This is a genomic window from Achromobacter agilis, assembly GCF_900496965.1.
GTDB lineage: Bacteria > Pseudomonadota > Gammaproteobacteria > Burkholderiales > Burkholderiaceae_B > Achromobacter > Achromobacter agilis.
On the sequence record NZ_UFQB01000001.1, the window covers coordinates 336,809 to 394,479 of the forward strand.

Genomic DNA, 57,671 nt, shown 5'->3' on the forward strand with positions numbered 1-57,671 from the left:
TCTTCTCCAGCCGCTATGCCTGCCCGGTATGCAGCCACAGCCTGCCCGAGCTGGAACCGCGCCTGTTCAGCTTCAACAACCCCATGGGCGCCTGCCCCAGTTGCGACGGCATCGGCCAGGTCGGCTTCTTCGACCCCAAGCGCGTGGTCGCCTTCCCGGAACTGAGTCTGGCGGCGGGCGCGATCCGCGGCTGGGACCGCCGCAATGCGTTCACCCATTCGCTGCTGACCAGCCTGGCGGCCCACTACGAATTCGACATCGAGGCGCCCTTCGAGGAGCTGCCGGAAACGCTGCGCGAAAAAGTGCTGTACGGCTCGGACGAAGAGGAAATCTCGTTCCTCTACCTGAACGAGAAGGGCCGCAGCACGGTCAAGCGCCACACCTTCGAGGGCGTCATCCCGAACCTGGAACGCCGCTGGCGCGAAACCGATTCGGCCACCGTGCGAGAAGAACTGGGCAAGTACCGCAACATCAAGACCTGCCCGGACTGCGCTGGCTCGCGCCTGCGTCCGGAAGCGCGCAACGTGCTGATCGGCCACGATCCGCGCGGCGGCGAGCGTTATGGCCAGGCCATTTATGAAGTCGAGGCGATGCCGCTGTCGACCTGTCTGTCATGGTTCCGCGACCTCAGCCTGACCGGTGCCAAGCAGGAGATCGCGCAGCGCATCGTGCGCGAGATCGAAGCGCGCCTGAGCTTCCTGAACAACGTGGGCCTGAATTATCTGTCCCTGGACCGCAGCGCCGACACCATCTCCGGCGGGGAAGCGCAGCGCATCCGCCTGGCCAGCCAGATCGGCTCGGGCCTGACGGGCGTGATGTACGTGCTGGACGAACCCTCCATCGGCCTGCACCAGCGCGACAACGACCGCCTGATCGGCACCTTGCAGCACCTGCGCGATCTCGGCAACAGCGTCATCGTCGTCGAGCACGACGAAGACATGATCCGCATGGCCGACTGGGTCGTGGACATGGGGCCGGGCGCTGGCGAGCACGGCGGTGAAGTCGTGGCGCAAGGCGATCCGGAGACCGTGCAGCGCGATCCCGGCTCCTTGACCGGCCAGTACCTAAGCGGCGCGCGCGCCATCGCGATCCCGGAACGCCGCCCCATCGACGGCGAGCTGCCCTGGCTGGTCCTGTCGGGCGCCAGCGGCAACAACCTGAAGAACGTGGATCTGCGCATCCCGTCGGGCCGCCTGGTCTGCGTGACCGGCGTTTCCGGGTCGGGCAAGTCCACCCTCGTCAATGACACACTGGCCGTCGCCGTATCGCGCCAGCTGCATCATGCGCAGAGCGAACCCGCGCCGTACGTGTCAATGCAGGGGCTGGAGAATTTCGACAAGATCATCAGCGTGGACCAGAGCCCTATCGGCCGCACGCCGCGCAGCAACCCGGCCACCTACACCGGCCTTTTCACGCCGATCCGCGAGCTCTTCGCGGGCGTGCCCGAAGCGCGCACCCGCGGCTACGATCCCGGGCGCTTCAGCTTCAACGTCAAGGGCGGCCGCTGCGAGGCTTGCCAGGGCGACGGCGTGGTCAAGGTGGAAATGCACTTCCTGCCCGACATGTACGTGCCTTGCGACGTCTGCCACGGCAAGCGCTACAACCGCGAAACGCTGGAGATCCGCTACCGCGGCCGCAACATCAGCGAAGTGCTGGACCTGACGGTGGAGCAGGCGCTCGAGTATTTCGAGTCCGTGCCCGCCATCTCCCGCAAGCTGCACACCCTCATCGACGTGGGCCTGTCGTACATCCGGTTGGGCCAAAGCGCGACCACCCTGTCGGGCGGCGAAGCGCAGCGCGTGAAGCTGTCGCAGGAACTGTCCCGCCGCAGCACCGGCCGTACGCTGTACATCCTGGACGAGCCCACGACGGGCTTGCATTTCCGGGATATCGAGCTACTGTTGCAGGTGCTGAACCAGTTGGTCGACAGCGGCAACACGGTGCTCATCATCGAACACAACCTGGACGTCATCAAGACGGCCGACTGGGTCGTGGACATGGGGCCTGAAGGCGGCGATGGCGGCGGCCGCGTGGTGGCGCAAGGCACGCCGGAAGATGTCGCGGCGGCCGAGGCCAGCCATACCGGGCAATACCTGGGCAAGCTGCTGCGCCGCGCGCCGGATCAGCAGTCCGGACACTCAACGCGTAAGGGATAGCGGCATGTACACCTTGATCATCGGCAACAAGAACTACTCTTCCTGGTCCATGCGCCCGTGGATCGCCCTGCGCGCCGCAGGCATCGGCTTCGAAGAGCAGAAGCTGGGCCTGACCACCGAGGCGTTCACGCGCCGCCTGAGCACCGTCACGCCCGCGGGCCTGGTGCCCGTGCTGCTGGATGGCGACTTCGCCATCTGGGATTCCCTGGCCATCTGCGAATACGCGGCCGAACGCCATCCCGAAGCGCGCCTGTGGCCGCAAGACGTCCGCGCACGCGCGCGGGCGCGCTCGCTGGCGGCGCAAATGCACAGCGGCTTCGGCGCGCTGCGCCAGGCCTTGCCCATGAACGTCGAAGCGCACCTCCCAGGCATCGAGCTGCCCGAGGCCGCGCGCCAGGACATCTCCCGCATGCATGCCATCTGGCAGGACACGCGCGCCGAATTCGGCAGCGGCGGGCCGTTCCTGTTCGGCGCGTTCTCGATCGCCGACGCGTTCTTCGCACCCGTGGTCTCCCGGTTCACGACCTACGGCATCGCCGCCGCGGGCCCGGTGCGCGACTACATGGACGCCGTGCTGGCCCTGCCGGCCATGCAGTCGTGGATGGAAGAGGCGCGCACCGAAGCCACCTTCGTGCCCGAAGACGAACCCTACCGCAAGCACCGCTGACGGCCGCCCGGCCCGCCTCAGTCGCGCAGCCGCTCGGCCACGAATTCTCGCAGCAGCCCCATCGCGGGCGCCTCTGTGCGACCCGTCAGGGTCACCAGCGCGAACAGGGCGTGGCTGCGCAGCGGCGGATCGGCCGGGAGTTCCGCCAACTCCCCTGCCTCGATGCCCGCCCGGGCCGCCCCCACGATGCCCAGGAAAACCGCGTCCGACACGCGCACGGCCTCGAGCAGGCTGCCGATTTCGTCGCAACGCAGGCGCACCGAGGTTTGCGGGTCCGCCTCGACGCCGAAGTGTTCAACCAGGATCCGCTCCGTATCCGCCGCCAGGAAGGTGGACGCCAAGGGATAGGACGCAATCTCCGCGAAGCGCGGCGGACGCGCCGCGCGGGCCAGCGGATGCCCCGGGCGGCAGATGAAGCCTGCCCGCATCTGCGACACGGGCTCGATGCGCAGATCGGCCGCCGGCACGATGCCGCGGGTATCCACCACCAGCGCATCCAGCCGCCGCTGGCGCAATAGCGCCAGGTGGGCTTCCAGCGAACCGCGCATCACTTCCAGGCGCAATTGCGGATAGCGCTGCGCAACGTGCGCCAGCAAGGGCGTCATGAGCATGGCGCCCGGGCCCGAGCCCAGGCCGATGCTGATGGCTCCCCTGTCCCCCTGGGTCAGCAATTCGGCGCTGCGACGCAATTCGGCCGATTCGAACAGGATGCGGCGGGCGCGGCCGGCGACTGTCAGGCCCAGCGGCGTCAGTTCCGTGCGCTTGCCCATGCGGTCCAGCAGCCTCGCCCCCAGATCCTCTTCCAGTATTCGGATGCTGCGGCTGAGCGCCGACTGGGTCAGGTGCAGGCGTTCGGCGGCGCGGCTGAATGAGCCTGCTTCGGCCACCGCCAGCAGATGTTCGAGCTGCTTGAGGTTCATGCCGGGGATTTCCACTCAAGTATGAGTTTTTTTTCTAGCTTCCAGAATAACAATTCGTTAGACAACTGGCGATGGCTGTCCCTAGCATGCCGTTCACGACACCACATTCCAAAAAGGGGAAACTCGTGAGCAAGCTTTTCGACCGCCTGCGTCTCGCCGGCTGTGCGGTGGCGCTGGGCGCGGCGCTGTCGGGCCCGGCCGCCCTGGCCGCCGACTATCCGAACCGGCCCGTGATGATGATGGTGCCGTATCCGGCGGGCGGCACGTCCGATGCCATCGCCCGCGTGGTGGCCCCGCCCGTGTCCAAACAGCTGGGCCAGCCCGTGCTGGTGGAGAACCTGGGCGGCGTCAGCGGCGCGCTGGGCGCACAGAAGGTGCTGGCCGCCAAATCCGACGGCTATTACCTGTTCCAGGGGTCGCCCAACGAGCTGATTCTTTCGCCCATTGCCAATCCGGCGGTGAAGCTCAAGAGCGAGGATTTCCGCCTGGTGCAGATGATCGGCATGGCGCCCATGGTCATCGTGGCGCGCAGCGATCTGCCGGCGGCGACCGCCGATGAACTGGTCACGCTGGCGCGCTCGCGATCGGCCACGCAGCCGCTCACGTTCGGCAGCGTGGGGGTGGGTTCGCTGTACCACGTCCTGGGCGAGCACCTGGCCCGCACCATCGGCGCCAACATGGTCCACGTGCCCTACAAGGGAGGCGCGCCGCTGATGCAGGACCTCGGCGGCGGCCAGGTGGACATCGCCATCCTGCCCCTGTCCCAGCAGCAGATGGCACTGGCCGAACAAGGCCGCGTCAAGCTGCTGGCCAGCCTGGACCCGCAGCGCAGCACGCTTCCGGCCCTCAAGGCCGTTCCGTCGGTCAATGAAGGCCAGTTGCTCAAAGGCTTCAACTTCACCACCTGGACCGGCTATTTCGTCAAGCGCGACACGCCGGAAGCCGTGGTCGCGCAACTGCAGGCCGCGCTCAACGCCGCCATGCAGGACCCCGCGGTGAAGCAGAGCCTGACATACCAGAACATCGAAGTCTCGGCGCCGATGAGCGCCGAGCAGGCGGACACCATGTACCGCGCCGAGACCGAGCGCTTCCGCGAAATCTCCAGCCACGTGAAACTGGCCGGCACGCCCTGAACGCTCCCTACCCGAGGAAAGACCCGACATGCATCCGATCCTGCAGACCATGACCGCCCAGGCAGACGAGTTCGTCTCGATCCGCCGGGACATCCACCGCAATCCCGAACTCGGCTTCCAGGAATTCCGCACCAGCGACCTGGTGGCGCAATGCCTGACGCAGTGGGGCTACGAAGTGGAGCGCGGACTGGGCGGGACCGGCGTGGTCGGGCAGTTGCGCCGCGGCGATGGCGCCAAACGCCTGGGCCTGCGCGCCGACATGGACGCCCTGCCCATCCAGGAAGCCACGGGCCTGGAGCATGCCAGCCGCAACGAAGGCGTCATGCACGCCTGCGGCCATGACGGCCATACGGCGATGTTGCTGGCCGCGGCCCATCACCTGGCCCGGCACGGCGATTTCAGCGGCACCCTGAACCTGATTTTCCAGCCCGCCGAGGAAGGCCTGGGCGGAGCCAAGCGGATGATGGAAGACGGGCTGTTCCGCAAGTATCCGTGCGACGCCATCTTCGCCATGCACAACATGCCGGGCCATCCGCAAGGGCATCTGCTGCTGCGCGACGGCCCCACCATGGCGTCGTCCGACAACGTCACCATCGTATTGGAGGGTGTGGGCGGACACGGCGCGGTGCCGCACCGCGCCGCCGATCCCGTCGTCGCCGGATCGGCCATCGTCCTGGGGTTGCAGAGCATCGTCGCCCGCAACATCGATCCGCTGCACATGGCCGTAATCACGGTCGGCGCGTTCAATGCCGGCAAGGCCAACAACGTCATCCCCCAGACGGCGACGCTGAAGCTCAGCGTCCGCGCGCTCGATCGCCAGGTGCGCGACACGCTGGAGGCGCGCATCACCGAACTCGTCCACAGCCAGGCTGCCAGCTACCAGGTGCGGGCGGCCATCGACTACAACCGCGGCTACCCCGTGCTGGTGAATACCCAGGCCGAGACCGACTTCGCGCGGCAGGTGGCGGTGGAGCTCGTGGGCGCCGGCAAGGTGGATCCGCAGACCCGGCCGCTGACCGGCAGCGAGGATTTCGCGTTCATGCTCGAGGAAGTGCCTGGTTCCTACCTGCTGGTCGGTAACGGCGACGGCTCGCCGGACGGCTTCAACAGCGGCCATGGCGCCTGCATGGTGCATAACCCCGGCTACGATTTCAACGATCACAGCCTGCCCGTGGGCGCGGCCTACTGGGTGCTGCTGGCCCAGCGCTACCTGGCGGCCTGACGCCGCGGCGCCTGCGCCGGGCGGCCGACGCTAGCTCATCTCGAACAGGCGCCGGTGTTCGCGGATGGCGTACCGGTCCGTCATGCCGGCGATGTAGTCGGCAATCGCGCGGGCCTGTTCGTTGAAGGCCGGCCGCCGGTAGTCGGGCGGCAGCAGGCGCGGATCGTCCAGGAACGCGACGAACAGTTCGCGCACGATGCGCCGCGCCTTGGTCGTCATGCGCAGGACGCGGTAGTGGCGGTAGAGGTTGTCGAACAGGAACTTCTTCAGTTCATCCGCCTCGCGCCGGATCTCGTCCGAAAAACTCGCCAGCAGCGGGGCACGGCGCACGTCGTCGGCGGTGGCGGGCGCGAATTCGCGTATGCGCGCCAGCGAAGTCTGCGTGAGATCGACGATCAGTGTATTGATCATCCGGCGTATGGTTTCGGCCACCGCGCGGCGCGGGGCCAGGCCGGGGTAGCGTTCCAGCACGTAGGCGTGGTGGCGCTCGAAGATCGACACGTCCTTCAGCTGTTCCAGCGTGATCAGCCCGGAGCGCAGGCCGTCGTCGATATCGTGGTTGTTGTAGGCGACTTCGTCCGCCAGGTTGGCCAGTTGGGCCTCCAGCGACGGCTGCGTGCGGTTCAGGAAGCGCTCGCCCACCTCGCCCAGCTGGCGCGCATGCGCGGCCGAGCAGTGCTTCAGGATGCCTTCCCGGGTTTCGAAACACAGGTTCAGGCCGTTGAAGTCGGCATAGCGCTCTTCCAGCTCGTCCACTACCCGCAGGCTCTGCAGGTTGTGCTCGAAGCCGCCGGCCTCCGGCGCCAGCTCGCGCATGCAGGCGTTCAGTTCATCCTGGCCCGCGTGGCCGAACGGCGTGTGGCCCAGGTCATGGGCCAGCGAGATGGCTTCGGTCAGGTCTTCGGACAAGCCCATGCTGCGCGCCAGGGTGCGCGCGATCTGGGCGACTTCCAGGCTGTGGGTCAGGCGGGTGCGGAACAGGTCGCCTTCGTGGTTCACGAAGACCTGGGTCTTGTATTCCAGGCGCCGGAACGCGCCGGAATGGACGATTCGGTCACGGTCGCGCTGAAACTCCGTCCGATTTTCCGGTGGCGGCTCGGCGTAAGTCCGCCCGCGCGATTGAGACGGGTGGGATGCATAGGAAGCCAACTCTTTCATCTGCAACACCGTCTCCCTCGCGTCTATTGGGTGGTGCGGGCCAGGACGGCGCGCACGGCATCGTCGGGGGCCGCCTGCGTGACGGCTTCGCCGATGCGGGTCATGAGCACGTAGCGGATCGAGCCGCCTTCGGTCTTTTTGTCGACCTGCATCAGCTCCAGCCAGCGGTCCGCCCCCAGGTCCGGCGCCACGGCGGGGCAGCCGATGGCGGCCACGAGGGCGCGCACGCGCGCCACGTCGCCACGGTCGAAGCCGGCGACGTCCGCCGACAGCTCGGCGGCCTGCACCATGCCGCAGCCGACCGCTTCGCCGTGCAGCCAGGCGCCGTAGCCCAGGCCGGACTCAATGGCGTGGCCGAAGGTATGGCCCAGGTTCAGGATGGCGCGCAAGCCGGACTCGCGCTCGTCCTTGCCCACCACCTGCGCCTTGAGCTCGCACGACCGGCGGATGGCGTAGGCGACCGCTTCCGGATCCAGCGCGCGCAGCTTCTGCGCATTTTCTTCGCACCAGGACCAGAACGCCGGGTCCAGGATCAGCCCATACTTGATCACTTCGGCCAGGCCCGCGGAAACCTCGCGCGCCGGCAGGGTGCCCAGCACGTCGGTATCGATCTCGACGGCGATCGGCTGGTAGAACGCGCCGATCATGTTCTTCCCCAGCGGATGGTTGACGGCGGTCTTGCCGCCCACCGAGGAATCCACCTGGGCCAGCAGCGTCGTGGGCACCTGCAGGAAACGCACACCGCGCATGTATACCGCGGCGGCGAAACCGGTCATGTCGCCGATTACGCCGCCCCCCAGCGCCACCAGCACGCAGCGGCGGTCCAGGCGCTGGGCCAGCAGGGCGTCGAAGATCAGGTTGAGCGATTGCCAATCCTTGTAGGCCTCGCCGTCCGGCAATTCAATGCGGAGCACCCGCTTGCCCGTCCGCGCCAGCGCGGCTTCGGCGCGCTCGCCATAGAGGGCGGCGACGGTCGGGTTGGTGACCACGGCGATCGCGGTGGCGTCGGCGGGAATGCACTGGTCCAGGGCATCAAGGCGGCCCGGGCCGATATGGATGGGGTAGCTTCCGCCCGGGGTGTCGACGTGAACAACGTTCATATGCGCTTCTCAAAAGTTTGTAATTGCGGCAGCAGGGCCTTGACCAGGGTGTGGACGGGCATAGAGCCGGTTTCCACGACCATATCGGCCACTTCCTTATAGAGGGGTTCCCGCAGGGTCATCAGGTCGCGCAGGGTGCCGCGCGGATCCGCCGTGGCCAGAAGGGGACGGTTGCGATCGCGGCAAGTGCGGCGAAACAATTCGTCCACGCTGGCCCGCAGGTAGACGACGATGCCGCGCTCCCGCAGGCGCAGGCGGTTCTCCGCCGCGAGGATGGCGCCCCCGCCGGTGGCAAGAATAATGTTGCGCCGTTGGGTACACTCTTCCAAGGCGGCAGCTTCCCGGCGACGGAAACCGGCTTCGCCCTCGATTTCGAAGATTACCGGCACCCGCACGCCGCAACGCGCCTCGAGCTCATGATCCAGATCCACAAACTCGCGTCCCAGCGCACGCGCCAGGCCACGGCCTATGGTCGTTTTGCCTGCGCCCATCATCCCAACCAGGAAGACAGGCAAGTCGTGCGGCAGCGACACGGTCCCGCCCGCGCACTCCGTGGTGCAAGGCAGGTTTTCGGGCGTCTCGCCCGGGGACGCCGGGTCCGGGGCAGCCTCCGGACATGAGATAGCGGAAACGTTCATGCCGGCATTATCACATTTGCCGCCAGTTGCCCGCGCACCACACTGAACAATCTTGTTACAGAAACCGGTCCCCCGCGCTAAGCCCGGACCGGAGATACCCGTAAAATCGCCGCGATGAGCAAGCCCCAGAATTCCTCCAAGAAAGACAAGCCCTCCAAGAGCGGCTCCCCGATACTGCGATTCTTCGTCAAGACCGGCATCTTCTTTGCCGGCCTGTTCCTGTGCGGCGTGCTGCTCGCGGGAATGGCGCTCGCACTGGCCTGGCCGAACCTGCCGGACCTGAACGCCATGACGGACTACCGCCCCCGGGTGCCGCTGCGCGTTTATACGGCGGATCGCGTCCTGATCGGCGAGTTCGGCGAAGAACGCCGCAACGTGCTGCGCTTCAACGAGATTCCGGACGTGATGAAATCCGCGGTGCTGGCGGCCGAGGACGACCGCTTCTATCAGCACGGCGGGATCGATTGGGCCGGCGTGGTGCGGGCGGGCCTGACCAACCTGATCAACATGTCGAAGACGCAGGGCGCCAGCACGATCACGATGCAGGTGGCCCGCAACTTCTACCTGTCCTCGGAAAAAACCTATTCCCGCAAGTTCTACGAACTGCTGCTGACCTTCAAGATTGAATCCGAGCTCACCAAGGACCAGATCCTCGAGCTCTACATGAACCAGATCTACCTGGGTCACCGCGCCTACGGCTTCGCCGCCGCCTCGCGCACCTATTTCGGCAAGCCCCTGTCCGAGGTCACCCCCGCCGAAGCCGCCATGCTCGCCGGCATCCCCAAGGCCCCCTCGCGCTTCAACCCGATTTCGAACCGTCCCCGGGCCGAGCTCCGCCAGCGCTACGTGCTGGGCCGCATGCACTCCCTGGGCTACCTGACCGAACCCGAGTACAAGCAGGCGATGGCCCAGCCCATCGTCATGAAGTCGGCCGAAGGCACGCCGGCCGGCGGCTATTCGATCCACGGCGAGTACGTGGCGGAACTGGCGCGCCAGCTGCTGTTCAATGTCTACCAGGACAACGTCTACTCCCGCGGGATCAATATCTACACCACGGTGCAGTCCAAGGACCAGGAAGCGGCCTACCGCGCCGTGCGCGAAGGCGTGCTGGAATACACGCGCCGCGCGCCCTACCCCGGGCCCGAGGAACAGCTGGACCTGCCTCCCGGCACCGAAAACAACCCCCAGGCGCTCGACGAGTTCCTGGACGGCGTGTTCGACAAGTTCGGCGACAGCGGCGACCTGCTGACCGCGCTGGTGCTGTCGGCCAGCCCCACCGAAGTGAAGCTGGCCCGCAGCTCGCGCGAAATCATCACCGTCACCGACAAGAAGGTGCTGGGCGTGGTGGCGCGCGCGCTGAATGACAAGGCCAAGCCCGACCAGCGCATCAAGCGCGGCTCGGTGGTCTACATCCGCAAGTTCGGCGACAACTGGGAAATCATCAACCTGCCGGCGGTGCAGGCCGCCTTCGTGGCGCTGTCGCCGCAGGATGGCGCCATCCGCGCCATGGTGGGCGGTTTCGACTTCTACCGCGGCAACTTCAACCGGGTGACGCAAGCCTGGCGCCAGCCGGGCTCGAACATCAAGCCGTTCATCTACGCCGCCTCGCTGGAGCGCGGCCTGACGCCGGCCACGCAGATCTCGGACCAGCCGTTCGAGCTGACCGCGGCGCAGACGGGCTCCAAGGCCTGGAACCCGAAGAACTACGGCAACCAGTACGAGCCCATGCTGACGTTGCGCCAGGGCCTGTACAAGTCCAAGAACATGGTGTCGATCCGTATCCTGCAGGCCATCGGCCCGCAGTACGCGCAGGACTATCTGACCCGCTTCGGCTTCGACAAGGCCCGCCAGCCCGCCGTGCTGCCGCTGGCGCTGGGCGCGGGCTCGGTCACCCCGCTGCAGCTGGCCGGTGCCTTCTCGGTGTTCGCCAACGGCGGCTACCGCGTCACGCCCTACCTGATCGACCGCGTCACCGACAGCAACGGCAAGGTCATCATGCAGTCCAAGCCGGTCGTGGCCGGCGACGCCGCGGCGCGCGCCATCGATCCGCGCACCGCCTGGGTCATGGACGACATCCTGCGCGGCGTGGCCACCTACGGCACCGCCGCCCGCGCGCGCGTCCTGCTCAAGCGCAACGACATCGCCGGCAAGACCGGCACCACCAACGAATCCGTGGACGCCTGGTTCTCCGGCTACACCCCCTCGCTGGTCGCCACCGCGTGGCTGGGCTTCGACCAGCCCAAGTCGCTGGGCTCGCGCGAAACCGGCGGCGGCGTCGCCATGCCGATCTGGGTCGACTACATGCAGACGGTGCTCAAGGGCGTGCCCGAAGAGAAACCCCGCCCCCGTCCCGACGGCCTGCTCGTGGAAAACGGCGAGTTCTATTTCTCGGAATTCCCGCCGGGCCAGGCCGTCGCGCGCCTGGGCCTGCCCGAGGCCGACACCCTGGGCGAGTTCCTCAACGGCCTGACCGGCAGCACCAGCGAGGAAACCCGCATCAAGGTCGCGCCGGGCGTAGGCACGCAGAACAACGCCCCCTGGTCGCAGAAAATCCCCTTCTGACGCCCAGGCACGAAAAACCGGCCCGATGGGCCGGTTTTTTTTCGTGTTTCAGGTGACAAACGAAAACGCCCCCAGGAGGGGGCGTCAGGCACGCGGCGTGCTGCGCGATGCCTACAGGCGTATCGTCACCGGAACGCCAGCCGCCGCAGAGCAGATCTGCGACAACGCGTCCGGCAATTGCGGGCCGCCTCGGGTATCGTTCCAGTGCAGGCCATCGTAGCGGTAGTGAAAGCCCCCGCTGCGCGCCGCGACCCACAGCTCCTGCATGACAGCCTGGCTGTTCACCACGACGTGGGTATTGTCTTCGAAAACCATGGTCAGCACATTGCCGCTGCGGCTGGTTTCGACATCGACGTCAAGCGAAGCCGCCCAGTCATCGGCCTGGCTTTCGATGCTGTCCAGCACCTGGTCGATCAACGCAAGAAATTCGGTTTCGGTCATAATCGAGCCTGCAAGAATTACGGAGTTCCCAGTGTTCCAATTGGCATTCAGCCGCATGGCTCTTCGCATTGTAGCCACGCTCGTGACGACCGGCATGGTTGCGGCCTGCGGGTACAAGGGGCCGTTGTACATGCCGACGCCGGACGGCAAGCCGCCTTCGGGCTCGCAACAGCAGCAGCAAACGGTGCCGATACCGCCGGCACCTCCGATTCTATGACCTCCCGATTCCCCGCGCAGCCTGAACTGGCCGGACATCCGTACTTCCAGTTCCGCAACAACGTCCTGTACGCCGAGGATGTGCCGCTGAGCCACCTGGCCGAGCGGCTGGGCACGCCGCTGTATGTCTATTCGCGCGCCGCGCTGAAGGCAGCCTGGGAATCCTACCGCAGCGCCGTCGGGCAGCGCCCGGTGCTGGTCTGCTACGGCATGAAGGCCAACTCCAACCTGGCCGTCCTGAAGGAATTCGCGCGCCTGGGCGCGGGATTCGACATCGTTTCGGGCGGCGAGCTCAAGCGCGCCCTGGCGGCCGGCGCCGATCCATCCCGCATCGTGTTTTCAGGCGTGGGCAAGCAGGCCTGGGAAATGCGCAATGCGCTCGCGGCCAAGGTTAAATGTTTCAACGTGGAATCCGAAGCCGAATTGCGCCGGCTGTCGGAAGTCGCGCAGGGCATGGGCGTGCGCGCGCCCGTTTCGCTCCGGGTGAACCCGGACGTGGACGCGCAGACCCATCCCTATATTTCCACCGGCCTGAAGGAAAACAAGTTCGGCATCGCCATCGAATCGGCGCTGGACGTCTACCGCAGCGCCCAATCGCTGCCTGGCCTGGAAATCGTGGGCGTGGACTGCCATATCGGCTCGCAGCTCACCGACATCAGCCCCTATTTCGACGCGCTCGAAAAACTGCTGGACCTGATCGAAAGACTGGCCCAGGCGGGTATCCGGATCAACCATCTGGACCTGGGAGGCGGCCTGGGCATCCGCTATACGGATGAAACCCCGCCTTCGCCCAAGGCACTGCTCGACCACGTCTTCGAACGCCTGGAAGCGCGCGGCCTGGGGCACCTGCACCTGGTGCTGGAACCCGGCCGCTCGCTCGTGGGCAACGCCGGCGTGCTGCTGACCACGGTCCAGTATCTCAAGCATTCGGAAGCGCGCAATTTCGCCATTGTCGACGCGGCCATGAACGACCTGCTGCGCCCCGCGCTATACGAGGCCTTCCACGGCATACGCCCCGTGCATCCCCGCGCCGGCCAAGAAACCGTCTACGACGTCGTGGGCCCGGTCTGCGAAAGCGCCGACTGGCTGGCCAGGCAGCGCAAGCTGGTCATCGAACAAGGCGACGTGCTGGCGGTGGAATCCGCGGGCGCGTACAGCATGGCCATGGCCAGCAATTACAACGCCCGTCCCCGCGCGGCCGAAGTCATGGTCGACGGCGACAAGCACTACGTGGTGCGCCGGCGCGAAACGCTGGACGATCTGCTCAAGGGCGAATCCACCCTGCCCTGACCGGCGCCGGTCAAGGGCGGCGCGGCCCGCGCACGGCGTGCGAGCGCGCCATCCCCCTCACTCGAACTGGTGCGTAATCGCGGCGGGCTTGCCCGGCGCCACCGTCAAGGTCATGCGGTGTTCCCCCGCCGAGGCGTTTCGCACCGTCACCTGATAGCGTCCCGGCGCCAGCGACAGCTCGCGCAACGGCGGGCTCACGCCTCGCGAACGGCCGTTTACCAGCACCTCTCCCCAGGGGCGCACCGCCACGCGCACCGTGACGGGCGCCGCCTTGGGGGGCTCCTGCGCCACCGGCGCGGCCGGTTCGGGCGGGGCCGGTTGAATCGCTGCCGGCCCTGGCGCGGCGGCCCCGGGCGCCTGCGACCCGAGCGGGGCGAGCGGATCGACGGCGGTGTCGGGATTGGCCGCGGCCTGCGGCGCGGCGCCGGGCGGATCGGCCGTCGCACCGGCAGTGGCGGGTCCGCCGGAGAGCGGCGCCGGCTCGGTGGCCCCGCTGGCCGGCTCGACGGGCCGCTCGGGGGCAGGCTGGGCCGGGGCGGACTCAGCCGCGGGAGCGGGTGACGCGGGCGTAGGCGCAGCGGGCGCAGGCTGTGCAACCGGCGGCGTGCCGGCAAGCTGCACCGGCGGCTGGGCCCATTGGATCCAGCCATACGCGCCCCCCGCCAGCAGCAGGCATGCCAGCGCCCAGGGCAGGACACGCCTGCCGCGAGCCGGATGTTCCGGCCGCATCGCCGTCAGGCGCACCGCCGCTGGCGGCGGGGAAACCTCGCCGACGGCCGGAGCCTCCGTCATCAACGAGGGCGTAACCAGGTCCTGGTCCGCCATGGGCGCCTCCGGCGGCGGCGGGAATGCCCCCATCGCCTCGGCCAGTTCCATTGCGGCCCGGGGCCGCGCGCGCAACGGCATCGCCAGCCCGCGGTCGACGGCGGCGCAGAACGCCTCGCCGTACGCGCCCGCCATCCCTTCGTCCAGCGGCTGGTAATCGTCGCGCACGCGGCGCGCCAGCGCGCTTGGCGGCGCACTGCCCGCCGCCAGGAAAAAGGCCAGCGCCGCCAAGCCGTAAACATCGGTCCACGGACCGCAGGGATAGGCGGGGTCGTCCGTGTATTGTTCGAACGCGGCGTAACCCGCCTGCCGGGGCGCGTCTTCGTCGTCTGGCCAGGCATCCGCAGGCGCGGCCAGGACGGCCCGGCCAGACGGATCGAGCGTCACGGTATCCGGGCAGATGCCGCCGTGCGCCCGGCCCCTCTCATGCAGCGCCGCCAGGGATGTGGCCACGCCGGCGACGACCTCCAGGATCGCCGCTTGGCGACGCGGCCCCGGCGGCAAGCGGACAAGATCGTCGAAGTGCGCTGCGCCCGGGTCAGGAGAAACGCCAGACACGCCCGGGTCCGGCGGCATAGCTGAAGTCTGGAACATGCGCGGTCCTCCGGCAGGATTCAGGGATGCCACGTCGGCAACGACGAGAACAATCGGGCAAACAGGGTGGCGTTCAGCGCCCCGCCATGCACGTAGGTCTGCAACGCCGCGCCGTCCGTCTGGTTGGTCCACCAGTAGCTCGTGTGGGAACTGGGGTTGAAGCAGAACGGCAGGTCGGGCCAGGCGCCCAGCGCGCGCCGCGCCAACGGCGCCGACTCCTGTTCCCGGCCCGCGCTCAGGATGTCCATGATGTCGCTGCCCGCCGGCCGCGCGGACACGCCTGGCGCGGCGGCCGGCATGCGCACCTGCTGCAGGCTGCGGTCGAACTGTTCGGCTGGGCAACCGTGGCGTACCGCGGCCAGCATGCTGGCGCCGATCTGCCGGTAGTAGTCGCTGGCGCCGTCCAGGATGCTGCTGTGGTACTGCGCGGGCGGCACGGCCATGACGACGCACAAGGGATAGCCGCGGCCCACGCGGTCGCGGCTGGGCGTGATGCATCCCAATTGCGCGACGCCCGCGCCCGGCCCCGACGGAATGGCGAAGTTCCAGATCGGCGCCGACGCGAACCCGCGCGCCGCCGTGGCGTCCGGCGCCTGCTTCAGCGCCGCCAGGCCGAACTGCAGCCAACGGTCCCACCAAGTGATCAGCTCGCGCGGCAGGCGCCGATGCACGAAGTCGCCCGCCGCCGGAATCTTGCCGTACCAGCCCACACGCTCACGCTCCACTCCTAGCTCCATGTCCATATCCTGTTCACGAGGCGCCGGGGCAGGCAAAAGCCTGCATTTCGGCCAGATGGAAAGGGCTCTTGACGCTGCTGGCGGTGATCTCCAGCACGACCTTGCGCCCGCCCAGATCGAAAGTGGCCAGGGTGACCTCCGGCGTTGAGCCTCGGCGCAGCTGCGCGCGGTCCAGCATGCGGTTCAGCGCCCACGGGCCCGACGTCGTCATGCCCGCCGCCCCTTCTTGCGGCGTCAGCTCGATGCGCACCTGGTTGCTGCCGCGGGGGCCGGGCCATTGCACGGTGGTGGCGACCTGCGGGCCGTGCGCGTAGCGCACCGCCTGGCCGTCCACGTCCATCACGAACTGGGTAATGCCCGCATCCATCTCCACGGGCCGGATGGCGACCCGGTAGGACGGCATGGGATTTCCCGCCATGAAGTACACGTCGCGGATAACGCCCGCGCGCTGGAATGCGTCCAGCGTGGCCGAATTCTCGCCAGACCGCCCGTCGATCCCGGGCTTGAAGCGCCAGCGCTGGCCGGACACATCGATCTGGGTTGCCAGGTTCTTCTGGAAAAAATCGTCCATCAGGCCGTTGGGGCCGAACAGGCGCGCCATATCGTTGGGCGCCACGTCGCGCGCCGACCGGCTGGAAAACGGATAGCGTCCGGACACCGACTGGCCGCAGAACACGCCGATCGTGGCGGATACGGTCTCGCCCATGCGCGCCCTCGCCACGTCCGATACTTCGCCGGATGCGTTCACCGACAGTGCATTGAGCACATCGCGCAGCGGTTCCGGCAAGCGTCCGGCCTCGGCCCGTAGCTTCGTCACCGAGTCGGAACTGGGCGCCGGACTGCCGCTGCGCAAGGCCGCATCCGCCGCGGTCAGGTAGGTATAGAGTTCGTTGATGAGGCCCGTCGTGGCGGCGATGGGCGCCGTCATGCCCGCCGCTCCGCCCTCTCCCTGCGCCAGGCGGCGATAGGGTTCGAAATGTTGGTCCACGATGCGTTCCAGCTTCTCGTCCGACGCGTCCGCGCGCGTGGCGGCGCCCGGCCCCGTCGGACCGAACATCTGCTCCAGCGCTTCGCGCGTACTGCTGACGCGGTCGCGCGCCTGATCGACCAGCGACCGGTCCTCCTTGCCCGAATCCCGCAGCAGCGAGGTTTCGCGCGCGACGCCTCGCACCAGTTGCACTAGCGGCGACTCCGGCGCCGACAAGGTGCGCGCCATCTGGATGTTCTGCAGCAGCGATTTGCTGGGCGCCAGTTGCAGGTCGTTCAGGTAGCCGTCCCACTGCGCCACGTAGTCATTCATGTACAGGCGTTTGATGTCGACCACCAGCTGGCGCTGCGCGGAGGGGTCCAACTGTCCCCGCAACGGGATGTTCAGTATCCACGCATCGTCCGACCGCAGCACCTCCGCGACGCTGGCCACGCGCTTGTTGAACACGTCCCAATAGCCCCGATAGCTGTAGAGCGCGGGAATGCCCTGACTCAAGGGCTTGCCGCTCTTGCGCACGAACACCGCGCTGGCCTGCGCGCCTCCCAGCGTCACCACCGTGCTCTCGGGCGCGGCATCGATATTGGCCAAGGTGCGGCGCAGGCGGCTGTAGGCCCGCTGCGCCAGCGTATAGCGCGCCAGCTTTTCGCGCGCCTGCGCCACCAGCGCGTCGTCCTTCGGAAACGGCGAGGCCAGCACATGGCTTTGCGTCAGATTGCGCAGGTGCAGCGACAGCTGTTCGTACTCGCGCCGCGTATAGCCTTCCGGCAGCGTGGCCTGCATGTCCGAAAGCAGCCACGCGTGCATGAACTCCGCATCGTAGCGGTCGGCCTCGTACAGCATCAGATAGGCCCGCAGCGCCTCGTACGAATACTCCAGGTCGCTGGCCGACGCGTCCCGCAGCGCAGCCTCGACGCGCCGCGCGACCTGCGGCAGCAGCACCTGGTCCAGCGTGTTGCCGTAAACGCCCTGGGCCGCCGCCTGCAGCTTCTGCCCCTGATAGAGGCCGTAGCGGTAGCCGAGCGGCGGGTTGTCGATCTCGAAGCCTTCGTGCTGCGGCAGATACCAAAGGCTGTTCAGAAAGGGCATCAGGCCCAGCAGGTCGCCCGTGCGCGTGATCTTGATCTCGCGCGTCAGCTTCTCCACCGCGGGCACCCGGCGCGCCACTTCCTCTACATAGGCCGAATTGTTGCGGTAGCTCAGCGTCCAACCCGCAATCAGGGCAAGAACCGCCGCCGTGACCAGCCCATACCCCGCCCAATGCAGCTGCCGGTAACGGCGTTCCCAGCGCAGGTTGCGGCTCGCCAGGCCCGCCTCGCGGAAGATGACGTCCTGCAGCAGGTTCTTCAGAAAGTAGCTGCGGCCCTCGGCCTCGCCTGGCACGCTCGGCGCCGGCGCGGCGCCGCCATCGATGCGCAGATAGCGCTTGAGATGGCCGGTCACCTGATCGAAGGTCTCGCCGCCCTGCGTGCCGCTGGTGAAGTACACCCCGCGCGGCACGACCCGGGCCTCGAATTTCGACGTGGCGAAGACATCGCTCAGGAAATGGCCCAGGATGGCCTGCAGGCCGGCGAATTGCTGCGGCAACATGTAGGCCAGCGCGCGCCGCGACGGATCGCTCTCGGCCGCCACCACCTCGGGCAAGGCGTCATCCAGGCGTCGCTGCAACAAGGCGTACTCGGCGTGAAAGGCCTCGTACAGATCAAAGCCGGGCTCCTGCGTGCGCGCGTAAGGCAGCGTGAACCCCCATACCTGCGCTAGCTCGTCGCGGCTGAAAGACGCGAAATACTCCTCGAAGCCCGAGAGAAGATCGGTCTTGGTGACCAGCACGTAGACCGGGAACGCGATGCCCAGCTGCTCTCGCAGTTCCTGGAGCCGGCGCCGCAACACCGCGGCATGCTGCGCCCTTTCCGCATCCGACGCCGATAACAGGTCTTCAACGCTGACCGTCAGCATCGCGCCATTGATCGGTTGCCGGCCACGGTACTTGGCCAGCAGGCCGAGGAACCCGCGCCATTCTTCTTCGTCGCCCGTGGGATCGCTTTCGTGCGTGGTGTAGCGTCCCGCCGTATCCAGGAGCACGGCGTCGTCGGTGAACCACCAGTCGCAATTCCGGGTTCCGCCCACGCCGCGCAGGGCCACCTTTCCGTAGCGCTCGGCCAGGGGAAAATTCAGTCCGGAATTCACCAGTGCGGTGGTCTTGCCCGCCCCCGGCGCGCCGATGATCACATACCAGGGCAACTGATACAGGTACTGCTTGGAGAAACGGTCCAGCGCGCTGCGCTTGCCGCCATTCTCGAAGCGCGTCTTGCGCAGCAGTTCGACGGCCTCATCGAACCGCGTTTCCAGCTGGCGTATCTCGTCGTTCTCCGCCGTCTCCTCCTGCGGCTTTTCGGCGCTCGGGCGCGGCCGGCGCAGCTGGCTCAGCAGCTGCGCGTTCAACCGCCCTTCCCGCCACTTGCGCCACAGGAGACGCAGCAGCCAGATCCCGAACATCGCCACGATGACAACGATGCGGGCCGTCTCGCTTTCCAGCGGCCGTACCGCGCCTATCGCAATGAGCGGCCCCGCGATCCAGATCAGCACGGCCAGGGCGACCAGCCCCAGGAAATTCCACACGCGACGGCTGAAGAACCATCCGAACAGCTTGTAGATCATTCCTGGCCTCCCTGTGCGCCAAGCTCGTGCGGCGCGGGCGGCACAAGCACGGTTATCTCGACCCGCCGGTTCAGCGCGCGGCCCGCGGCCGTATCGTTGGGCGCGACCGGGTCGGCGTCTCCGCGGCCTTCGGCCCGCACCCTCGTCGTCTGCCCCAGGCGTTTTTCCAGCAGCTCCTTGACGGCATCCGCGCGCGCCTGCGACAGGTGCCAGTTGGACGGGAAGCGCGCGCTGCGCATCGGCGTGTTGTCGGAATAGCCTCGGACCAGGATGCTGCCCTGCGTCTCGCGCAAGGCGTCCGCCACGCGCGACAGGACGGGCAGGTACTGATCGCGCACGGAACTGGCGCCGGACTCGAACACGCCGTCGCCGCGCAGCACCACGACGCTGCGATCCACCTCGTCCCGCACGCTCACCAGCTGGTCGCGGATCTCGGGCGCCAGGAACACCGCCAGCCGCGGCGCCGGCGCGGGCCGTTTCACCGCCGCCGGCGCGATCTGCACGGTGGGCGGCCTTAGCTGGCCGATGGACGCGAACACGGCATCGGACTGGCTGCCCAGCCGCCAGCCCAGGCCCCAGTACAGCGCCAGCGCCAGAACGGCGGCCAGCGCGCCGAATACCCACAAGGGCACGGGCAGCCGGCGCAAGGGCGTCTGCGCCGGCGCATCGCGCCAATGGGGCGACAAGGCCAGCGGGTACTCGCCCCGGGCGCCCCGCAGAATCCGGAGCAGCCGCTGGCGCAGCGTCTCCAGCTGCGAGCGGCCGTTGTCGATGACGCGATAGCGGCCTTCGAAGCCCAGCAGCAGGCAGTAATACAGCAGCTCCAGCAGGTCCAGATGCTGCGCAGGGTTCTGCGACAGCTTGGCCAGCAGCTGGAAGAACTTCTCGCCACCCCAGGTCTCGTTGTGGAACGTGACCAGAAGGCTGTGCGCCGACCACACCCCGCCGCCGCCCCACGGCGTAAGCGCCGCGGCCTCGTCCAGCGCGGTGCACAGGCAGTAGCGCGCGCCCAGAATCGTTTCATTGGGAATGCCGGCCTGCTGCGCGCGCAGCTCGAACTGGCGCACCTCGTCCAGCAGATGCTCGCGCAGGATGGCCGGCGACGGGTGCGCCGCGGTTGCGCGGATCTGCGGAATCAGGTCCAGCAAGGGGTTCGCGGCCGCCACCAGCGGGTTGGTCCCGCTGATCACGTAATCGTGGGGCCGCAGCCTGCCCGCGGCTGAGGCATTGCCCTCGCCCAGGCCGCCCGGCGGGCCGGACAGGGTGTGATCCGAAGCATGCATAATCGTCTCCGCCTGGTTGGCCGCGCTCAATCGCGCAGCGCCCAGAACTCCATCGTCAGCCCGGGGAAGTCGCCGGCCAGATGCAGCGCGAGCGCGCCGGTCCGCTCCAGCTGCTTCCAGAATTCGCCGCCTTTATCCAACTCGAAATACACGTGCCCGGCGCTGTAGGGAATCTGCCGCGGCGCCACCGGCAGCGCCCGGACTGCAACGCCGGGCAATTGCAGGTGCACCAGGTCGCGGATGCGCTCGACCGGTCCGATCTTGACCTGGGCCGGAAAGCGCGCGCGCACCGTTTCCACCGCCAGATCGGCATGCACCGCGAGCACGAAGCCGGCGGTCTGCAACAGCTCGGCGTCCTGGATCTGCGCCACGCGCACGCCCTGGCCCCGGTCCTGCAAGGGGATCTGCAAGGCGCGCTGCTCCAGCACGGCCGACAGCGAACGGCGCAATTCATTCATCAAGGGGGTAAAACTGCCCTGCAGATCATCGTGCACGTACTCCGGCAGCACGCCGGGCCGGCGCACCGCGGAGGTGAAGGTAGACAGGTCGCAAGCCAGCATCAGCCAGTCATGGAACAGGCGCTCCGGATGCTGCGCGGGGCTCTGGCGCGCATGCCACAGCGCGCCCAGATAGCGGTTCACCGTCTCCAGGAGCATGAAATCGGACACCTCGGAAACGCCACCGCGTCCGGGCTGCGACAGGCGCGCGGCCAGCGCCTCGCTGCGGGCGTCAAGCAAGCCCTGAAGCTCGTTGACGAAACCGCGCAATACCGGGTGTTCGCCCGCCGCCAGCCACGGTGCCACGTAGCCTTCATCGAGCACCACGCGGTTGTCCGCGCGGCGCTCGGTTACCCGCGCCACGCCCAGGCCCAGCCAGTCCTCGGTCAGGTCGTCTTCCAGCATCAGGCGCAGGCGCAACCGGCCCAGCTGCATCAGGGCGGGTTCCAATGCCATCGAGCCGGTGTCCTCCACCTCGGCCTCATGCACCAGGTAGCGGGCCAGCGTGTCCTCTTCGCCTTCGTAGATGACGTCGCTGGCGCCCGGACGCACGCGAGGCACCGCGAGCATCACGCGCGCATCGTGGGTCCGCGCGGGCACCTCGAACGCCGCGGGCGCCGCATCCGGATGCGAGAAGTCGAAGGGCGTGCCGTCGGGCATGACGCCCTGCGCCTGCGTCAGCACCACCTTGCCGATCGCCAGGGCGTCCCGGTCCAGCGCCAGCTGGCTGAAGCCCCAGAAGAACCCCTGGACCGCGGTGGCGCGCTGCTGCGCCGCATGCAGCATATGGCGCTCAAGCTGCTGGAAATGCTGAGGCCGCAGGAACATTCCCTCCGACCAGATCACTTTGTCTTTGCTCACCATGTCCGGTTCTCTTCATCCGCATCTAAAAGGGCCACCACGAACGGCTGCGATCCACTTCTTCCAGCCCGTCGCGCTTGACCGCGACTTTCACCGTTTCCTCGTTCGGCGAAAACTGCCAGACCTTGTAGATATTGGTGTCCTGCGCCTCGGGCAGCGCCACCAGCAGACGCCATTTGCTTTGCTCTAGGTCCCGGTAGGCCGCCACCACCCCAATCACGCGCGCCTCGGCATTGCCGGGGTATTGCACGACCTTCGTTTCGCCCGGCCGCAGGATCACCTGGTCGACGTTGAGCAGTTCCGCGCCCAGCGCGGCGTGCGCATCGCCCTGCAAGGTGAAGAAATCGCGCGACTCGAAGATGCTTGCGGACTTCAATTCGTAGATCGTCACCTGCACCGGCGACGGCCGGCCGCTGGCGTTCTGGTTCACCTTCGGATCCGCGCGCAATTCAATGGCGTAGGGCACCGGCACACGCTTGGCGGTCGACGAGCATCCCGCGAGCAGCGCCGCGGCGGCCACGCCCGCGACGATCGGCGCGAAGCGCCGCAACGGCGCTCCAGCGCGGCGTCCCGTCAAGGCCATTCGTTGAAATAGACCGCTCATAAGACCTCGGAAATAAAAACACACACGTCTGTTACGCCGCGACGCATACCTTCCGCGGCGGGCCGCTATCATCGGCGGGATAAACGCTCCCTCCTTTCCTCAAACGACACGCCCGTGCCATGAAACAGCCCGTCCGTATCACCTTGATTTCCAGCCTGGCGCTGCTCGCCGCCTGTGCTTCCACTCCCTCGCCACAAGCGGCCGACGCCTTGCAGCAGGTCCGCGACGAATATGCCGCCAGCCGCTTCGGCACCGTGATCCGCACCGTCGCCACCTCCGACGCGCTCGCCACCGCGCCGACACCCACGCGTGTCGAGGCGCTCAAACTCCAGGCCTTCAGTTACTGCGTCACCAACTATCGCCAGCTTTGCGAAGACACGTTCGTCCGCATCCTGCAGTTGCAGCCCTCGTTCCAGCTCGCACCCAATGAAATCGGGCATCCCCAGTGGGGGCCGGCATTCCAGTCGGCCCAGGCGTCGCAAGCCCGCTGACGCGCCGACGGCGCCAAGGAGACAGGCGTGAAGCTCACCGTGTTCCAACATTCCGGCGATCCGGCCTTCGAACCCATCCATGCCGTGTTCGCCGCGCCGGGCGGCACCGTGGGCCGCAGCCCCGACAACCACCTGGTGCTGCCGGATCCGGCGCGCGCGATCTGCCGCGTGCAGGCGGCGATCCGCATCAGCGGCCCGGACAACGGCTTTCTGCTGAACCTGAGCGCAATGAGCACCGTCAGCGTCAACGGCCAGGTAGTGGTGCAGGACCAGGAAGTGCCCTTGAATCCGGGCGACGAAGTGGAGATCGGCGGCTACCGGCTGCGGGCGGATGCCTCCGCCAGCAGCACTGCGGCCACTGCGGCGGCGGCAGCGGCCGACGATGATGTTTTCGCCGACCTGATCGGACCGGGAACCCTGCCGGTCGGCAGCGCGCCGGACGTATCCACGCATCCCTTCGATCTGGATTCCGCGCAAGCACGCAACGCGGAAGACCCCTTGCAGCACCTGCCGCCGGGCGATGCCGCGGTATCGCGGCCGGTCACCGACCCGCTGGCGCTGTTCGACGCACCCGGCGACGGTTCGCCCAGTATCTTCTCCGACGGCACGCCGTCCGCCCTGCCCGCCCACGATCCCTTGGCCGACCATCGGGACCATCCCGTCGAAGACGCGCTGGGCAGCGGCCGCCAGGCCCCTGAGCACCGCGGCGCGCCCGATCACCTGCGCGAGATCGGCGGCTTCATGCGCCCTCCCCCCGTCAAACCGACGCCCGGCGACAAGGACCGCTAGCGGTTCACGCATAGTCATAGCGGAACTCCCCGCCGGCCGCGGACAGGCTCACCCGACTCAGGCGGCGGTCCTGCATCGAGGCGCCCAGCAACTCGCGGCCGATCTTCGGCAGCACCGTATTGGTAAGGATGGCATCCACCATGCGGGCGCCCGACTCTACTTCCGCGCAGCGGGCGACAACCAGCGCAATGGCTTGCGGCGCCACCTCCAGCGTCATGCCGTGGTGCGCCAGCAGGCGACGGCGCACACGCTCGAACTGCAGGTCCACGATGCGCTCCAGCATGGCGTCCGGCAGCGGCAGATAGGGAACCGCGACAAGCCGGCCCAGCAGGGCGGCCGGGAACGCCTGCAGCAATGGCTCCCGCAGCGCCGCCGCCAGCCCCGGGCCGTCGGGCATCAGCGCCGGGTCGCGGCACAGGGCCGCAATACGGTCCGCGCCCACGTTGGAGGTCAGGATGATGATCGTGTTGCGGAAATCGATATAGCGACCTTCTCCGTCCTCCATCCAGCCTTTGTCGAAGACCTGGAAAAATATCTCGTGCACGTCGGCGTGCGCCTTCTCCACCTCGTCCAGCAGCACCACGCTATAGGGCCGCCTGCGCACCGCCTCGGTCAGCACGCCGCCTTCGCCATACCCGACATACCCCGGCGGCGCACCCTTGAGCGTGGAGACGGTATGCGGTTCCTGGAACTCGCTCATGTTGATGGTGATCAGGTTCTGTTCGCCGCCATAGAGCGCCTCCGCCAGGGCCAGGGCGGTCTCGGTCTTGCCGACGCCGCTTGGGCCGCATAGCAGGAACACCCCCACCGGCTTGTCGGGATCGGTCAACCGGGCCCGCGACGTCTGGACACGGCGCGCCACCGCCTCCAATCCCTCGCGCTGGCCGATCACCCGCTTCTCCAGCGTGTCCGCCAGCGCCAGGACGGCCTGAGCCTCGTCCCGCACCATGCGGCCCACGGGAATCCCGGTCCAGTCGGCCACCACGGCCGCCACCGCGGCGGCATCGACCGCGCAATGGATCATGGGCGTCTCTTGCTGGCTGCGCGCCAGTTCTTCCTGCGCCCGCGCCAGCGCCTGCCGCTGCGTCGCCGGATCGGAGTCCGCAGCCTGGTCCAGCGCCTCGCGCAACGAAAAGACGCGCTCGGCCAAGGCCTTTTCGCTTTCCCAGCGCGCCGCCAGCGTCCGTTCGCTTTCCGCCGCGTCGGCCTGTTCGGCCGCCAGGCGTTCTACCCGCTGCGCGTCGCCCGCGCCGAGGCGGCGTTCGCGCGCCGCGATGCGTTGCGCGATGTCCAGCGCCTGGATGCGCCTGCGGGCGTCCTCCAGGCTCGGCGGCACGGCGTGCTGGCTGACGGCAACGCGCGCGCAAGCCGTGTCCAGCAGCGCAACGGCCTTATCGGGCAACTGCCGCGCGGGAATGTAGCGATGCGACAGGGCCACCGCCGCCTCGATCGCCTCGTCCAGCAACAGCACGCCATGATGCGCCTGCAGGGTCTCGGCCAGCCCCCTCAGCATTCCGGATGCCCGTGTTTCGTCCGGCTCGTGGATCTGGATCACCTGGAAGCGGCGGCTCAGCGCGGGATCCTTCTCGATGTACTTCTTGTATTCCGACCACGTGGTCGCCCCAATGGTGCGCAGCTGGCCGCGCGCCAGCGCCGGCTTGAGCAGGTTGGCCGCGTCGCCTGTTCCGGCCGCGCCGCCCGCGCCCACCAGCGTGTGGATCTCATCGACGAACAGCACGGTCGGCCGCTCGCTTGCCTGCACCTCGTCGATAACGCTGCGCAGCCGCTGTTCGAATTCGCCTTTGACGCCTGCGCCGGCCTGCAGCAAGCCGATGTCCAGCAGATACAGCGAAACCTCGCGCAAAGGCGGCGGCACGTCCCCTGCCGCCAGGCGCAGCGCCAGCCCTTCCACGACGGCGGTCTTGCCGACACCGGCCTCGCCGGCCAGCAGCGGATTGTTCTGCCGGCGCCGCATCAGCACGTCGATGATCTGGCGGATTTCCTCGTCGCGCCCGGAAATCGGATCGATCGCGCCCTCGCGCGCCCTGGCCGTCAGGTCGACGGCGAATCGCGCCAGGGCGGAAGCACTCTCGCCATGCGCTCCCGCCGCGTCGGAAGGCGCCGCCGCTTTCGCCGCGTCTTCCGGCGACCCGCGCACGATATCTTCCATCTGCTCCAGCAGCGCATCCGGCGGGATCGCGGAAAACTGCGCCGACATGCCCAGCAGCACATGGCGCAAGGCATAGGTCCTGGCCAGGCCCGCGAGCAGATGGGCGCTGCGGATGCGCGCCGCGCCGTAACGCAGCGATCCCAACACCCAAGCCCGCTCGACCGCGTGGTCGATGTGTTCGGAAAGGTCGGACACCGATCCCGCCCCGGCCGGCAGGCGGTCCAGCTCAGCCGTCAGATCGGCCTGCAGCTGGGCCATGTCCAGCCCGAAACGGCGCGCGATCCGATGCAGGTCGCTATCCTGGGCATGCAGGATCTGGTGCACCCAATGCACCAGCTCGACATAGGGATTGCCGCGCAGCTTGCAGAACGCGGTGGCGCCCTCCAGCGTTTGGTAAAGCAGCGGATTGAGCTTTCCGAAAAGGTCGATGCGGCCGATGTCCGACATGGTGTTATGGCGCATTCACGCGCGTGTGGTCGTTGAGGATCCGGCCGGCGGCCGGCCGCGTGCCGGGGTGCGCCCGCGGCGTTCATAGTCCAGCAGCAGATCGCGCGCCTCGCCCTGCGCGGGCTGGCGCTTCCCGAGCCACGCGGACAACCCCAGCGGCCGCTGGGCGCCCAGCGTCAGTCCGCGCGCATCCTGCGCGCGCAGCACCGGCCTCAGGTCCCAGGCCAGCTCCATGCCGATGTAATGCCTGACCCAGTGCGTCAGTTGGCGCGCACGCGCGCCCCCCGGAAGAAAGCCCTGGTAGTCCTCCAGCTTCAAGGGGCCGATCTCGATGCGGAATTTGTGCTGGGCGTCGCGCACGGCAAGCCCCAGCACGGTGTCGCGGCCCAACCCCGCCGCGCTGCCCAGGCCCAGCCGCTGGGCGGGCTCCAGGCGGATCCACTGCGGCACGAACTCGCGGATGCGCACCGGCAGGCCGAAAAAGGACTGCAGAATGTGCTTGAGGCCTTCCGGGTTGCGCGTCTGGCGCACCAGGTGGCCCGCCATGAAGTACTTGGCATGGTCCAGCACGGCATCGCGCCGCCGCATCGAGGGCTCGCCCAGATGCAGCAGGCTGGCCACGTAGCGCGTAAAGCGTTCTTCCTTCCTGTCCAGGCTGACGGTGCTCTGCGCGTCGGCCCAGGCCCGATAGAAAAGCAGGATGAGCCGGTGATGGAACACGTCGGCGAATGCCGACAGCGTGCGGTCGCCATGATGCGCCATGCGCTCGCGGACGTGCTCGGTAAGATGCAAGGGCAAAGGTCCGTTGGGACCGAACAGCCCGAAACTATAGATCGACAGCTCCGCCGGTCGCCCTCCCTCGGCGGCGCGGGCGCGCGCGACGGTAGAAGGCGCGAACGCCATCGACGGCTCCTGCCGCATCCGCACGGGCTCATAGCGCGCGACCGTATCGCGCCCCAGCGGCTTGCGGGCGCCGGAATGCGCATCGATCCAGCGCAAGGCATGGAACAGATCATGGGCATAGGGCTCGCGCTCCAGCGCGCGCCACCATTGCGCAAGCGCGCCGGATGAGACGGCGGGCGAAAGAACGGAACCAGATGCGGGCTGGGTGGCGTCCACCGTCTTACCCCATGTGGATCTGCTTGGCATCCACCTTGACCAGATCGCTGCCAGTAACCACGGTGTAGGCCGCGTGCAGCCGCGCGCTGCTGTCCGCCTGGAAATCGATGGCGCCGGCGCGCACCTGATCCATTTCGCTGACGCTGCGCAGGGACAGACGCGCCATCAGGGTCAGGCGGTCCAGCACCGCTTCGTAGCTCCGGCCTACCAGCCGCGTCTCGCCGACGGTGGCGTGCAGCTGCTGCGCGATCACGCGCATGCGCACGCAGGCGTGGCGCGCCTCATCGGCCTCGACGGTGTACTCCGGCGCGCGCACGCGCACGGCGCCCTGCCCCCGCAACGCCACCTCCCCGGCGCTCTCCAGCGACACGTTCCCGTTGCGCGAACGCAGCACCAGCTCACCCTGCGCTTCAATCTCGGTACGGGCAGGATCCGCCTGCACCGTCACCGCGATCAGATAGACGCGCGCGGGGTCGGGGCCGCTGATCAGCACCTCGTCGCCGGGCAGCGGTTCCAGCAGGCAGCTGGCGGCGCGTCGCGCAGTCCAGACGCGGCCGTCGCACGCGACCGCATAGCTGCCATCGGATTCGCGGCGCAAGAGCTCGCCCAGCAGATGGACGGGATCGTAGGCCATGCGGTTCAAATTTGCGGCGGACTTCATCATGCGCTCCTGTTCTTGGCGGGACCTAGACCACGGGCCGGCGTCCCATGCGGGGTTTGAAGCGGGCGACCTCGCCGCGCTGCAGGGTCGACAGGACCAGCTCCGACATCAGGTTGATCGATACGTGGCGCGCAAAAAACTGCTCCAGCACGGCGCCGAACAAATAAGGGCTGATGCCCGAGAAAGCGGCCTCGTCCACCTGCAGCGCAATACGCACGCCGCGGCCATGGACGATGGGGCCGGGCACGGGCAGACGATGGTGCACGGGGGTGGCGCTGACGTGCCGCAAGCCCGAGATGTGCCTGCGCACGGCCGGGTCCGCCAGATTGCCGTAGACGTGCAGCATCTCGCGCAGCGTCTGGGCGCCCTGCTCGGCATCCAGGTCGGTCAGGCTCAGATAGTTCAGCCCGAGGTGGCTGATCAGATGCCAGGTGGCGGCATTCTCGGCCAGCGCCGCGCACGGGCGCGTCGGGCCATGCAGCACCTTCACCGCGCGCACGGGCGCCGACACGCGCAGCGTCATGTCGGTCTCGGTCCCCAGCGGCAGCAGCATGGCCAGGTCGCGGTTCGTGCACAGCGTTTCCAGGGTCAGGTGCCGCAGATCGCCCGAAAATGGCGCCTCCTGCCGGTCCACCAGCGACAGAAACACCTCGCTTCCCGTATAGCCGGTGCGGGTGCCATTGCGCTGCGCGGTATCGGAGATCAGCCGCGGCTCGCGGCGCACCGAGAAATATGCGCCGTAATCGTCCGGATCGCTGCCCAGCGATCCATAGAACGGACGGAACTCCTGCTCCTGCCGCTGCGCGGACGCGTGGCCGGCGACGCGCGTCACGCCGAAGACCTCGTAGTCCAGCGGACGGCTGCGATCGATGACCACGTGGTATTCGGATGTCCTGGGTGTGACGGCCACGCGGTCCGCCCGCTTGGGAAACAGGTTGATCACCGGAACGCAGTGCAAGGCCAGGTTGCTCGCCGATATCGCGCCTTCCAGCTCCGGCGCCGCCGCGGAGAACAGCAAGGTCAGGTCGAACGCGCGCGTGTCGCGCTGCGCGCCCGGTAGCTGCGCGGGCGTGCGCAGTCCCTGCTTCAACCCGTTGATGCTGAAGAATAGGTAACGCTGCGCAAAAGCGAAATACTCCTGCAGCAAGCGATAGCCCTGGAACACGCGCGCATCGCCCGGCAACAGCGCCTGGTCGTCGGCAAAACCTTCATGACGCACCGCATCCGGCGGCAGCTTGTTGATCCACGCGACCGGCCGCGCCGTGCCATGGCCCAGGACCGCCACGGTGTGCCCCATCACCACTTCCAGCAGGCGCTGCATCTGCAGGTCCTGGCCGTTCAGGTGAAAGACCAGCTGATCGAGATCCAGGTCTTCCAGTCGCTGGCCGCCTCCCACCTCGATCCTGATGCGCAGCGCGCTCAGCACGCGTCCGGCGCGCCCCGCCAGGCCCAGCCGCGCCAAGGGCAGGTCCTGCGGCGCGGCCGTGAATTCCGCCTGCGTGACCTGCAGGGGCCACAGGCGCAAGGCATGGCCCGTCGTGAAATCGCAAGGAGTCTGTTCGCCGCGCGGCACGCGGCCGCGCAGCAGCGTGCCGCGCGGCAGGTCAAAGCCGCCGGCCAGCGTGCCTTCATTCATGCTCGGCGCGAACTGCACGACTGCCATGGCGGGCGTGGGCGCCAGATAATTCGGGTACACCACCTCCAGCAGCCGCTGGGAAAAGCGCGGGAACTCCGCATCCATTTTCATATGGATGCGGGCGGTCAGAAAACTGAAGCCTTCAAGCAGGCGTTCGACGTAAGGATCGGCCACTTCCGTGGCGTTCATGCCCAGCCGCCCCGCCACCTTGGGATGCGCCTGGGCGAACTCCGCTCCCAGCTCCCGCAGATAGACCAGCTCGCGGTTGTAGTAGTCGAGCAGCCGGTCGTCCATCAGGCGCCACCCAGGTCGCGCAGATCCATGTGGCCGCTCTCCAGGTCGATATCCGTGCGGAACAGGAATTCGAGCGGCTGCGGCACGCACCACAGCATGCCCCGTATCTCGAGGCTCAGGACGTTGTGATGCTCCAGCGTGCCGGCGTCGGTCACGCAGCGGACCTCGACCGAGGAATCCAGGATGCGCGGCTCGAATGCCGAAATCGCGTTGCGGATCGACTCTTCCACATCGATCCAGTCAATCTCCGACATGCGCTTGCCCGCCATCGCGCGCACGCCGAAGTTCAACGTGGAGGTGGCCACCGGCCGGTGCGCCGACAGATCCTGCGACGTCTGCAGGTTCACGGTGTTGAGCAGCCAGCGCAGGTCGCGCAATACCGCCGCGCGCAGCGCCTCGTGCGTCAGCATGGCGCTTTCGCGCGGCTCTTCGCGCTTGGTGGGATCGTTGTCCGTCAAGCGGTCCAGCAGGGATGGCTGCAGGCGGTCACGCGCCGCGCGCTGGCCGCGCGCCAGCGGCTCCCATCCGCCAGGGTTGTCTGCATGCCCCATCATTCCAGCTCCAGGCCGCGGATATCGAGCAAGGCGAACTCGCCGCTATCGGCCAGCCACATTCTCTGCCCCACGCCCGCATACGTGTCGCCATGCAGCGCGCGCCAGTCCGTCACCCTGCCCAGCTTGGTGGCGTCGGTGAGTTCGGCCATGCGCTCGCCCGGCGCCGGCGGATAGCGAACCGGCACCAGGCCCTGCTGCACCCGGCCGTCATTCAGCTCGATCTCGGCCTGGGCCCATACCAAGTCGCACAAGCCCTCGGGCGCAAGCAGCCGCACCCGCTTGAGTTCGTCGAAAGGCAGCCAGACATACCGCCCGCCCGCCAGGAACTCGAAGACCGGACCCAGCCGGCTGTCGGCATCGCAGATCCATTGGAACGGCTGCGCGCGCTCCTGCGCGGCGAGTTCCAGGGAGCCGGCGCGCGCGCCGGCCGCCTCGAAAGCCCGGGCCCGCAGCTCCGCGGCCTGGGCGGCGGACTGCCCATCCAGCCGCAGTGCCGCCATCAAGCCGCGCAGCCAGTCGCCAGGCTCGCCCAGCAGGGCGGGTTCGCCCTGCCCGGCAAGCACGGCTTCGCGCTCGCGCTCCGCGGCGATGGCACTGGCATAGAGCACCTGCATCGGGCGGGCCTGCGCATTGAGGTGGCCGCACACATTGAGTTGCTCGGCCGCGCGCGCCCAGTCGCCTTGCACCGCCAGCAACTGGAACAGCTGTGCGCGCAGATCCGCGTCGGCAGGCCGCCGGCGCACCTGCGCCTGCACCTCGTCCAACTGGCCGGACAGGCTGATCGCGCCGAAAGGAACGGCAGCTATAGACATGGAACGCCCGTCCTAGCCCACTTCCTTGTTCTGCTTGATGTCCCAGGCCACCAGGCTTTCGGCGCCCTTGCCGCCCTTGTCGGTCTGCTCCCAGTACTGCTGCTTGACCTTGGCCGCCTGGAACGCGAAGTTCACCACCACGCCTTCCGCGCTGCGGTCCCCGGAAATCTGCACCGACGACACCAGCACATCCTCCAGCGTGATCTTCGAGTACTCGATCTGCTCCCCGCCCGCCTTGCACATGGACAGCTCGATCTTGCTGAGATGCTTGCCGCTGGCGCAGTGCTTCATCACCGCGGGCGCGGCCTTGTCGATGCGGGCCACCACGTGCAGGTCGTTGAAACTCGCTTTGCCCGCGCCCAGGCCGCCGCCGCTGGCCATGTTGCCCGGCTGCGTCGCGCCCCACGAGAACGACACGATGTCGGTCCAGTCCTTATGGTTGGCGTCTTTGGATTCGCCGTTGGCCCCATCGATTTTCATGAACATGTCCACTGCCACATCTGTCTCCTGGAGTTACCGGGCGCGGCTGCGCCCGTCTTGTCAGCTCCACTCAACCTTCGTTCTGCTTAAGCGAAGGCAGCTTGGATACGAGCCGCAGCGACACCGTCAGCCCTTCGAGCTGATAGTGCGGCCGCAGGAAAAACTTGGCGGAGTAATAGCCCGGGTTGTCCTCGATCTCCTGCACCTGCACCTCGGCCGCCGCCAGCGGCTTGCGCGCCTTGGTTTCCTGCGAGGAGTTCACGGGATCGCCGTCCACGTAATTCATGATCCAGTCGTTCAGCCAACGCTCCATGTCGTCGCGCTCCCGGAACGACCCGATCTTGTCCCGCACGATGCACTTCAGGTAATGCGCGAAGCGGCAGCACGCGAACAGGTACGGCAGGCGCGCGGCCAGCTTGGCATTGGCGGACGCATCCGCTTCGTAGTAGTCGTGCGGTTTCTGCAGCGATTGCGCGCCGATGAAGGCGGCGAAATCGGAATTCTTGCGATGCACCAGCGGCATGAAACCGTTCTTGGCCAGCTCTGCCTCGCGCCGGTCGCTGATGGCGATCTCGGTCGGGCATTTCAGGTCCACGCCGCCGTCATCGGTGGGAAAGCTGTGGCAAGGCAGGTTCTCTACCGCGCCGCCGGACTCCACCCCGCGGATTGATGTGCACCAGCCGTACAGCTTGAACGAGCGGTTCACGTTGGCCGCCATCGCATAGGCTGAATTGGTCCAGGTATAGCGGTCGTGATTCGCGCCGTCGGTGTCTTCCTCGAAGTCGAATTCATCGACGGGATTGGTGCGCGCGCCATAGGGCAGCCGCGCAAGAAAGCGCGGCATCGCCAGCCCGATATAACGGGAGTCCTCGGACTCCCGCAAGCTGCGCCAGGCGGCATACTCGGTGTTGGTGAAGATTTTGGTCAGGTCGCGCGGATTGGCCAGTTCCTGCCAGGAGTCCATCTGCATCACATTGGGCGAGGCGCCCGCAATGAAGGGGCAATGCGCGGCCGACGAGATCTTGGCGATCTCCCCCAGCAGTTCCACATCGGGCGGGCTGTGGTCGAAGTAATAATCGCCGACAAGGCACCCTATCGGTTCGCCGCCGAACTGGCCGTACTCTTCCTCGTACACGCGCTTGAAGACGGGGCTCTGGTCCCAGCCCACGCCTTTGTGCCGCTTGAGCGTGCGGCCCAATTCCGATTTCGACATGCACATGACCCGGATCTTCAGGAGCTCGTCGGTTTCGGTATTGGTAACCAGGTAGTGCAGGCCGCGCCACGCGCCTTCGAGCTGCTGGAAGTCCGGGTGATGCATCACGCCGTTTATCTGTTCCGACAGCTTGCGGTCGATCTCCGCGATGATCGCCTGGATGGTGCGGTAGGCGTCCGACGACAGCCCCACGCCGCTGTTCTCCAGCGCCTGATGCGCCAGCGTCCGCACGGCATGCTCCACCGCCTCCTGCGCCTGCTCGGTCTTGGGTTTGAATTCCTTCTTCAGGAGCGCGGACAGGTCGTCCGCCTCCAGGGTCTCGACAGCACGCGCGCCAGCGCGTTTGGCCACTACGGTCATGGCATTCTCCGAAAAGCGATTCGAGCGCAAGCTCGGGCCTGTTCCTGGAAGGGTCCGCGCACGGCCCCTAGGCGGCCGGATCCGGGTCCGGGGTGTCGGACGCGGCCGCCGCCTCGGGCTTCGGCGCGGCGGCCAGCGCGTTCATCAACGCCGGATTCTTGAGCACGTTGCCGATCAGTTCCTCGGCGCCTGTCTTGCCGTCCATGTAGGTCAACAAATTGGCCAGCTGCGTACGCGCGCTCAGCAGTTCGTTCAAGGCGCCGACCTTCTTGGCGACCGTGGCCGGCGAAAAGTCGTCGATGCTCTCGAACGTGATGTCCACGTTCAGATTGCCTTCCCCGGTGAGCGTGTTGGGTACCTGGAACGCCGCGCGGGGCTGGATGGAGCGCATGCGTTCATCGAAGTTGTCGATATCGATGTCCAGGAATTTGCGTTCACCCACTTCCGGCTGCGGCGTTTCGGACTTGCCAGCCAGATCCGCCAGCACGCCCATCACGAACGGCAGCTGGATCTTGCGTTCGGCGCCGTAGATCTCGACGTCGTACTCGATCTGCACCCGCGGCGCGCGGTTCCTCGCAATGAACTTCTGGCCGCTTCCCTTCAGGCTGGTCGCCATGATGTCGTCTCCTCTTGTTGGTCCGGCGGCTGGCCCGCCCTACGAGTCCTGCCCGCTACCCGCATCGCGCGGCAGCCACGCCTCGAATTGCTCCAGTCCCTGGGGCGCCAGGTTTCTGATGATGTCGTGAAAGCTCATGGGAATGAGTTGCTGGGCACGGCGGATGAGGTAAGGCGCGGGGTGGCCCGGCTCGTTGGCCTCGAAATACGCGCAGACCCTGGCCAGCATGGCCATCGCCTCATCACGTGATTGGATCGGCGTGTCTTGCCAGCAAGCGCCGCGCGCTGCGGGAATGGCGGCCGGCTGCGCGGCGGCGGACGCCATGCCTGCCTCGGCATCGGCCGCGGGTGCCGCGGCTGGCGTGGCGGGCTGCGCGTCGCGCGTCGCGTCCAGCACGACGTCCAGGGTGCGCAGGATCGCGGCGTAATCGGGCGCCCACGCGGGCCCCAGCTTGTCCATCACCAGTTTCTGCATGCGCCGCAGCGCCTGCGCGGCGGACGCCAGCGCCTGCACGTCGGCATTGCCCTGCGCCCAGGCCTGCCGCAGGCGCTCGACCAGGCGTGGACGTCCGCCAGGATAGCCATCGGCATCATGGCGGCTGCCGTCGAGCAGCGCCTCGGTATCGCGTAGTGTCAATTGTCCGTGCACCCCGCTGACCAGACTCGCGGAGCGCACGCTGCGCGCGCAGCCCTGCATGTCACCAAACGCCGCCAGGGCGTTCATGCGAGGCATGGGGTCGTCTTCGCCGACGCTGTCCAGCCGGGGGTGCAGCGGCTCCCAATAGCGTTCGAGGGTATCGACGGCAAGCGCCAGGCCATCGCTGTAGCCAGGCAGCCCGCGGATTTCGGTCCAGGCGGAGGTCAGCAGGCCGATGACGCGCAGGTCGCGCGTGCGTTCCAGCAGCGCGCGGGCCAGGCGTTCGACTTCGCGCCAGTCGGGCGGCTGCGCGGCGATGATGGTCGAGCCGAACTGCTGTTCGTCCCGGCCCGCCGCGGCTTGCTGCAACTGCAGGAAGTCGGCGTCGTATTCCAGGTCTTCCCCGCAGGGCAGACGTGAATCGAGTGTATTGAGGATATCGGCGAATTCCATAGTCATCACTTAAATGCCTGGGGATGCTGCCTTGATACAACCACTACGCTCCGCGCTGCGTCACGGAAGGGTGCATTCTAGGCATGTCTTTCCGCATGCAACGACAACCTAACAACTACAGATTTTTCTTACAAACAGCTAACACCCACGTAAACAATTGAACACTTCGCCCCTGCTGCATTGATGTTTTGACATATTTCTTACGGAATCAGGTTCAAGCTCCGCTGCGTGTTACCGAAGCGTAAAAAACACAAAAGCATGTGATAGCGCTTCTCCACCGCTTTGGGGCCTGCCTACAATCGGCGCTCACGCTGGCGGCAGACCGGCGCGCTTCCGATTCAGAGACAGACTTCCCCGGCGCCGGCACGCGCATTACGGCTGTGCCCGTCCTTTGCAAGCGGCTCCATTGCGTGGCCGATCATCCCTATGCAGTCCTCGCGACGCGCCTCGTGCGCCCCCGCGGAAAACCCAGAGCAGCAAGCGCAGCAACAGGCGAATTCTCATAAGGAGACGGTGAGATGGACCGCAACGTGCCAAGCGAACGCGTCGTCAAGGCGCATACGCCTCTGCCGCCCGAACAACTGAAATTCCGCGGCATGCATGGCGCCGAGAGTCTTTCGCAGCTGTTCGAACTGGAAGTCGAACTGGTCTCGGAGTCCTATTCGCTGGACATGAAATCGCTGCTGGGCAAACCGCTCACGCTCGAGATCGAAACCTCGGCGGCCACGCCGCGCTACATCAGTGGGCACATCACGCGCTGCGCGCTCGTGGGCCGCGAGAACAATACGTCGCGCTACACCATCTATCGCGCCACCGTGCGTCCGTGGCTCTGGTACCTGACGCAGACCTCGGACAACAAGATCTTCCAGAACAAGAGCGTGCCCGACGTCATCCGGGACGTGCTGAAGGACTATGACTACCCCGTCGAATTCAAGCTCGTGGACAGTTACCGCAGTTGGGAATACTGCGTGCAGTACCAGGAAACCGACTACGCCTTCATCAGCCGGCTGATGGAGCACGAAGGCATCTACTACTGGTTCAAGCACGACAACGGCAAGCACACGCTGGTCCTGACCGACGACATTACCCAGCATGAACCCATGCCGGACTACGAGCAGATCCCCTACTACGGACCTGACCGCATCGCCACGCCGCGCGAGGACTATATCGATAAATGGGAAGTCGCCGAGCAGATCACGCCCGGCGCCTTCGCCACCACGGACTATCATCCGCTGACGCCCGCCGCCAGCCTGGAGGCGCGCCGCAACAATCCCGGCGCCCATGACCACGGCGACCTGGAGATGTATGAATGGCAAGGGGGCTACACCAATCCCGACGACGCCGAGCACTACACGCGAGTGCGGCTGGAAGACCTGCAATGCAGGAAGGAGCAGAACAGCGGCTCCTCCAACGCGCGCGGGCTTGCCCCGGGCCATCTCTTCACCCTGCGCAACCATCCGCGCCAGGCCGAGAACCGCGAGTACCTCGTCGTCAGCACCTACTACAGGATCCGCGAATCGGGCTATGCCAGCGGCCAGCCCGATCCCGGCAGTTTCGACCTGGAATTCGTCGTACTCCCTTCCAGCACGCAGTTCCGCGCGCCGCGCGTCACGCCGATCCCCCGCACGCATGGTCCGCAGACCGCCACCGTGGTGGGCAAGCAGGGAGAGGAAATCTGGACGGACAAGATGGGCCGGGTCAAGGTGCAGTTCCACTGGGACCGCTACGGCAAGAAAGACGAGAACAGTTCGTGCTGGGTGCGCGTGTCCAGCCCCTGGGCCGGCGGCGGCTTCGGCGGAATCCAGCTGCCGCGTGTGCGTGACGAGGTGATCGTCGACTTTATCGGCGGCCAGCCCGACCGTCCCATCGTGATCGGCCGGGTGTTCAACGCCAACAACCTGCCGCCCTGGGACCTGCCCGACAACGCGACGCAGAGCGGCTTCCTGAGCCGTTCCAAGAGCGGCACGCCCGCCACGGCGAACGCGCTCATGTTCGAAGACAAGAGCGGCAGCGAACGGATCTGGCTGCATGCCGAGCGCGAGCTCTGCACCGAGGTCGAGGCCAACGAATTCCATTCGACGGACGAGAACCGGACGACCACCATCGGCGACAACGACACCACCAAAATCGGCGGCAACCGCGACGTCAAAATCACCGGCACCGATAACCTGAGGGTGGGAAAGCGGCGCGACGTCTTCGTCAAAGGGCACGAGGAATACACCGTCAAGGCTTCGCGCACGGTCAATGTGAAAGACGGCCTGATGGACGAGAAGTTCGACAACGGCCTGAAGACGACCGTCGCGGCGAAAGGCGAGGAGCGCGAGATCACGGGGCTGTTCAAGGAAACGCTGAAGAACGGCGAGGAGGTCTACGTGAACGAAGGCGATTCGCTGCATCACGTAAAGACGGGCGCCCTCACCGAGAAGGCCAAAGGCAAGGTCGAACTGCGCTCCACCGACGCGAACATGGACGTGAAGGCCAAGACCGCGATGCTGGTGCAATCGGAAACGGCCAATATGACGGCCAAGTCCAAGGGCGCGATGCATATCGAGTCGGAGTCCGCCACGGCCAAGCTCAAGGCGAACGGCCACATCACCCTGGAGACGCCCGCGGACATCGTGCTGGATGCGTCCAACGTCAAGGACCTGTCCAAGAGCAGCTGGCTGCAAGCGACACCCTTTGCCGTCGGCTTGACCTTCGCCAAGGCAGAGTTCGGCGGATGGCGCGTCGCCTTGTTCCGCACCACCGTCATGCTGAACCTGTCGTTCACCAACTACGCCGTCGTCAGCAACATCGGACAAGTGACCTCGTTCCGGACCACCGGCCAGGGCTACCAGTTCGATGCGGTCGAGGCAAAAAAGGTCGGCCTGGGCGCGTCGATGGTGGGTCTCTGGAGCATCCTCTGAGGCCGCCATGTCCGACTTCCTGGATGCCTGGCCCGGCTGGGCGAAATGGGTATGGCTAGTACTGCTGCTGTCCCTGGCGCAGGCGGCGTTCATGCTGTGGCGCGAGCGCCGGCGCCGCGCGGCAGGCCGCAGGGATGCGCAGCGGCAGGCGTCCCTGCGCGCCAGCGGCCTGGCCAGCACGGCGCGTGTCGTCGCAGCGCGGGATACGCGCCGCCGCATCGGCGATACGCTGTACTTCATCGTCGAACTGGACCTGGAGGTTGCCGCCACCGATGCCACGCCCGCGTTGACGCGCACACTCAGCCTGCCGCTGTCGCCGCTGCATCTTGCCGACTTCAGCGCCGGCAAAACGATACACGTGCGCGTGGATCCGGCGACGCATGACATCGCCGTGGACCAGGCCACCGGATAAGCCATGAAGACCCTCAAGCCGTTCCGCCTGGGCCTGCTCACCCGGCCGTACCGATGGCAACGCCGCGACGTGCTGGGCGTATCGGTATCCGCGCTGGTCGATATCGCGAAGACGCCCACGCTGCTCATGGATCAGGAGCTGTGGAAGCTGGTAGGCGCCGAAGCCGGCGGCCTTCTGGATCTGGCCACCCCCAAGCGGCATCCGGAAGTGCTGGTCTCGGGCCACGCCTACCCGCACGATTCCAAGAGCCCCGGCTCTTGCGCCGTGCGCCTGAAGGTCGGCGCGATAGACAAGTCCCTGCTGGTATTCGGCGACCGCTATTGGCTGGATGGCAGGGCGACCGCCCCTCAGCCCTTTGACCGCATGCGCCTGGACTGGAGCCGCGCCTATGGCGGTCCGGACGTCGCCGAGAATCCGCTGGGCATCGGCGCCCGGGACGAAACCGTCAACGGCGTGCGCGTGCGCCGCCTGCCCAATATCGAACACCCGCTGCAACGCATCCACGATCCGGCGCAGCGCGTGGCGCCGGCGAGCTTTGCGCCCTTGGCCATGGACTGGCCGCAACGGGCGGCGCACTTGGGCCGCGAGTACGGGCAACAATGGCTGGAACATGATTTCCCCGGATTCGCGCCGGATATGGATTGGCGCTACTTCAACGCCGCGTCTCCCGACCAATGGGGGCCGGCGAACGCCGAGCTGGCGGGCGGCGCGGAATATGCATTGTGGAACATGCATCCCGATCATCCCGTGCTGCGGGGCCGGCTGCCCGACTGGCGCGCCCGCTGCTTCGCCAGCCGCCAGGCGGACGGCGGCGCGCTTGAAGAAATTCCGCTGCGCCTCACCACTGCCTGGTTCTTTCCGGATCACTTGCGAATGGTGCTGATCTGGCATGGCGCCTTGTCCATCCGAGAAGATGATGCGGCCGACATCCGGCACATCATGCCCGCCATGGAACATGCTGGCCAGGCGCGCGATACTGCCCACTACGAAGCAGTGGTTCGGCAGCGGCTCGACCCGGAACTTGGCGCCGTCTACGCCCTGCAGGATGCGCAACTCGTGCCGGAGGCAATTTGCGGCGAGCTGCCTCACGTCGATATGGACGCCGCGGTCCAGCGTCCTTCGCGCAAGAGAATCCATGCGGGCGCGGCTCGGCGCCATGCCAAGGAACGCGAGTCTTTACTCGCACAAGGCCTGGATCCGGACCTATACATGCCTCCCCTGGATCCGCCGCCCGCTTCGCCGAAACTGGCCGACATGCCGCAGACCGTCATGCGCTTGCGGGACGAGCTGGAAGAGGCCAAGCGCCTTGCCGCCGGCCCCGCCGCGCGCGCGCTGGCCGATCCCAACCTGCCGGTCATGGCCGAAGTGTCCGGCGTAGACATCGACACGCTGCGCAAGCTGGACGGCGAAGGCGAACTGTCTCCCGGTTTCGATCCCCGCAAGGTAAAGCGGCATCTCGCCGAGTTCGACGCCAGCCCGCACGCGCAGGCCGAACCCGGCGCCGAAGCCGGCTCGCCGCCCCCCCTTTCACAGACACTCACTCCCCAGGTGCATCAGGCCTACCAGCAGTCTGCGCACCATTTCGCCGCGCCCCCGCCGATGTCGCCGCTGCGCGCGCAACGCACCCGCCGCAAGCTGGATGCGCGCCTGAAAGGCGATCGGGACTGCAAGGACATGAATCTCACCGGCGCCGATCTGTCCGGCATGGATCTTTCGGGGGTCAATTTCCAGCGCGCGATCCTGGCCGGCGCCAGGCTCATGGATGCCCGGCTGGACGGCAGCGACCTGACCGATGCGGTGCTGACCGGCGCCGACCTTACCCGCGCCGGCATGCGCGGCGTCAACCTGACGCGCGCCAACCTGGGCCGAACTCGTTGCGTACAGGCGGACTTTGCGCAAAGCCAGGTCAAGGAGACGATCTGGGATCATGCGGACTGCGAACGCTGCAGCTTTCTCGGCAGCGCGTGGCGGCTGGGCCGACTGTACCAGGCGCGCCTGCGCGAATGCGACTTTTCCCGCGCGACATTCGAACAATGGGCCGCCATGAGCGCCACGCTGGCGAACTGCCGCTTCCAGCAGGCGCGGCTCGATCAATGCGTATTCATGCAAGGCGCGCTTGCCGACGCCGACTTCGCCAACGCGGATCTGGTGCGCGTGAGCTTCATGGACGTGGACTTCTCGGGTCGCTTCAGCCTGGAAGACGCCAGCCTTGACGGCTGCGCGTTCGCGGGGCGCGTCGAGATCCCAGGCGCCTGCCTGCGCCGCATGCGGTTCAAGCATGGCAGCGCGCGCGGGGCCGTCCTCAGTGGGGCCGACATGCGCGGCGCCCAGCTGGCCGCGAGCGACTTCTCGGAATGCCGTCTGCAAGACGCAGACCTCACCGGCGTGACGGCTCCCGATACGCACTTCGTGCGCGCGGATTTCACCGGCGCCCGCCTGCGCAACGCCAACCTGATCAACAGCCTGCTCGGCAAGGCCGTCCTCTTGCACGCCGATCTGACCGGCGCCAACCTCTTCCGCGCGGACGTTGCGCAAGCCCAGATGGACGGCAGCACCGGGCTGGGCGACACCTACACCCTGGGCGCCAAGCGCTGGCCCGCCCGGCAGCGGGAGAATGCCGCGTGAACCTCGACCGCTTGATGGACTGCGTGCAGCATGGCGAACCCATAGAACACGTCAGCCTGGCCGGGGCGGATCTCTCCGGCCTGGACCTGGCGGGCGCCTTCTTCAATCATGTGGATTTCGGCGGCGCCAGGATGATCGACAGTCAGTTGCAGGACAGCCAGTTCCTCGGCTGCGACATGGCGGGCTGGAATGCGACCGGCGCCAACCTGGACATGGCGAGGCTGTTCCGTTGCCGCGCCCCCCGCGCAGTGCTCGATCGCAGCCGGATGCATGGCGCCAATTTCATGGAATGCGAGTTGGATGGCGCCAGCCTGGAGCAGGCCTGGCTGAAGGAATCCTCGTTCAACGCCACCTCGTTCGAGGGAGCGTCGTTACGGAGCGCCCGCCTGGACCGCGTCGTGTTCACAAAAAGCGCATTGGCGGGCGCGGACCTGTCCCAGGCCCAGGTGAGCTTTACGCTGTTTCATCAACTGGATCTGCGTAGCTGCGTACTGGCGGGCGCCAATGCGGAAAGCACCATGTTCATCGAATGCGACCTGACCGGCCAGGACTTCGCCTCGCAAGCCTATCCGCTCTGCCATTTCACGGACTGCAAGCTGGACTCGGCCGATTTCCGCAATGCCGACCTGCGCCAGGCCGGCTTCAAGGGCGCATCGCTGCGCGGCGCGCGCTTTACCGGCGCGTCCGCCCCGCAGAGCCTGTTCCCCTTGGCCGATCTGAGCGGAGCCGATCTGCAGGGGGGCCGCTTCGACGGCGCCATCTGGGTCGACGCGACCCTGGACGGCGCGTCGTTGCGCGGCGCCAGCCTGTGCTTGGGCGTATTTCAGCGCGCGCGCTGCGCGGACACCGATTTCCGCGGCGCCAACCTGGCCGACGCCGATTTCTCGCTGGCCGACCTTGGCCGCGCCGACCTGCGGGACGCAACGTTCATGCGCACGCGTATGCATCGGGCACTGACGCCAGGCGCACAGTGGACGCAGCGCCACGGCATCATCGAAAACGACGCGCCTTTGCTCGAAGCCGAACTGTGGTCGGCGGGACGCGCAACGGCCTGACCCGGCGCGGCATCGCCGCGCCGCCATCGAACAAGGAGGAATGACATGCTTGCCGTCTGCCAATTGCCCAGCCTGGCCGTGGGATTTCCCGACGTCTGCAAAACGCCCGTGCCGCCGGTGCCGCATATCGACACGGCGACGTCGTCGATGGGCGTCCCGGTAGTATGGAACGTGTGGCTGATGTGCGCGCCGGTGCACAATCTGGCCACGCCGGTGCCCGTGACGCTGGGCGATACCGCGGGAGTGGGCGGCGGCGTGATCTCTCAGACCTTCATGGGCCAATCGCGCTATATGACCGGTGCGTACAGCATGCTGGTGCGCGGCGCGCCCATCGTCCGCATGACCAGCCTGACCCTGCAGAACAACGTCAACGCGCCCGGCTTCAAGGCCTTCTCGTCGCAGCCCGTCATGGTCGTCATGACCGCATGATCGGGCGGCGCCCGGCTACAGCTCCCCGTAGGAGTGCAGGCCCGACAGGAACATGTTCACGCCCAGGAAGGCGAAGCCCGTGATCAGCAGGCCCGTCAGCGCCCAATAGGCCGCCATGGTGCCGCGCAGCCCCTTGATCAGGCGCATGTGCAGCCAGGCCGCATAGTTCAGCCAGACGATCAGCGCCCAGGTCTCTTTCGGATCCCATTGCCAGTACGCGCCCCACGCGTCGGCCGCCCACAGCGCGCCGAGAATGGTGGCGACCGTGAAGAACGCGAAGCCGACCGCGATGGCGCGATACATGATGTCATCCAGCACTTCCAGCGACGGCAGCGCCGCGGCGATGCGGCGGCGGCCCAGCAGGATGGCGCCCACGATCACCGCCCCCACGCCGAAATACAGCATCCAGGTGGCCGACAGGCCATCGGTGCGGAACACCATGGGCTCGGCGCACAGCAGCACGCCCAGCACGAACAGCGGCGCCAGCTTGGCCCACGATGTGGTCTGCCCGTGCTGCTTGATCAGGTAGGCGAAACCGACCATGGCGGCCAGCGAGAACGTGCCGTAGCCGATGAAGTTGGCCGGCACGTGCAGCTTCATCCACCAGCTCTTGAGCGCCGGCACCAGCGGCTGGATCTGCCCCGCATCGCGCGTGAACGAATACCAGAGCAGGAACACGACGGCCGACGTCACCACCAGCAGCACGAAGCCGCCCAGGGCGCGCGTGGCGTACTTGCGTTCGTAGTACAGGTAGAACAGCGCCGTGATCAGGGAAAAGAGCACGAACACTTCATACAGGTTGCTGACGGGGATGTGGCCCAGGTCCGGCCCCATCAAGTGCCCCTCGCGCCAGCGCACCAGCAAGCCCGTGCAACCCGCGAACACCGCGCCCCAGGTCAGCGCCGTGCCGAGCCAGGCGGCGGTGGGGCTGAAGACCCCGATCCAGTAACACACCATGGCCAGCGCGAACAGCGCGCACATCCAGAGAATGGCGGATTGCGAAGAGAACAGGTATTTCAGGAAGAACACCTGCTCGGCGCGGGCCAGGTCGTTGCCATACAGCACCAGGGCCAGCCCGGCCGCGATGGCACAGGCCACCATCAGATGGCGCAACGGGCGCCACAGCCAGCCCATCCAGGCCAGCGCCGGCACGGTGCCGCAGAGGATGATCTTTTCGTAGTAATCCATCGCGCCGCTGTAGCGGGTCAGCGCGAAGGCGGCGCCCACCGCCAGCAGCAGGAAGAAGACGATATCGGTCCAGTCGGGCTTGCCGCGCTGCGCGCGGCCGTCGCCGGTTTCGGACAGGCTGTCCTGCCAGAGCAGGTCGGGCGGCGCGGTCAGCGTTTCCGGCGTCGAGGGATGCGTGGTGGTCGTGGACATAGGGAACCTTAAGACCTCTTCTGGCGCAGCAGCGCCTGCTTGAAGCGTTCGAACTCCTGGTTGAAGTCCAGTGTACGCTTCTGGGACGTCATGGCCGCCAGGACGCTGCTGCCGCTGTCTTGCGGCTTGATCCAGATCCAGATGCGACGGTCTCGAATATAGAACATGGAGAAAACGCCCAGGACCAGCAGCAGGCTGCCCAGGTACACGGTGTTCTTGCCAGGCGTGCGGCTGACCTGGAAAACGCTGGCCTGCACGTGCTTGAAGTCCGCCAGCGACAGGAATACCGGCGCCGGGTACACCGTTAGGTCCGATAGCGCCGCCACGGCCAGGCGCGACCAGACCGCGGCGCGTTCACCGTCCGGCCCTTCGGCGGCCACCGGCGGCAGGCCGGCCCGTTCGCGCTCGATCGCCCGCAACTCGTTCATGCTGGCGCCGATCAGCCGGATCACTACGTCGGCGGCCCGTTCCAGGTCTTGGGAGGGGGTATTGGCCTGCAAGAACTGCGCCACGGCCTGCAGGCCGCCTGACGCGAACGTGTCCAGCGCGCGTTCCGCGGCCGTCTGCAGGGGCTGACGATCCGTCCCCGACGGGCTGTTGCGCTCCGCGAAGCGGCGGGCCGCCTCCTGGCGCGCCGCCGGATCGGACAGCGTGGCGCGCAGGCGCATGAATTCGGCGATGGAGCTGTCCTCGTCCGCGGGGATGCGCAGGTAGCGGAACGGCTCGGACGCGTTGTTGCGCACCCCGGCCAGGAACACGCTGGCGCCGTCCAACTGGACGGGCAGCATGTAGTTCTGGAATTCGTGGGCCTGGCCGGCATCGTCGATCAGCTTGTATTCAACGCTGGGCCCCACGTTGCGCAGGTTTTCGTTCTTCTTGCCTGCGGCGCTGCCGGACACCGACGCCACATGGTCGGCAAAACTCTGGTTCCCTCCCTTGGGATCGCCTCGGGTCAGGTCTTCGACGTTGATTGGCCGTAACGCGGTGATCTCGATGCCCATGCCGCGCGGACCGGACGCTGTGTGAGCGGTTACTTCCGTTTTCTTGCCCACCGTGCCGTCAACGGTGAAGGGCACGGCATCCGAACCTACTAGCGGATAGCCTTTCAACGCCACCGTGCTGCCGCCGTCGTCGAAGCTGGACTGGTAGACAGTCATGCCCTTGAAGCGCAAGGGCTCGTTGACCTCGATGGTGGAATCGAAGGTCTTGCCGGTATCGGGATCGGTTACCTCCACTTCGCTGGCAAAGCGGCTGGGCATGCCGGTGGAGTAGTAGTCGACCACGAACTTCTTGAGCCGCAGCGTAAATGGCATCGGCTGCACCAGAGCGCCGTCGCCCACCATCACGACCGCCGTGCTGGCCTGCCCGCCCTCGGGCACCAGCACGCTGGCGCGGAAGCTCGGGTTGTCGACCGACAGGCGCCCGCTATCCGGCACCTCGGAGATCAGCATGTTCTCGACGATGGGCTTCTTGCCCCCGAACATGACCTGCAGGCGCACCGGCAGCTCGCTATCCAGCAGCCCGCCGATGCAGATGATCACCATGGCCGCGTGGGCGAACACGTAGCCTAGCCGGTTCGCGCTGCCCTTCTTGGCTGCCAGCAGCACGCCGTCCTGGTCTTGGCGTTCGCGCACGGCGTAGCCCAGCCGGCCCAGCAGGGCCTTCAAGCCCGCCACGGTCTGCGGTACATCGGTGGGCGCTTCGGTTTCCACGCGGTGCGGGAAGGCGCGCAGGCTGCCGGCGCGGACGTGCTCGCGGAACGAGCGCGCGTCACGCAGCATCTTGGGCGCGTTGCGGATCAGGCAGACCGAGGTCGACACGACCAGGAACCCCATGATCAGCAGGAACCACCAGCTGTTGTAGACGTGCCAAATCGAGAACTTGTCGAACACTTCGAACCAGAACGGGCCGAACTGGTCGATGTAGTTGCTGGACGAGCGGTTCTGCTGCAGCACCGTCCCCACCAGGCTCGCCACGCAGATGAACATCAGCAGGCTGACGGCGAAACGCATCGAACCCAGCAATTCGAAGAAATCGCCAGGCAGGGTACGCAGGGAAGGTCGGGAGTGGGTTCGAGTCGAATTCATGAAAAAAGGGGGGCCGCGCTATCGGCTACCCCCCTCATAGACAGCGCATGGCGGAACGAGGTTCCGCTATGCTCAGTTGCAGAACGCGGACCGGCCGCGCACGTTGCGGGCAAGCGCCTACCGCAAGCCGGCCGCGTAGTCCGACACCGCCTTGATATCGGCATCCGACATGCGGTCGGCAATCGCGAACATGATGTCGTTCTTGCGGTCGCCGCTGCGGAACAGCTTCAGCTGCTCTTCGATATACATCGGGAACTGGCCCGACAGGCGGGGGTACTGGGCGGGCATGCCCGCGCCATTGGCAGAGTGGCACGCCGCGCAAGCCGGGACATTGCGTTCGGGCAACCCGCCGCGCCAGATTTTTTGACCCAGATCAACCAGCTTCTCATGGCCAGCCGTGGCCGGTTCCTTGAGGGGCTGCTGCGCCAGGTACAGCGCAATGTTCTGCATGTCGGCCGACGTCAGGTTCTGCGCCATGGCCGTCATCGGGGTCGGATTGCCCTCGGGGCCATTGCGCACCGGCACCTTGGCGCCCGGCTTCACCTGGAAGTCCGCTAGCTGCTTGGCCAGGTATTCGTGCGGCTGCGCGGCCAGGTTGGGATTCACCGGGATGGTGCTATTGCCCGCCGCGCCATGACAGGACGCACAGGCGATGATGCCTCTGGCCGCGTCGCCTTGGTCAAACAGCTGCCCACCCTTGGCGGCATCTGGTTTTACCGGGCCCGCAGCGCCTTCGGCGGCGAAACTCGTAGTAGATAAGGCGGAGGCGCCGAGCAACAGCCCGCTCGCAACCAACATCCGGGACAGCACACGCTTCATGAAGACCTCGACGATCGCATCGATCAAGGCGCAAAAAGGCGCCCACGCCTGCCCGCACACCCTGGAATGCCGTATCGAACCTGTTTTGCCTATCCTGCCTGCGATGTTGCTGCAAACTTGCCCAATCAGACTTCAGCAAGCTGGCGAGTAAGCAAAAAAGACGGCTCCGCGCACGGGGACCACTGTTGCAAACGCCGGATTATACAATAGGGCTCGAAACCAACCGTATCCAAAGCCATCCGTGTCCCTCCTACATCGCGCCTCCTTCTTCACTTCCGCGGCTCGCCTCGACCAGTTGCCGGCCGCCGGCGCCCCCGAGGTCTGCTTTGTCGGCCGCTCGAACGCCGGTAAATCCACGGCCATCAACGTGCTGTGCAACCAGCGCCGTCTTGCGTTTTCCAGCAAGACGCCAGGCCGCACGCGGTTGATCAATATGTTCGGCCTGCCCGACCCCCTGGATCCGGAAGGCCACATCGGCTTTCTCGTCGACCTGCCCGGCTACGGTTACGCATCCGTGGCTCGCGATGAGAAAGAAAAATGGGCCGACATCCTGGGCGGCTATCTGCGCGACCGCGAATCGCTGGCCGGCATCGTGCTGCTCATCGATATCCGCCGCGGCGTCACCGAACTTGACCGCCGCCTCGCCAATTTCATCGCCCCCACCGGGCGCCCGGTGCTGGCGCTGCTGACCAAGGCCGACAAGCTGCCCTACGGCCAGCGCATGCGCACCGTCTTCTCCGTGCGCAAGGACCTGGCCGATATCGGCGCCCTGCACACCGTTCCCTTCTCGGCGCCCGAACGCATCGGGCTGGAAGAGGCCGGCGCGCACATTGAAAACTGGATTTCTCCCAAGGTCGTACCATGAACCCGCAGATCATCTCCCCTGAATTCCCGGTATCCCGCCCCCGCCGCCTGCGCCGCGACGACTTCACGCGCCGTCTCGTCCGCGAGAACGCCCTGACGGTCAACGATCTGATCTATCCCGTGTTCGTGGCGGAAGGCTCCGGCCTGCAGCAGGCGGTGCCGTCGCTGCCCGGGGTGGTGCGTTATTCGCTGGACACGCTGCTGCCGGTGGCCGAAGAGTGCGTGGAACTCGGCATCCCCGTGCTGGCGCTCTTCCCCGCCATCGATCCCGCGCTCAAGACGCCCGACGGCATCGAGGCGACCAACCCCGAGGGCCTGATTCCCCGTGTCGTCCGTGAACTGAAAAAGCGCTTTCCCGAGCTCGGCGTGCTGTGCGACGTGGCGCTGGACCCGTACACCAGCCACGGCCAGGATGGCGTGATCGACGAGAACGGCTACGTCATGAACGAGCCCACGGTCGAGATCCTGGTCAAGCAAGCCCTCACGCAGGCCGAGGCCGGCGTCGACATGGTTGCTCCCAGCGACATGATGGACGGCCGCATCGGCGCCGTGCGCCGCGCGCTGGAGGCCAACGGCCACATCCACACGCAGATCATGGCCTACTCGGCCAAGTACGCCAGCGCGTTCTACGGCCCGTTCCGCGACGCCGTGGGCTCCGCGACCAACCTGGGCAAGTCCAACAAGATGGCCTACCAGATGGATCCGGGCAACCTGGACGAGGCGCTGCGCGAAGTCGCCGCCGACCTGCAGGAAGGCGCCGACATGGTCATGGTCAAGCCTGGCATGCCCTACCTGGACGTGCTGCGCCGCGTCAAGGACACCTTCCGGGTGCCCACGTTCGCCTACCAGGTCAGCGGTGAATACGCGATGATCAAGGCCGCCGCCGCCAACGGCTGGCTGGATCACGACAAGGTGATGATGGAAGCCCTGCTGGCGTTCAAGCGGGCCGGCGCCGACGGTATCCTGACGTACTTCGCGGTCGAAGCCGCGAAGCTGCTGAAGAGCCAGCGCTGATCCCACGGCGCGCGGCGGGCCGCCCTCGGGGCGCCGCCCGCGGCACGCGCCGGCGTCAGCCCTTCGCGGCCGCCTCCCTGCGCGCCGCCGGCGCGGTCCGGCGCAAGCCCAGCCAGGTACCGCCCAGCACGCAGGCCAGGCCCGCCACGTGCGTGGGCGTAACGTGCTCATCCAGGAACGAAGCCGCGAACAGCAGCCCGAAGATGGGCAGCCAGTTCACGAACAGGGCCGCGCGGCTGATGCCCAACCTGGCGATGCCGGCATTCCACAGGATGTTGCTGACCCCCGAGGCGATCACCGCCGAGAACAGCAGCACCAACCATGGCCACCAGGCCATCTGCCAAGTGCCGGCCTGGTAGGACGACGGCGTCAGCGCCGCGTGCACGACCAGCATCAAGCCGCCCGCCAGATACATGTACCAGAGCATGCCTAGCGGATCCATCATGCGGGACATCCGCTGGATGACCAGCCCGCCGCAGACGAACACCAATACTGCCAGGAACACGATCGCGTCGCCCCAGCCCGTCAGGCCGAATTGCGCGCCGCTGCCGGCCACCACCATCCCGACCCCGAGCAGCCCCAGCAGCGCGCCTGAAATGCGCACCAGCGTCAGCTTTTCACGGTAGAACAGGGCGGCGAGCAATGCGGACAGCAAGGGGCTCGTGGCCATGATGAGCGTGCCGTTGGCGGCCGAGGAAAACCTCAGACCCGATACCAGCGCCACCTGGTGCGCGTACACCACCAGGAAGCCCGCCAGCGCAACCCAGCCCAGCTCCTGGCGCCCAAGCTTGGGAATGCGGCCGCGGCGGGCCTTGATGATGAGTGTGACGGTAACGAACGCGATGACGATCCGCACGGCGGCCAGCGCCTGGATGTCCATGTGCACCGTCAGGTACTTGACCGAGACGATGTTCAGGCCCCAGGTGGCCATGACGAACATCAATTGAAGATAGATAAGACCTGTGCGGTCCTGGCTTGCATCAACTGTTGGGGACGTCACGGGCGCCGGCCTGAGGGGGTTGGACGCGCCGCCCACGCGGCGCAGCGGACATGGTATCGCGCCTCGCGCGCGGACTCAATGCGCGCCGAGGTAGGCGGCGCGCACGCTGGGATCGCGCAACAGTTCCGCGCCGGATCCGCTCAGCGTAATGCGCCCCGTCTCGAGCACATAGGCCCGGTCGGCCACGCCCAGCGCCTGGTTGGCCATCTGCTCCACCAGCACGATGGTCAGGCCATCGTCGCGCAGCTTGCAGATCGCGGTAAAGATGTCCTGCACGATCAGCGGCGCCAGCCCCAGGGATGGCTCGTCCAGGCACAGCAGCCGGGGTTCGCTCATCAAGGCGCGCGCCATCGCCAGCATCTGCTGCTCTCCGCCGGACAGGGTGCCGGCCAGTTGGTCCCGGCGTTCGCGCAGGCGCGGAAAAAGCCGGTATCCGCGTTCCACGCCCTCGGCCACCGCGGCCGGATCCCGGCGCCGCAAATAGGCCCCGAGCACCAGGTTGTCGTAGACCGTCTGGTCCGCGAAGACGCCCCGCCCTTCCGGCGACAGCGCCAGCCCCAGGCCGACACGCTGGTGCGCCGGCACCTGCGTGATGTCGCGCCCGTCGAACGTGACGCGGCCGCCCTGCACGGGCTCCAGCCCCGCCACGCCTTTGAGCAAGGTGCTCTTGCCGGCGCCGTTGGCGCCGATGATAGTCACGATCTCGCCGCCGCGGATCTCCAGCGATACATCGCGCACCGCCTGGATGGCGCCATACGAAATCTGCACGGATTCTAGTTTCAGCATCGTCTTACGGCCTGTTCATGCGTCATGTGGCCTGGCGTCAGGCCATACCGGTCCCGAGGTAGGCTTCGATCACCCGCTTGTCCGCCTGTACCTGCGCCGGCTTGCCTTCGGCGATCTTGATGCCGTAGTCCAGCACGATCACGTGATCCGAAATCGCCATCACCAGATCCATGTGATGCTCGACCATCAGCAGCGTGATGCCGCAGGACGTGCCGACCCGCAGAAGCAGTTCGCCCAGTTCCGCCGTTTCCTGGGGGTTCAGGCCCGCCGCCGGCTCGTCCAGCAGCAGCAGCGTCGGCTCCGTCGCCAACGCGCGCGCCAGTTCGACGCGCCGCTGCAGGCCATAGGGCAGGCTGCCCGCGGGCGTGCCGGCCAGATGGGCCAGGCCCACCAACCGCACCAGCCGGTACGCGTCTTCGCGCGCGCGCCGCTCTTCGGCGCGCGCCCCCGGCAACCCCAGGAGCGATGCCCAGAATCCGTTCTTCATGCGGCTGTGGCGGCCCAGCAGCACGTTGTCCAGCACCGACAGATCGCCGAACAGGCGCAGGTTCTGGAAGCTGCGGCCGATGCCGAGCGCGCAGATGGCGTGCGAACGCTCGCCCGCGATATCCGTGCCCCGGAAGCGGATCACGCCGGCATCCGGAATGACCACGCCGCTAAGCATGTTGATGAGCGTGCTCTTGCCGGCGCCATTGGGGCCGATCAGCGCATGCACGTGACCGCGCCGCAGGCAAAAGGAAATATCCTGCGCGGGCTTCACCCCGCCATACGCCTTGCACAGATTCTCGACCACCAGCAGCAAGTCTTCCTGGGCCGCAACGGGCGGCCGTTGCGCGGCCGGCGGCGCAGGCTCGCCGCTTTCCTGCGGCTGCGCATCCGCGGCCCGTCGCGCGCGCGGCGAAAACAGTCCCATCACGCCACCCGGCATGAAGTACAGCGCGAATAGCAGCAGCGCGCCATAAAAGAAATGCTGCACCGACGGCCAACGCGCCAGCAGCGCATCGATGATGGTCAGCGCAATGGCGCCGACGGCAGGCCCCGCCTTCGATCCCGCGCCGCCGAACAGCACCAGCAGCAGGATGAAAATGGACAGGTTGAACGTGATGAAATCCGAATTGATGTACTGGTTCTGCTGCGCCACCAGCGCGCCGGCGATTCCGCAGGTCACGGCCGCCACGACAAACGCGATGACCTTGGCGCGGTATACCCGCACCCCCACCGAGGACGAGGCGATCTCGTCGGCCTGAACGGAAAGCAGCGCGCGGCCGAAGCGGCCGTCCAGCACGTTGCGCAACAGCAGCTGCGTCACGACGCAAAGCACGAGCGCAAACCAGACCCACTGTTGGTTGGTGAAGGCGTTCCCGCCCCACGTCAGCGGCATGATGCCGAACAGTCCGGACGGCCCGCCGAAAAGATCCACCCATTCGGTGACGATCTTCTCCACGACGATGCCGAATGCCAGCGTCACCATGGCCAGGTAGGGCCCCTTCACGCGCAGCGACGGCAATGCGATCAGCACGCCAAATACGCCGGCCACCACCGGGGCAGCCGCCAGCGCCAGCCACGGATCGATCTGCCAGCGCGAGGTCAGCAGGGCCGCCGTATAGGCACCCGCCGCAAACAGGCCCGCCTGGCCCAACGACTTCTGGCCGGCGTAACCCACCAGCACGTTCACGCCCGCCGCGCACAGGTAGTACACGCAAGCCATGAAGACAATGCGCAAGTAGTAATCGTTGTCCACCAGCGCCGCGAACGCCGCGAGCGCCGCCGCCAACGCCACGGTAATCAGGGATTGTCCGTGCCGCTTCATACCTTCTCCACCAGTCGCTTGCCGAACAGGCCGGTAGGCTTGATCGCCAGCACCAGGATCACCAGCCCGAAAACCGCAACTTCACGCCACTGCGACTGCCACAGGTTCACGTACGATTCCAGGATCCCCAGCACGAAGCCGCCCAGCACGCAGCCGCGCGGGTTCGACAGGCCGCCGATCATGGCCCCGGAGAAGCCTTTGAGCCCGATAGCCAGGCCCATGAAAATCGAGGCCGACGTGATCGGCGCGACCAGGAATCCCGCCAGTCCGGCCAGCGCCGAACTCGCGAAGAACGCCCCGGTCATCACCGCGTTCACGTTGATGCCCATCAGGTTGGCCACGCCCGGATTCGCCGCCACGGCCCGCATCGCCTTGCCCAGTACCGTGCGGTTCATGACGCGGTCGAACAGCACCATGATGGCGACCGCCACCGCCAGCAGCAACAGCTCCTGGCTGCGCACGCCCGCGCCGAACACCCGGATGACCTCATCGCCGAAAGGCGCAGGCACGGTAACGGGCGCCGGCCCCCAGACCGCGAAGGCGGCGCTCTGCAGCAGGATGCCGAAACCAAGCGTGCTCATCACCCACGCCATCCCCGGACGCGAAGCGAACGGCTTCACGCCGAACACGTACAGCAGCACGCCCAGCAGGCCCATCGTCAGCACGGCAGCCAGTCCGGCCAGCAGGTACTGCCAGCCGCTCAGCGCCAGGTCCGTGAAGGCCGCCGTCGTGATCGGCTTTCCGGCGAACAGGAACAGCGCTCCCACGCCGACGAACGCGCCCACGGACACGAACTCTCCATGCCCGAAGTTCAGCGTCCGGGTGGTGGTGAAGGTGATGCTGAAGCCCAGCGCCACCAGCGCATACGCGCCCCCCACGGCCAGCCCGCTGACGAGCGCCTGCAACAATGTCGCCAACATGATGGCCCCTTATTCCTGTCGCCCGCCCGCGCTTACTTGGAAGCGGCGGCGGTCACGTCGTCCGCATAGGGAACCAGCTTGCCGTCCTGCCAGTGCGCCCACTTGTAGTCGCCCACCAGCAACGCGTCATGGACGGTGGCCGAGAACGGCTTGTTGTAGGTCTTCATGGCGCCTTCGTAGGTGCCCTGCAGGTTCTCCAGCGCCAGGCGCACCTTATCCCCATCGGTGGAATTGGCCTGCTTGATCGCCATGCCCAGCAGGTTCATGCCGTCGTAGGCGTGCGCCAGGAAGCCGAAGGCGGTGGGCGAAGTCATCTTGGCCGACACGCGGTCATACAGCTTCTGCTGCGCGGGCGTGCGGTTGTCGGTGATGGTGCGCAGGAAGAAGGGCTTCTCCGACAGCGTCTTGCCCGCTGTGTCGTAGAACGCGATGTTGTCCGCCGCCCAGGAAGTCAGCGTCAAGGGGAACCAGTTGATCTTCTCCATGCTGCGGAACACATGCGCGATCGGCGTGCTCTGCGCCCAGATCACCACCGTGTCCACGCCCGCGGCCTTCAGCTTGTTCAGCTGCGAGGTCATATCGGTGTCGGCCACGCCGAACTTCTCCACCGCGACCGCCTTGACGCCTTGCGCCGCCCCGACGGCCTCCAGATCCTTGAGCGCGCTCTGGCCATAGCCGGTGGTCTCGATCAGGAAGCCCACGTTCTTGACCTTGGGATTCTTCTTCAGGTAGCCGATCACGCCGTCCACCTGCTCGCGATCGACCATGCCAACTCGAAACATGTAGTTGTCGGCGCCCGCGCGCACGGGCTTGGTGATGTCGGTGCCCGAACCGATCGCCCCCATCACCGGAATCTTCTTCTGGTTCGGAATGTGCTTCCAGGCCAGCGCGTTGCCCGAGTTGGTCGGCCCCACGATCGCCACGACCTTCTCGTTGTCGATCAGGTCGCTCATGTTCTGGATCGACTTGGGCGGCTGCGACAGGTCATCGCGCACCACCAGCACCAGCTTACGGCCCAACAGGCCGCCGGCCGCGTTGATGTCGTCGATGGCGGTGCGCAGTCCCAGCACCGCCGCCTGCCCGCTTTGCGCCGAAGGCGAAGCCGACAGGTCGCCGTTGAAGCCGATCTTGATGTCCTGGGCCTGGGCCTGCGCGCCGATGGCCAGCGCGCATAGCATGGCGGCCTTGGACAAGGTAGAGAAAATCCCCGTTGCTTTCATCGCTGTCTCCTGTGTTTTTCAGATGTGCTGTAAGTCGATGATTGGACCGGCGCCGTCCGCGCGGCGCCGCTATACCGCCAGGTAGCCGCCGTCCACCGGCAGGGACACGCCCGTTACGTATGCCGCCATGGGCGAAGCCAGGAATACGACGGGCCCGGCCAGGTCTTCCGGCTGGCCCACCCTTCCAAGCGGAATGCGCTGCATGAAACCCGCCAAGCGCGCGGGATCGTCCCGCGTGTACTGCGTCATCGGCGTTTCGATGACGCCCGGCGCGATCGCATTGACCCGTATGCCGTCGGGCGCGAGATCGCGCGCCATCGCCTGCGTCATCATCTTCACGCCGCCCTTGGACGGCGAGTAGCCCAGCGTCGACCCCACGCCCGCGAACGATGCGATGGAGCCCACGTTGATAACGACGCCGCGCGTGGCGCGCAATGCGTCCAGGAACGCGTGGATCATGTTGAAGCCGCCATTCAGATTCACGTCCAGTACCCGGCGCCAGTTCTCGGCGGCGCGCGGGCTGTCGATGCCCTCGCGGATCAGAATGCCGGCGTTGTTGACGAGCACGTCGATGGCCCCCTGTTCCTGCCGGACTGACGCGGCGATGGCCGCGCAGGCCTGAGGATCGGTCACGTCCAGCGCATGGGCGCATGCCTGGCCGCCCGCCGCGATGATGTCGCCGGCCGTCTGCCCGGCATTGCCGGCATGCACGTCGGTGGCCACCACGCGGGCCCCCGCCGCGGCCAGGCCTAGCGCAATCGCGCGCCCGTTGCCCTGCCCCGCGCCGGTAACCAGCGCCAGCTTGCCCTGCAGCAATCCGGCCGCCGCCCCGCTCATGCCACCCCCTGCGCCGCCGCGCCGGCGGCAATGCTCTGGCCGGCGATGTAGCCGAACGTCAGCGCCGGCCCCAGGGTAATGCCGGCGCCGGGATAGTTGCCCCCCATGATGCTGCAGGCGTCGTTGCCCACGGCGTACAGGCCGGGGATGACTTCCCCCTGCCCGCTCAAGGCCCGGCCTTCGCCATCCACCTTCAGGCCCGCGAAAGTGCCGATATCGCCGATCATCATCTTGATCGCGTAGTACGGCCCCTTGACGATCGGAGCCACGCAGGGATTCGGGCCGTGCAGGGCATCGCCCTGGTACCGGTTGTAGGCCTTGCTGCCTTTGCCAAATTCCGGATCGCGCCCCAATGCGGCTTCGCGGTTGAACGCTTCGATGGTCTGCCGCAGGCTGCCGGCGTCGATGCCGGTCTGTTGCGCCAGTTCCGCCACCGATGCGGCCCGCGTCAGGTAGCCCGTGTCCAGGTAGCGTTTGATCGGCAGGGGAAACGGCGCCACGCTGCCCAGACCGTACTTGCGCAGGGTCTTGTGGTCGCAGATGAGCCAGGCGCAGATCTCGCCCTGCCCCTGGCATGCGCGCACCATCTCCTGCACGAAGTCGTGGTACGAACTGCCTTCGTTCGCGAAGCGCTTGCCGTTGCGCGTCACCGCGATGACGCCTGGCTTGGCGCGGTCGATGAAATGGGGCATGTAGCCCGGGCTTCCGTCCTTGCGCGTCACCACGGAAACGGGCACCCAGGCGGCCGCGTTGGGCAATCCGGTGTTGACGCAAGCGCCTGCGCTCTCGGCCAGGCGCAGGCCGTCTCCTGTGTTGCCGGCGGGCGACGGCGAATAATGCTCCGTGCCCGTCGGCGCGTGCGGATACAGGCGCTTGCGCCGCTCGATGTCGTACGGAAAGCCGCCGGACGCCAGCACCACCGCGCGGGCGGCCCGAACGCGCACAGTGGCGCCGTCACGCTGCACGACTGCGCCGCGTACGGCCCCGTCCTCGATGATGAGCGACTGGGCCGGAGCGCGCAGCCATAGCGGTATTCCCAGCTTGAACGCGGAAGCCGCCAAGCGGCCCGCGAGGGCATTGCCATTGGTCAGCGTCATGCCGCGGCCGTGCTTGGCCACGTCCAGGAAATGCCGCGACAGGCGTTTGGCCACATACCAGGCCGAAGCCAGCGAGCGCGTCGCGCGCATGAAATGCACGATCTCCTTGCCCGATCCCAGCATCATGCCGAACACCGTCAGTTCAGGCAGGGCCGGCGCCAGGTCCCGGACGTGGGCGCCGAGCTTGCGCCCGTCATAGGGACGCGCCACCATCGAACGCCCGCCCTGCTTTCCCCCCGGCGCTTCCGCGTGATAGTCGGGAAACACCAGCGGCATGTCGAACTGCACTTCGGTCTTCGATGTGAAGAAATCCACGGCCCGCGGGCCATGCTCGAGAAACGCGTCGACGCGTTCGGGGTTGTAGCTGTCGCCGGCCTCGTGGCGCAGATAGGCGCGCCCTTCGTCGGGCGTTTCATGGATCCCCTGCACCTTCGCCAAGGACGTGCCCGGAATCCAGAGCCAGCCACCCGAACGGGCCGTGGAGCCGCCGAAACGCGGCTCTTTTTCAACGATAAGGACCTTCAGGCCCGCCGTAGCCGCAGTGATTGCCGCAGCCATGCCAGACGCGCCCGACCCGACGACCAGCAAGTCGCAGTCGTATTGACGAGAATCTTCCACGTTGTCTCCATACCCTTTGGGTTGCCTTGTCCCGGGCTGGGTTCCGGGATGGCTTTCTTGTTGCTTGAACTGTAGATAAGTGATTTGATAGTGTCAATATGATTCGCTATTAGCGAAAGTACTAACATAGGCAATCTCATTCGATAAAGAAAAATGACCGCCAACGCCAACTCCGGCAAGCGCAATGCCGCTCAGCCTCTCGCCAAACCGTCGCCGCGCAGGCGCGGCATCCAATCCATCGAAGTGGGCGGCAAGCTCCTGCTCGCGCTGCTGGATCACTCGTCCTCGCTGCCTTTGGGCGCACTGGCCAAGGCCGCCGGCATGTCGGGCGCCAACGCCCATGCCTATCTCGTCAGCTATGGCAACCTCGGCCTGGTCAGGCAGGATCCGAACTCCGGCGAGTACGAACTGGGCCCGCTCGCGCTGCAGCTGGGGCTGGCGGCCCTGCACAGGCTGGATCCCATCAAGATCGCCGTGCCCATGACGCGGGAGCTCGCGGAACGAACCGGACAGA

Annotated in this window: 48 protein-coding genes (2 of these 48 running past the window's edge); 17 read left to right on the top strand and 31 right to left on the bottom strand. The window is 66.9% G+C overall.

Annotated features, from left to right (window positions below):
• Positions 1–2,156: the 3' portion of an excinuclease ABC subunit UvrA gene (gene uvrA / locus AGI3411_RS01640; RefSeq protein WP_129525701.1), read on the top strand. It extends 730 nt beyond the left edge of the window; only the last 2,156 of its 2,886 coding nucleotides appear in the window; the start codon falls outside the window, past its left edge; the stop codon is at positions 2,154–2,156.
• Positions 2,157–2,160: 4 nt separating this feature from the next.
• Positions 2,161–2,823 (top strand): glutathione S-transferase family protein, encoded by a 663-nt coding sequence (locus AGI3411_RS01645; protein ID WP_129525702.1) that lies wholly within the window; start codon positions 2,161–2,163, stop codon positions 2,821–2,823.
• Between the two features lie 17 nt (positions 2,824–2,840).
• Here AGI3411_RS01645 and AGI3411_RS01650 read toward each other — a convergent pair whose 3' ends face one another.
• On the bottom strand, positions 2,841–3,743 hold the full coding sequence (locus AGI3411_RS01650; RefSeq protein ID WP_043544508.1) for a LysR family transcriptional regulator: 903 nt from the start codon (positions 3,741–3,743) through the stop codon (positions 2,841–2,843).
• 125 nt (positions 3,744–3,868) lie between these two features.
• On the opposite strand from AGI3411_RS01650, the gene AGI3411_RS01655 reads away from it, so the two are divergent.
• Both AGI3411_RS01655 and AGI3411_RS01660 read left to right on the top strand, forming a co-directional pair.
• Positions 3,869–4,876, top strand: coding sequence for a tripartite tricarboxylate transporter substrate binding protein (locus AGI3411_RS01655; protein ID WP_244240223.1), 1,008 nt, complete (start codon positions 3,869–3,871; stop codon positions 4,874–4,876).
• Positions 4,877–4,904: 28 nt separating this feature from the next.
• The gene (locus AGI3411_RS01660) at positions 4,905–6,098 is read left to right on the top strand and encodes a M20 aminoacylase family protein (RefSeq protein WP_129525703.1); all 1,194 of its coding nucleotides are present in this window, start codon (positions 4,905–4,907) and stop codon (positions 6,096–6,098) included.
• 30 nt (positions 6,099–6,128) lie between these two features.
• On the opposite strand, the gene AGI3411_RS01665 is transcribed toward AGI3411_RS01660, so the two are convergent.
• Genes AGI3411_RS01665 through AGI3411_RS01675 form a run of 3 tightly spaced genes read right to left on the bottom strand, consistent with a single transcriptional unit; the run spans position 6,129 to position 8,994 of the window.
• Entirely contained in the window at positions 6,129–7,256 is a 1,128-nt protein-coding gene (locus tag AGI3411_RS01665) for a deoxyguanosinetriphosphate triphosphohydrolase (RefSeq protein ID WP_165359032.1), read from the bottom strand.
• Between the two features lie 23 nt (positions 7,257–7,279).
• Positions 7,280–8,356: a 3-dehydroquinate synthase gene (aroB, locus tag AGI3411_RS01670; RefSeq protein ID WP_129525705.1), complete on the bottom strand. Its 1,077-nt coding sequence runs from the start codon at positions 8,354–8,356 to the stop codon at positions 7,280–7,282.
• Entirely contained in the window at positions 8,353–8,994 is a 642-nt protein-coding gene (locus tag AGI3411_RS01675) for a shikimate kinase (RefSeq protein ID WP_129525706.1), read from the bottom strand. Before AGI3411_RS01675 ends, aroB begins: the two co-directional genes overlap by 4 nt.
• Before the next feature lie 114 nt (positions 8,995–9,108).
• On the opposite strand from AGI3411_RS01675, the gene AGI3411_RS01680 reads away from it, so the two are divergent.
• On the top strand, positions 9,109–11,556 hold the full coding sequence (locus AGI3411_RS01680; RefSeq protein WP_129525707.1) for a penicillin-binding protein 1A: 2,448 nt from the start codon (positions 9,109–9,111) through the stop codon (positions 11,554–11,556).
• Positions 11,557–11,667: 111 nt separating this feature from the next.
• Here the strand turns inward: AGI3411_RS01680 and cyaY are convergent, their stop codons facing one another.
• The gene (gene cyaY / locus AGI3411_RS01685) at positions 11,668–11,997 is read right to left on the bottom strand and encodes an iron donor protein CyaY (protein WP_129242275.1); all 330 of its coding nucleotides are present in this window, start codon (positions 11,995–11,997) and stop codon (positions 11,668–11,670) included.
• A 55-nt stretch (positions 11,998–12,052) separates the two neighbouring features.
• Here cyaY and lptM point away from each other — a divergent pair, with 55 nt between their 5' ends.
• A complete protein-coding gene (gene lptM, locus AGI3411_RS01690; RefSeq protein WP_279638341.1) occupies positions 12,053–12,214 on the top strand; it encodes an LPS translocon maturation chaperone LptM in 162 nt (53 codons plus the stop codon).
• Positions 12,211–13,503 carry a diaminopimelate decarboxylase gene (lysA, locus tag AGI3411_RS01695; RefSeq protein ID WP_129525709.1) on the top strand — a complete coding sequence of 431 codons (1,293 nt, stop codon included), beginning with the start codon at positions 12,211–12,213 and terminating at the stop codon, positions 13,501–13,503. The genes lptM and lysA overlap by 4 nt, the downstream gene beginning before the upstream one ends.
• 57 nt (positions 13,504–13,560) lie before the next feature.
• Here lysA and AGI3411_RS01700 read toward each other — a convergent pair whose 3' ends face one another.
• Genes AGI3411_RS01700 through tssJ form a run of 6 tightly spaced genes read right to left on the bottom strand, consistent with a single transcriptional unit; the run spans position 13,561 to position 22,526 of the window.
• Entirely contained in the window at positions 13,561–14,922 is a 1,362-nt protein-coding gene (locus tag AGI3411_RS01700; protein WP_129525710.1) for a serine/threonine-protein kinase, read from the bottom strand.
• A 20-nt stretch (positions 14,923–14,942) separates the two neighbouring features.
• Complete coding sequence (gene tagF / locus AGI3411_RS01705; protein WP_129525711.1) at positions 14,943–15,659, bottom strand: type VI secretion system-associated protein TagF; 717 nt, start codon at positions 15,657–15,659, stop codon at positions 14,943–14,945.
• A gap of 13 nt (positions 15,660–15,672) precedes the next feature.
• Entirely contained in the window at positions 15,673–19,302 is a 3,630-nt protein-coding gene (tssM, locus tag AGI3411_RS01710; RefSeq protein ID WP_129525712.1) for a type VI secretion system membrane subunit TssM, read from the bottom strand.
• A complete protein-coding gene (locus AGI3411_RS01715) occupies positions 19,299–20,585 on the bottom strand; it encodes a DotU family type VI secretion system protein (RefSeq protein WP_244240224.1) in 1,287 nt (428 codons plus the stop codon). Before AGI3411_RS01715 ends, tssM begins: the two co-directional genes overlap by 4 nt.
• A gap of 26 nt (positions 20,586–20,611) precedes the next feature.
• Complete coding sequence (gene tssK / locus AGI3411_RS01720) at positions 20,612–21,946, bottom strand: type VI secretion system baseplate subunit TssK (protein WP_129525713.1); 1,335 nt, start codon at positions 21,944–21,946, stop codon at positions 20,612–20,614.
• A 22-nt stretch (positions 21,947–21,968) separates the two neighbouring features.
• On the bottom strand, positions 21,969–22,526 hold the full coding sequence (gene tssJ, locus AGI3411_RS01725) for a type VI secretion system lipoprotein TssJ (protein ID WP_129525777.1): 558 nt from the start codon (positions 22,524–22,526) through the stop codon (positions 21,969–21,971).
• A 140-nt stretch (positions 22,527–22,666) separates the two neighbouring features.
• Between tssJ and AGI3411_RS01730 the strand changes: the two genes are divergently transcribed.
• Both AGI3411_RS01730 and AGI3411_RS01735 read left to right on the top strand, forming a co-directional pair.
• Positions 22,667–23,038, top strand: coding sequence for a TssQ family T6SS-associated lipoprotein (locus AGI3411_RS01730; RefSeq protein WP_129525714.1), 372 nt, complete (start codon positions 22,667–22,669; stop codon positions 23,036–23,038).
• A 27-nt stretch (positions 23,039–23,065) separates the two neighbouring features.
• On the top strand, positions 23,066–23,827 hold the full coding sequence (locus tag AGI3411_RS01735) for an FHA domain-containing protein (RefSeq protein WP_129525715.1): 762 nt from the start codon (positions 23,066–23,068) through the stop codon (positions 23,825–23,827).
• Positions 23,828–23,831: 4 nt separating this feature from the next.
• Here the strand turns inward: AGI3411_RS01735 and tssH are convergent, their stop codons facing one another.
• From tssH to tssA, 10 genes are all read right to left on the bottom strand, one after another.
• The gene (tssH, locus tag AGI3411_RS01740) at positions 23,832–26,444 is read right to left on the bottom strand and encodes a type VI secretion system ATPase TssH (protein ID WP_129525778.1); all 2,613 of its coding nucleotides are present in this window, start codon (positions 26,442–26,444) and stop codon (positions 23,832–23,834) included.
• Between the two features lie 15 nt (positions 26,445–26,459).
• Positions 26,460–27,563, bottom strand: coding sequence for a type VI secretion system baseplate subunit TssG (gene tssG / locus AGI3411_RS01745; protein ID WP_129525716.1), 1,104 nt, complete (start codon positions 27,561–27,563; stop codon positions 26,460–26,462).
• Between the two features lie 4 nt (positions 27,564–27,567).
• A complete protein-coding gene (locus AGI3411_RS01750; protein ID WP_129525717.1) occupies positions 27,568–28,224 on the bottom strand; it encodes a DUF3540 domain-containing protein in 657 nt (218 codons plus the stop codon).
• A 25-nt stretch (positions 28,225–28,249) separates the two neighbouring features.
• On the bottom strand, positions 28,250–30,154 hold the full coding sequence (tssF, locus tag AGI3411_RS01755; protein WP_129525718.1) for a type VI secretion system baseplate subunit TssF: 1,905 nt from the start codon (positions 30,152–30,154) through the stop codon (positions 28,250–28,252).
• Positions 30,154–30,705 carry a type VI secretion system baseplate subunit TssE gene (tssE, locus tag AGI3411_RS01760; RefSeq protein WP_129525779.1) on the bottom strand — a complete coding sequence of 184 codons (552 nt, stop codon included), beginning with the start codon at positions 30,703–30,705 and terminating at the stop codon, positions 30,154–30,156. Before tssE ends, tssF begins: the two co-directional genes overlap by 1 nt.
• Entirely contained in the window at positions 30,705–31,520 is an 816-nt protein-coding gene (locus AGI3411_RS01765; protein ID WP_129525719.1) for a type VI secretion system accessory protein TagJ, read from the bottom strand. Before AGI3411_RS01765 ends, tssE begins: the two co-directional genes overlap by 1 nt.
• A 12-nt stretch (positions 31,521–31,532) precedes the next feature.
• Entirely contained in the window at positions 31,533–32,000 is a 468-nt protein-coding gene (locus AGI3411_RS01770; protein WP_129525720.1) for an Hcp family type VI secretion system effector, read from the bottom strand.
• Between the two features lie 70 nt (positions 32,001–32,070).
• Positions 32,071–33,573, bottom strand: a complete 1,503-nt coding sequence (gene tssC / locus AGI3411_RS01775) for a type VI secretion system contractile sheath large subunit (protein WP_129525721.1) — start codon at positions 33,571–33,573, stop codon at positions 32,071–32,073.
• A 67-nt stretch (positions 33,574–33,640) separates the two neighbouring features.
• Positions 33,641–34,189, bottom strand: coding sequence for a type VI secretion system contractile sheath small subunit (tssB, locus tag AGI3411_RS01780; RefSeq protein WP_129525722.1), 549 nt, complete (start codon positions 34,187–34,189; stop codon positions 33,641–33,643).
• A gap of 39 nt (positions 34,190–34,228) precedes the next feature.
• Positions 34,229–35,278 carry a type VI secretion system protein TssA gene (gene tssA, locus AGI3411_RS01785; RefSeq protein ID WP_129525723.1) on the bottom strand — a complete coding sequence of 350 codons (1,050 nt, stop codon included), beginning with the start codon at positions 35,276–35,278 and terminating at the stop codon, positions 34,229–34,231.
• 518 nt (positions 35,279–35,796) lie between these two features.
• Here tssA and AGI3411_RS01790 point away from each other — a divergent pair.
• From AGI3411_RS01790 to AGI3411_RS01810, 5 genes are read left to right on the top strand one after another with little or no spacing between them, the layout of a single operon-like run.
• The gene (locus tag AGI3411_RS01790; protein WP_129525724.1) at positions 35,797–38,184 is read left to right on the top strand and encodes a type VI secretion system Vgr family protein; all 2,388 of its coding nucleotides are present in this window, start codon (positions 35,797–35,799) and stop codon (positions 38,182–38,184) included.
• Between the two features lie 7 nt (positions 38,185–38,191).
• A complete protein-coding gene (locus AGI3411_RS01795) occupies positions 38,192–38,596 on the top strand; it encodes a hypothetical protein (protein WP_129525725.1) in 405 nt (134 codons plus the stop codon).
• A gap of 3 nt (positions 38,597–38,599) precedes the next feature.
• Positions 38,600–41,221, top strand: coding sequence for a DUF2169 family type VI secretion system accessory protein (locus tag AGI3411_RS01800; RefSeq protein WP_129525726.1), 2,622 nt, complete (start codon positions 38,600–38,602; stop codon positions 41,219–41,221).
• The gene (locus tag AGI3411_RS01805; protein ID WP_129525727.1) at positions 41,218–42,276 is read left to right on the top strand and encodes a pentapeptide repeat-containing protein; all 1,059 of its coding nucleotides are present in this window, start codon (positions 41,218–41,220) and stop codon (positions 42,274–42,276) included. The genes AGI3411_RS01800 and AGI3411_RS01805 overlap by 4 nt, the downstream gene beginning before the upstream one ends.
• Positions 42,277–42,321: 45 nt before the next feature.
• Complete coding sequence (locus AGI3411_RS01810) at positions 42,322–42,705, top strand: DUF4150 domain-containing protein (RefSeq protein WP_043541587.1); 384 nt, start codon at positions 42,322–42,324, stop codon at positions 42,703–42,705.
• Between the two features lie 15 nt (positions 42,706–42,720).
• Here AGI3411_RS01810 and ccsB read toward each other — a convergent pair whose 3' ends face one another.
• The 3 genes from ccsB to AGI3411_RS01825 form a co-directional block, all read right to left on the bottom strand.
• A complete protein-coding gene (gene ccsB, locus AGI3411_RS01815) occupies positions 42,721–44,085 on the bottom strand; it encodes a c-type cytochrome biogenesis protein CcsB (protein WP_165359033.1) in 1,365 nt (454 codons plus the stop codon).
• An 8-nt stretch (positions 44,086–44,093) separates the two neighbouring features.
• Entirely contained in the window at positions 44,094–46,172 is a 2,079-nt protein-coding gene (locus tag AGI3411_RS01820) for a cytochrome c biogenesis protein ResB (protein WP_208748002.1), read from the bottom strand.
• 117 nt (positions 46,173–46,289) lie between these two features.
• Positions 46,290–46,991 (bottom strand): c-type cytochrome, encoded by a 702-nt coding sequence (locus AGI3411_RS01825; protein WP_129525782.1) that lies wholly within the window; start codon positions 46,989–46,991, stop codon positions 46,290–46,292.
• 241 nt (positions 46,992–47,232) lie between these two features.
• Between AGI3411_RS01825 and yihA the strand changes: the two genes are divergently transcribed.
• Positions 47,233–47,856 carry a ribosome biogenesis GTP-binding protein YihA/YsxC gene (gene yihA, locus AGI3411_RS01830; protein ID WP_129525728.1) on the top strand — a complete coding sequence of 208 codons (624 nt, stop codon included), beginning with the start codon at positions 47,233–47,235 and terminating at the stop codon, positions 47,854–47,856.
• On the top strand, positions 47,853–48,869 hold the full coding sequence (gene hemB / locus AGI3411_RS01835; protein WP_129525729.1) for a porphobilinogen synthase: 1,017 nt from the start codon (positions 47,853–47,855) through the stop codon (positions 48,867–48,869). Before yihA ends, hemB begins: the two co-directional genes overlap by 4 nt.
• Positions 48,870–48,924: 55 nt before the next feature.
• Here hemB and AGI3411_RS01840 read toward each other — a convergent pair whose 3' ends face one another.
• The 7 genes from AGI3411_RS01840 to AGI3411_RS01870 all read right to left on the bottom strand — a co-directional run bounded on the left by AGI3411_RS01840 (position 48,925) and on the right by AGI3411_RS01870 (position 57,157).
• Positions 48,925–49,809: a DMT family transporter gene (locus AGI3411_RS01840; protein WP_129525783.1), complete on the bottom strand. Its 885-nt coding sequence runs from the start codon at positions 49,807–49,809 to the stop codon at positions 48,925–48,927.
• Positions 49,810–49,944: 135 nt separating this feature from the next.
• A complete protein-coding gene (locus AGI3411_RS01845; RefSeq protein WP_129525730.1) occupies positions 49,945–50,655 on the bottom strand; it encodes an ABC transporter ATP-binding protein in 711 nt (236 codons plus the stop codon).
• Positions 50,656–50,692: 37 nt separating this feature from the next.
• The gene (locus AGI3411_RS01850) at positions 50,693–52,465 is read right to left on the bottom strand and encodes a branched-chain amino acid ABC transporter ATP-binding protein/permease (protein WP_129525731.1); all 1,773 of its coding nucleotides are present in this window, start codon (positions 52,463–52,465) and stop codon (positions 50,693–50,695) included.
• Entirely contained in the window at positions 52,462–53,385 is a 924-nt protein-coding gene (locus AGI3411_RS01855) for a branched-chain amino acid ABC transporter permease (RefSeq protein ID WP_129525732.1), read from the bottom strand. Before AGI3411_RS01855 ends, AGI3411_RS01850 begins: the two co-directional genes overlap by 4 nt.
• Positions 53,386–53,417: 32 nt before the next feature.
• The gene (locus tag AGI3411_RS01860) at positions 53,418–54,605 is read right to left on the bottom strand and encodes an ABC transporter substrate-binding protein (RefSeq protein WP_129525733.1); all 1,188 of its coding nucleotides are present in this window, start codon (positions 54,603–54,605) and stop codon (positions 53,418–53,420) included.
• Between the two features lie 69 nt (positions 54,606–54,674).
• On the bottom strand, positions 54,675–55,442 hold the full coding sequence (locus AGI3411_RS01865; RefSeq protein WP_129525734.1) for an SDR family NAD(P)-dependent oxidoreductase: 768 nt from the start codon (positions 55,440–55,442) through the stop codon (positions 54,675–54,677).
• Positions 55,439–57,157 (bottom strand): FAD-dependent oxidoreductase, encoded by a 1,719-nt coding sequence (locus AGI3411_RS01870; protein ID WP_129525735.1) that lies wholly within the window; start codon positions 57,155–57,157, stop codon positions 55,439–55,441. The genes AGI3411_RS01865 and AGI3411_RS01870 overlap by 4 nt, the downstream gene beginning before the upstream one ends.
• Positions 57,158–57,310: 153 nt before the next feature.
• Between AGI3411_RS01870 and AGI3411_RS01875 the strand changes: the two genes are divergently transcribed.
• A protein-coding gene (locus tag AGI3411_RS01875; RefSeq protein ID WP_129525736.1) for an IclR family transcriptional regulator crosses the window boundary here: on the top strand, positions 57,311–57,671 show its beginning. The gene runs 491 nt beyond the window's last position; only the first 361 of its 852 coding nucleotides appear in the window; it begins with the start codon at positions 57,311–57,313; its stop codon lies beyond the right edge, outside the window.

Coding starts and splice junctions, on each gene's coding strand:
- AGI3411_RS01825 (WP_129525782.1), bottom strand. CDS start 46,991: ATGAAGCGTGTGCTGTCCCGGATGTTGGTTGCGAGCGGGCTGTTGCTC.
- AGI3411_RS01860 (WP_129525733.1), bottom strand. CDS start 54,605: ATGAAAGCAACGGGGATTTTCTCTACCTTGTCCAAGGCCGCCATGCTA.
- AGI3411_RS01850 (WP_129525731.1), bottom strand. CDS start 52,465: ATGAAGCGGCACGGACAATCCCTGATTACCGTGGCGTTGGCGGCGGCG.
- AGI3411_RS01855 (WP_129525732.1), bottom strand. CDS start 53,385: ATGTTGGCGACATTGTTGCAGGCGCTCGTCAGCGGGCTGGCCGTGGGG.
- lptM (WP_279638341.1), top strand. CDS start 12,053: ATGGCTCTTCGCATTGTAGCCACGCTCGTGACGACCGGCATGGTTGCG.
- AGI3411_RS01660 (WP_129525703.1), top strand. CDS start 4,905: ATGCATCCGATCCTGCAGACCATGACCGCCCAGGCAGACGAGTTCGTC.
- AGI3411_RS01810 (WP_043541587.1), top strand. CDS start 42,322: ATGCTTGCCGTCTGCCAATTGCCCAGCCTGGCCGTGGGATTTCCCGAC.
- ccsB (WP_165359033.1), bottom strand. CDS start 44,085: ATGTCCACGACCACCACGCATCCCTCGACGCCGGAAACGCTGACCGCG.
- AGI3411_RS01715 (WP_244240224.1), bottom strand. CDS start 20,585: ATGCATGCTTCGGATCACACCCTGTCCGGCCCGCCGGGCGGCCTGGGC.
- tssA (WP_129525723.1), bottom strand. CDS start 35,278: ATGGAATTCGCCGATATCCTCAATACACTCGATTCACGTCTGCCCTGC.
- tssH (WP_129525778.1), bottom strand. CDS start 26,444: ATGTCGGACATCGGCCGCATCGACCTTTTCGGAAAGCTCAATCCGCTG.
- AGI3411_RS01765 (WP_129525719.1), bottom strand. CDS start 31,520: ATGTCTATAGCTGCCGTTCCTTTCGGCGCGATCAGCCTGTCCGGCCAG.
- lysA (WP_129525709.1), top strand. CDS start 12,211: ATGACCTCCCGATTCCCCGCGCAGCCTGAACTGGCCGGACATCCGTAC.
- tssK (WP_129525713.1), bottom strand. CDS start 21,946: ATGGTGAGCAAAGACAAAGTGATCTGGTCGGAGGGAATGTTCCTGCGG.
- AGI3411_RS01800 (WP_129525726.1), top strand. CDS start 38,600: ATGAAGACCCTCAAGCCGTTCCGCCTGGGCCTGCTCACCCGGCCGTAC.
- tssC (WP_129525721.1), bottom strand. CDS start 33,573: ATGACCGTAGTGGCCAAACGCGCTGGCGCGCGTGCTGTCGAGACCCTG.
- AGI3411_RS01865 (WP_129525734.1), bottom strand. CDS start 55,442: ATGAGCGGGGCGGCGGCCGGATTGCTGCAGGGCAAGCTGGCGCTGGTT.
- AGI3411_RS01730 (WP_129525714.1), top strand. CDS start 22,667: ATGAAACAGCCCGTCCGTATCACCTTGATTTCCAGCCTGGCGCTGCTC.
- AGI3411_RS01645 (WP_129525702.1), top strand. CDS start 2,161: ATGTACACCTTGATCATCGGCAACAAGAACTACTCTTCCTGGTCCATG.
- AGI3411_RS01650 (WP_043544508.1), bottom strand. CDS start 3,743: ATGAACCTCAAGCAGCTCGAACATCTGCTGGCGGTGGCCGAAGCAGGC.
- AGI3411_RS01680 (WP_129525707.1), top strand. CDS start 9,109: ATGAGCAAGCCCCAGAATTCCTCCAAGAAAGACAAGCCCTCCAAGAGC.
- AGI3411_RS01795 (WP_129525725.1), top strand. CDS start 38,192: ATGTCCGACTTCCTGGATGCCTGGCCCGGCTGGGCGAAATGGGTATGG.
- AGI3411_RS01665 (WP_165359032.1), bottom strand. CDS start 7,256: ATGAAAGAGTTGGCTTCCTATGCATCCCACCCGTCTCAATCGCGCGGG.
- tagF (WP_129525711.1), bottom strand. CDS start 15,659: ATGGAGCTAGGAGTGGAGCGTGAGCGTGTGGGCTGGTACGGCAAGATT.
- tssE (WP_129525779.1), bottom strand. CDS start 30,705: ATGGGGCATGCAGACAACCCTGGCGGATGGGAGCCGCTGGCGCGCGGC.
- AGI3411_RS01675 (WP_129525706.1), bottom strand. CDS start 8,994: ATGAACGTTTCCGCTATCTCATGTCCGGAGGCTGCCCCGGACCCGGCG.
- hemB (WP_129525729.1), top strand. CDS start 47,853: ATGAACCCGCAGATCATCTCCCCTGAATTCCCGGTATCCCGCCCCCGC.
- AGI3411_RS01840 (WP_129525783.1), bottom strand. CDS start 49,809: ATGTTCGTCATGGCCACCTGGGGCCTGAACATCGTCTCGGTCAAGTAC.
- AGI3411_RS01700 (WP_129525710.1), bottom strand. CDS start 14,922: ATGTTCCAGACTTCAGCTATGCCGCCGGACCCGGGCGTGTCTGGCGTT.
- cyaY (WP_129242275.1), bottom strand. CDS start 11,997: ATGACCGAAACCGAATTTCTTGCGTTGATCGACCAGGTGCTGGACAGC.
- AGI3411_RS01750 (WP_129525717.1), bottom strand. CDS start 28,224: ATGAAGTCCGCCGCAAATTTGAACCGCATGGCCTACGATCCCGTCCAT.
- aroB (WP_129525705.1), bottom strand. CDS start 8,356: ATGAACGTTGTTCACGTCGACACCCCGGGCGGAAGCTACCCCATCCAT.
- AGI3411_RS01845 (WP_129525730.1), bottom strand. CDS start 50,655: ATGCTGAAACTAGAATCCGTGCAGATTTCGTATGGCGCCATCCAGGCG.
- tssJ (WP_129525777.1), bottom strand. CDS start 22,526: ATGGCCTTGACGGGACGCCGCGCTGGAGCGCCGTTGCGGCGCTTCGCG.
- tssM (WP_129525712.1), bottom strand. CDS start 19,302: ATGATCTACAAGCTGTTCGGATGGTTCTTCAGCCGTCGCGTGTGGAAT.
- tssF (WP_129525718.1), bottom strand. CDS start 30,154: ATGGACGACCGGCTGCTCGACTACTACAACCGCGAGCTGGTCTATCTG.
- AGI3411_RS01820 (WP_208748002.1), bottom strand. CDS start 46,172: ATGAATTCGACTCGAACCCACTCCCGACCTTCCCTGCGTACCCTGCCT.
- AGI3411_RS01790 (WP_129525724.1), top strand. CDS start 35,797: ATGGACCGCAACGTGCCAAGCGAACGCGTCGTCAAGGCGCATACGCCT.
- tssB (WP_129525722.1), bottom strand. CDS start 34,189: ATGGCGACCAGCCTGAAGGGAAGCGGCCAGAAGTTCATTGCGAGGAAC.
- AGI3411_RS01770 (WP_129525720.1), bottom strand. CDS start 32,000: ATGAAAATCGATGGGGCCAACGGCGAATCCAAAGACGCCAACCATAAG.